Consider the following 57,671-nt stretch of genomic DNA (forward strand, 5'->3'; position numbering starts at 1 on the left):
TCCTGGGGCACAACGCCCAGCTCTCCCTCGTCTACAAGGGAAAATGATGACTACCACACACTCCGCACCAGCGACCGACATCAGCGAACTCGATGCGGCCCGAGCTGCTTTCCGCGCCGAGCTCGTCGACGCCGGACTTCTGATACCCAGCTCGATTCCCGGATTGTACGGGCGCAGCGGCGAATTCGAGGACATCATCGAGTTCGTCGATGCTCGTGTCATCGAGGCCGGGCTGGCCGAGCACGGCTACCGCGCCAAGCGGTTCCGGTTCGCTCCGGTGTTCCCTCGGGAAGCCTTCGAGCGCACCGACTACATCGCCTCGTTCCCCAACCTCACCGGTGCCATCAACACCTTCGAGGGCGACAACAAGGAACATGCCGCGCTGCTGGCCGAGAGATCCGAAGGCAAGGACTGGGATCACTTTCTGCACTCCGCCGGAACCATGTTGGTCTCGGCGGCCTGCCACCCGTCGTACTCGATGCTCACCGGCACACTGCCCGCTGAAGGCTCGCTGATGGACATCTACGGATTCTGCTTCCGGCACGAACCCGCAGTGGATCCGGCTCGGATGCAAGCATTTCGGATGCACGAGTTCGTACGAGTGGGCACACCCGAACAGGCCGTCGAACACCGTGAACGCTGGGTTCCGCGTGGCTTGCAGGTACTGGCGGATCTCGGGCTCGAAGCCGAAGCGGTCATCGCCAACGATCCCTTCTTCGGTCGCGCAGGCCGCATGCTGGCAGCGAACCAGCGCAACGAGAACCTCAAGACCGAACTGGTCGTCAAGCTCTACGGAGATCTCGATGACGGCACCGCGGTCGTCTCGTGCAACTGCCACCGCGACCACTTCGGGCACACCTTCGACATCCACACCGTCGACGGCGAGCCCGCTCACAGTGCCTGCGTCGGATTCGGCATGGAACGTATCGCGCTGGCGATGCTGCGCACCCATGGTCTCGACCGCTCGGCCTGGCCGGCCGCACTGCGCTCCTGACCGACAACTGTTTCGCCCCTGCACTCGCAAGAAAGGACGAATTGAAGTGAGCATCTCCCGCACCGCCTCCGGGCGCATCGGGTCCGTTCCCGCCGAGTCCTTTTCTCGCACGGCGGGCGGCAAGTACCCGACGTGGTTCGGACCGTCCGATGCGCCCTTGTTCGGCACGGTCCACGTACCGGCCGGCGGCCGGGCGCGCGGAGGGGTGGTCCTGTGCCCGCCGCTCGGTAAGGAACAGGTCGACTCGTATCGCGGGATGACCTTGCTGGCCCAGAAGCTCTGTGCGGACGGTCTTCTGGTGTTGCGATTCGACTACGCCGGCACCGGGGATTCGTGGGGCGATCAGGATCGACCCGGCGCCGTCGATCGGTGGCAGCGCAGCATCGTCGACGCCGTCGACTACATTCGCGGTTGCGGGGTAGCCGATGTCGGTCTCGTTGGCCTGCGCGTCGGTGCACTTCTTGCGTGTTCCGTCGCCGACGAGTGCGGGCCGCTGACGACGATGACTCTGTGGGACCCGGTGGTTCGGGGTCGGTCGTATCTGCACGAGCAGCGCGCGTTGTACTCGGTCAGCGTCACCACCGATTCCGACGCCGATCCGAGAGTGTCCATCATCGGCGCTGTGCTGCACCCGGATTCGGCCGCGGACTTCTCCGCACTCGATGCGGCGTCGGCAACGACCGATGCAGCGGTTCTGGTCGCCACTCGCCCCGAGCGTGGCGACTCGAAGCCGGTACGCAGGCTGGTCGAGGCACTGTCGGCTCACGAGCACACCTTGTCCGCTCACGAGGACTTCCTCGAGCCGAGCGATTTCGAGGTCATCATGCCGTTCGCCGATATCGCGTATCTCGCGAGGTGGACCGCGTCGAATTTCCCGACCGAGCCCGCCGCCGATGTCGAGGTGGCGCTTCGAACGCGCTTCACGGTCGACGGAATCGACGAGAGCATCGAATACCTGGGGGAGCAGCAGCTTTTCGCGATTCGCTCGTCCTCGGATCGATGCCTGCCGGGCGGTCCGACCGTGGTGTTCTACCCCACTGCCAACGAGCATCGCGTCGGCCCGGTGCGGATGTGGGTCGAGTTGGCCCGTCTTCTTCCCGAGTTCGGGGTCTCGACGGTGCGCTTCGATCGACGCGGCACCGGCGAATCGGGCGCTGTCACGGACGGAGAATTGACTCGCCTCTACAGTCCGGAAGGAAACGAGGACGCCCTCACCGCCCTCCACCGATCCGGCACCACACCGGACAACGTGCTGGTGGCCGGAATGTGCTCGGGCTCATGGTATTCCAGCTATGCTGCTCGCGAGGTGGGAGCACGTGCGGCAGTACTGCTCAACACCCTGGACTGGACGACGCGTCGTCTCGAATTCGTCAAGCGATCCTCGATGCATACCGAGGAGACAGGACTGCGGGCGCGCGCGCTCGATCGCCTGCACCACTGGGGCGTTCGTGTCAAGAGTGCGATGCAGCCCCGGATTCCGTATGCCCTCTGGATCTGGTTGGGACGCCGCGGGTTGATTCAGGTTCCAGAAATCTCGCTGCGCTTGCTCAGCGACCGTCAGGTCAGGACGCACGTGCTGCTCTCCCCCACCGACGCCACCTGGTTCGAGACCAATCGAGGACCGGAGGGCATGCGCCGGTTGCAGCGTCGAGCGTCTGCACCCACCGTCACGAAGTTCGAGTCCGGTGATCACTCGCTCTACGGCCGAGATCTGCGAGAGAACGTACGAGCCGAACTGCTCGCAGCTACCTCCGCAGCGTTCGACATCGAGATCGCCGCTCCGTCGCCGCCGGTCACCGTGGGGCGGGTTCGATTGTGAAGCATCGCGCTCCCAGGATCGCGCCACCCAGACACGAACAGCTGGAACAACTCCGGTGGTACCCGGTCGAACCTGCCCGGTTCGACCTGGGCTTGATGAACAGTCCGACGATGCCGGTTCCGACCGTGCCCTCACCCGGTTCGCTCCAGACCGTCGACATTCGTCCGGTCGATGTGGCGACCGACGCGATCCCGGAATCAGGGCCCGGCTCGAAATCCTCGGATCGCAACCTCGCACTGAATTCGCTGGCGCTGATGCTCTCGACTGCGATCACCGGCGCGCTCGGGCTGTTGTTCTGGGCGGCAGCAGGCCGTCTCTATCCCGTGGCCGAGGTCGGCAGCGCGTCTGCCGTCATCACGTCCGCAGTGATGCTCTCGACGCTGTCCAACCTGAGCCTCGGCTCCATGTACGAGCGGTTCCTTCCGATATCGGGCCGGTTGGCCAAATCGTTCATCGTGCGCGGGTACATCACCGTCACCGCGTTCGCATTCGTTCTCGGCGGCGGCTTCCTGTTGGTCGCTCCCACGGACGAGATGTTCACCAACACCGCCGAAATCGTCTCGTTTCCGTTCTTCGTCGCGGTACTGGCGGTGTTCGCACTACAGGATCAGACCTCGTCCGGCCTCGGTGTCGCCCGCTGGGCCGCGGCCAAGAACGTGTTCCACGCCGTCGTCAAATTCGTCATGCTGTTGGCGCTGTTCACAACCGAACGCAGTACGTCGATCATTTCCGCGTGGGCGGTCCCCGCGATCGTGGCGTCGGTGTTCGTCCTCCGCGCCATCTTGAAGACCGTGCGCACCGATCAGCGGTACTCCGGAGCACCGGACCTGCCGCCCAAGCGCGAGATGTGGGCCTACTTCGGCTCGGCCTACGGCATCACCGCGCTCGGTTCACTCGCTCCACTTCTCGTCCCGATGATCGTCGTCGCCACTCTCGGTGCCGAGCAGAACGCGTACTTCTCTCTCACCTGGTCGATCGTCAGCGCGCTGTACATCCTGATCAGTGTGTTGATCGGCCCGTACGTCGCCGAGGTCGCCGCGCACCCGGCACAGTTCCATCGCCTGACCAAGCGATTCATGACCCTCGTCTGCATCGTCGCGCTCGGTGGGGCGATCTTCCTCGCCTTCGTTGCGCCTTTCGGGCTCGGTTTGATCGGCCAGGGCTACCGCGACCAGGGCACCATCATCGTGCAACTGGCAGCGGTGACCATTCCGCTCTCGGTGGTCGGTTCCCTGTACGACGGTTTGGCCCGGGTCCGTCGACGCATGCGGCTGGCGGTGATCGTGCAGGTCGTGGCCACCTCGATCATCATCGGCGGTTCGATCGGTCTGTCCTCGTCGATGGGTATCGCTGCCGTCGGCTGGGCGTACCTGGTTGCCGAGGCCTTCGGCGCGGTCGTGCTGATCGTGCCGCTCACGCGCTGGATTCGTGAACTGTCGGCAGGCGGTACGGGCGGTTCCGGCGACGACTCGGGACCCACCGATCCACCCGGACCTCGTCGGCCGATCGATGATCGCGATGCCGTTTCACCGCGATCGGATCAGCTCGAACACCGGCCGGGCGGGCCGCGGCACGGCCAATCGAGACATCGAGAACCGCACTTCGGCGAGCCACAGGATGGACCACGGCAGCACGAGGAGCCTTCACCGCGGCGTATTCCGGTCCACGCTCAGCACAGGACGGCACCATGACACAGACTTATCGAGCAAGCTCGTTGGATATGTTGCGGTCGGATTCCCGGATCGTGACTGTGGTCGGACCTGCGGATTTCGGTGATCTCGCGCGAGTGCAGAGCCGTGTGCTCGCCCTCGCGTCCACTGGACCGGCCGCCCGCCTCGGCCTTCGAGCTCTGCCGTCCTCGCCGAATTGGGCCTTCGAGCCCGAGCGGGTGCTCGAGCACATCACCGAGGGAGCTGCCCTCGATCAGCAGCAGCTGGCCAAGGAGTTGACCGAGTTCTCGCATTCGTCGATGGCCGAGGTACCTGTTCGGATTCATCTGGCCGGTGGGTACCTGTTCCTCGATCTCAACCACGGCCTCGGCGACGCACTGTTACCGGTAGACCTGTTCGCGTATTTGGCCAACGCCGCTGCCGACGCCCCGCTGCCTGCATGGGCCGGATCGGCCGTCGACGGCCATCCCCTACGCAAGGCGTTGCTGCGCTGGGCTCTGCGCAATCCGGGAAAGGTCAAGGACACGATCGTGGACCGTGTTCGTCCTCGATCGAATGCGGAGACCGCATTGTCCGCTGTCGAACCCGAGGCGGCATCGGCGACGGAATCTCGACCGTGGGCGCCGTCTGCCTCCGTCGTCGTTGCGGCGACGCCGGCCGGTACCAGCGACGCGATCCGTCGGTGGCGGGATTCTCATCTTCCCGGCGCGAGTGTCAGCTCGGTGATGTGCGCCGCCGTGGCTACGGCATTCGCGCAGTGCTCGCTGCCGCTCGATCGGTCTGCGGCATTTCTCTTCGATTGCCGCCGCTACCTTCCGCCGTCGACCACGGTGGTGGGTAATTTCGCCTCCGGAATCGGTTTCCCGGACCTCGATCCGACCTCGCCCAGGGCCGTGCACGATGCGTTGTCCGGTGCCATCGACAGGGGCCGTCCCATCGCGTCCGCCACCATGAGCACCATCAAGTACAAGCGCCACCAGAAGGCGGTGTCCGGTACGTTCGCCGACCGAGCCCCGGTGCAGCCGACGATCAAGCTGATGTTCTCCGATGTCGGTAGAGTCAGGCAGTTGGAGCCGGCCTCCTGGACTGCCGAGCCGGCCGACCGTGCCTTCTACGTCATCGCCGCTCCGGTCCATCCGGAGTCGGTGATGATCACGATGGAGACCATCGGTTCGGTCGTCTATGTCTCCGCGTCTTTCCACGACAACGTGTTCGACAGCCGCACCCTCGATGCCGCACTCTCTCGCGCGGCAGCCGATCCGATTGCATTGCTGGCCCCTCAGGAGAAGACCACATGACCACCGAAGCGAAGAGCCCATCGAACTCCGATGCCGGGAGCCCGCTCTCGCGCGCTCCCGAGCGCGCGGCGCAAGCGCCGAAGTGGTCGGGATTCGTCGCCCAGGTGGCTCGGTGGTCGGGGCTGTCGGTCGTGCAGTTTCTGCTCGTCGAGTACATCGTCTCGGCCACGTGGCGCGGGCTCTACAGCTACCGGAACAACTACATCAGCGAACTGGGAATCCCCTTCTGCGGCCCCGCGGGCGACTGGCCGTGCAGCCGGCTCTACGTGCTGCTCAACGCCTCGATGGTGCTGTTCGGACTGGCGATCGCGGCGATGGCTGCGTCGTGGTACGTCGTGCGCCGGATCGACGGTAGGGCCGCGTCGTTCTTCCTCGTGGCCGGAGCAGGTGCCATCACCGCGGGCGTGATCAATCAGGGCATCGACTACCCGATTCACTCGTTCGGTGCCACAGCATTCTTCGTGTTCGGCAACTTCGGCCTCGTCGTCGCCGGTGGGCATCGGAGTCTGCGTAGTGGCATCCGTGTGGTGGTGACCGCTCTCGGGGCCGTCGGTCTGGTCGGGTACTTCGCCTACATGAGCGGTCACGAATTCGGTCTCGGTATCGGCTCCATGGAACGTATCGCCACCTACGCCCTGTTGTTGGGAGTCGTCGTTCTCTCGGTCTCGCAGTTCAATGCAACTCGGGCACCGAAGACCCTCGACGAGCGCGCGTGAGCCGTCATGCTGCACCCGACCGCGAATCCGGAACCGTCGAGGTGGCACGACTCCCCGGCTCCGGACTCATCGCCCCGCCTCGGCAGCGCCGATGGCCGTCGGTGTTGGCGTTTCTGGTCGTCCTGGCACTGGTGGTGACCGGCACCGTGTACGGAATCACCCATCGATCCGACGGGTCGGAGTCGGATGCCCGATTCACAGCCGCGGGGACCGTCGACGCCACGTCCACGACATCGGCATCCGATACCGAGGCAGCCAAGCCCGGATACACCGTCTACGACGACTTCTCGGGAACGGCGGGCGACAGGTTGGCCGACGACCGGTGGAGTCACGACGTCGGTCGAACCGGTTGGGGAAACAACGAGAAGCAGGACTACACCGATTCGACGGAGAACTCCTCACTCGACGGACAGGGCCACATGGTGATCAACGCCATGCGAAACGGTGACGGCTACACCTCGGCCCGAGTGACCACCAAGGGCAAGTTCGAGTTCACCTACGGCCGCGTCGAAGCTCGGATCAAGATGCCTGCCGGAAGCGGTCTGCATCCGGCGTTCTGGATGCTCGGTACGGATCTGGATTCGGTCGGGTGGCCCCTCTCCGGCGAGATCGATGTGATGGAGACGCTGAACCAGGCCGACCAGTATCACACCGGAATCCATGCGCCTCAACCAGATTCGCTGACGAGTCAGAAGGTGGACGCAGGCGGAGTTCCGCCGAAGCCCCTGTCGGAGGGCTTCCACACCTACTGGGTCGAGCGTTCACCCGGCCGCGTCACCACAGGTATCGACGGCACGACCCTGGCGACGATCACACCGGCCGATCTGATCGGTGGCAACGATTACTGGGTTTTCGACAAGCCGTTCTTCCTGCTGTTCAATGTCGCGGTTGCCGGCGACTGGCCGGGCCCCACCGATACTTCGACGCCGTTTCCGGCAACCATGATGGTCGATTGGGTGCGGTATCGAGCCGACTGAGACCCGCTGGACCTACCCGAACGTGTTCCCCGAAAGGACCCCCTCCCCCGTGTTACCTCCCGCACTCCCCAGACTCGAATCTCCCGATTGGGACGGTGCCGTGTGGATCGGTGACATCGACCTCGACCAGGACCTTCCGGCGTCCCTCGACCTCGACGATTCCGAGGGCTACCACCGGGCCCGTTTGTTGATCCGACGTGGACTGGATCCGCTCGGTTTCGTCGAACTGCGCATCGTCGACGGTGCAGTGGCCACGGCGGATGTCCGCGCGGCAACGATGTCGCTCGCGCAGGTGCAGATGCCCCAGGCTCCGTCCGTTTCCGAGCGGACGCTGCCACCGATCTCCGTGGTGATCTGCACCCGCGACCGGGTCGACCATCTCGCAGGCGCTCTCGCATCGGTGTCCGCGCTGGACTATCCCGATTTCGAAGTGGTCGTCGTCGACAACGCTTCGCCTACCGATGCCACGCAGCGGTACGTCCGAGACTTGGGGGACAAGCGCATTCGCGTGGTCTCGGAGCCGCTGGCCGGTCTGTCGAGGGCGAGGAACACGGGATTGCGCGCGGCGCGGCACACCATCGTCGCGTTCACCGACGACGACGTCGCAGTGGATCCGAAATGGCTGCAGAGCATCGCGCGTGGCTTCCGGCGCGCGGATGGGGTCGCGTGTGTGTCCGGCATCGTGCCGAGCGGGGAGATCAGAACTCAGGCGCAGGCGTATTTCGACCGTCGCGTCGGGTGGGCCAGTTCGGTGACACCGCGTGTGTACGACCTGAACAATCCCCCTGCCGATGTACCCCTGTTTCCGTTTCAGGTCGGGATGTACGGAACCGGAGCCAATTTCGCGGTCGATCGCGGGAGAATGTTCGATCTGGGTGGATTCGACGAGGCCTTGGGTGTCGGATCCCCGACGAACGGTGGTGAGGACCTCGACATGTTCTTCCGGGTTCTGATGGCCGGAGACAGGTTGGTGTACGAGCCCGCTGCAATCGTGTGGCATCGCCACCGTGCCGACTCCGAGGCCTTGGCGATTCAGGCGCGCGGGTACGGTCTCGGTCTCGGCGCCTGGCTCTACACTGTCGCTACCAACCGCAGATCGGCGATGCTCGCTGCCAGCGTGGCCGCCCGCCGCCTCGGGAGCGCAATTCGCTTGTCGGCCAAGATGAGCAAGGTCGCCTCACCCCCGGATGATCTCGCCGCCGATCTGCCCGACGGGATCGGCAGGATGGAATTGTTGTCCATCGCCAAAGGCCCGGGCGCGATGCGGCGCAGCAGGCGCGAAGGTCGCAAGCGGACTCCACTGGCGGGGGTGAGCCGTGAACCGGTTCTCGACTGATTCCAGCCTCCGATCCATCACGGATCTGCGGCGCGCCCTGTTCTTCCCGTCGCACTGGACCGCGCGATGGCCTGTCGGCACAACGGACTTCGCCGCCGGTACCCGACGACGCGCGGGCAGTCGGTTGCGCTACTCCGATATCAGCGTTCTGGCGGCCTTGTCCGGTCTCGCGTCGATGATCGCGCTTCCGACGCTCGTCCGCGTCGTGCTGCTCGCTGTTCTGCTCTTCTTCGGGCCGGGTGCCGCGATTCTGTCGTGGGTTCGCATACCCCGCACTGCGGTTCCGGCTGCACTGCCGATTCTGAGCATCTCGGTGGTGACACTGATGGTGTCGGTGGCGATGTGGGGATACCGCTGGTCGCCTCGGATGTGGACATTGTTGCTGTGTCTTGCGCTGATCGCGTCCTCGGTGCTGTGGTACCGCAAGCACGGCCTTCCCGACTGGGAGGGGTGGATCGCACGCACCCGCGAGGTCGTATCGCCGTCCTCTCGCAAGGCCACTCTGGCGTCGATCAGGTTCGTGCTGACCGATCGGCACACCCTGCGGCACAACGTTGCCGGGCTCGTTCTGGCACTGGCGTTCTTCCTGTGGTTGCCGATGCTGCCCGGCCTGGAGCGGGCGACGTACTCGCAGTTCGGGTTGCTGACTGCCGGAACCGGCCCCGGTCTCGTGCTGTGCATGGTCCTGATCATCGCGGCATTTCTGATCGCTCTGCGAAGGCACCAGCTGCGCACCATGGTGGTTGCGATCGGTCTGGCCATCGTGGTGCAGCGGTTCACGGTCACCCTCGTCACCTCAGCCCCGATCTACGACTGGACGTACAAGCACGTCGCGGTCACCGAGTACATCCTGGACCTGCACAAGCTGGCTCCGAGTGGCGTCGACATCTACAGCGAGTGGCCCAGCTTCTTCCTGGTCTCGGCGTGGTTCCAGCACGTCACCGGATACGACACGCTGTCCTTGGCACACGTGTTCGCGCCGATGGTCCACGTGGTGCTGGGGGCGTCGATCTACGGACTGGCACGGGTGATGAAGTTCACCAAGCGTGCAGCGATCACCGCGGCCATGCTCGCCGAGGTCATCAACTGGGTCGGCCAGGACTACTACTCGCCGCAGGCGTGGGCGATGCTGCTCGCCGTCGGATTCCTGGCGCTGCTGATGTCCTCATCCCTGACCCGGGCCGCTGCCTACGTGTCGATCGTTCCGTTCGCTGCGCTCGTACCGACCCATCAGCTGACTCCGTACTGGTTGATGGCGGTCACCGGTGTATTGCTGGTGACCCGACGAGCCAAGCCGTGGTGGCTGATGATCCCACTGGGAATCATCTTGCTGGGGTACCTGTACCCCCGTTTGCCGATCGTGGCACCGTACGGGCTCTTTCAAGGGTTCGACCCGGTGCAGAACGCCGCGAGCAACGTTCAAGAAGAGGGAGTGCTCGGCAAGCAGATCACCTCGCTGGTCTGCCGGGCGCTGTCCGGCGGTGTCTTCGCGTTGGCATTCGTCTCGGCGATCTATGCCTGGCGCACGAAGAAGACGTTCTGGGCACCGATGGTGATGGCGTTCGGGTCGATCATGCTGCTCGCCGGGCAGAGCTACGGCGGCGAGGCGATCTTCCGTGTCTACCTCTACGCGATTCCGGGCTGCGTCCTGTTGATCACGCCGCTGTTCCTGACCTTGTTCGACCGTGAGCCTTCCCGGGTTCGGCCCTCCCGGGCTGCCAGGGTCACCGCCAGGACGTCGGTCGCAGTGGCCACGGCCGGTGCGCTCGGCTCGGCTGTGCTCGGCCTACAGGCGTATTTCGGGCTGTGGCCGATCGTGCTCGAGCATCGAAGCCAGATCGACGATGCCCGGGCGGCAGCAGCGCAGTCGCCGTCGGGAACCTCGGTCACGATGCTCTACTCCTCCGGCTACCCCGCGCGCTCGACCTCCGACTACGGTCGCCTGACCGAGGCGAACCAGTACTGGGATGTTCCGCTCTACGCGCTCGGGCCCGAGTACATGGAGGGCTTTCCGACGCCCGAGAAGCTCGGTGAGATCGACTACAACGCCTCGATCAGCGGTACGCCGACCTTCATGGTGCTGACCCGTCAGTCACTGCAGGCGATGCACTACTACGGGTTCGTTCCCGACGATGCCGTCAACCGGTTTCGGCAATGGCTCGCCACCAGTCCGGCGTGGTCTCTTCGCTACCACGACCCCGACACCATCGTCTACCAGTACCGATCCCGTTGATTGTTCAACAAACTATGAGATAGATCTCCAAACAATCTCTGCGCCGGTTTGTTTGCAGCTTGACAAACCAGCAGCTTCTTTTAAGCTTGCTTTCAGTCAAAGGAAACAGGTTCTTAGGCTCCAAAACGAGCGTAGGCGCACTGTCTGTGGATGCGGCGGGGGTCGATTCACGGAGTTCGGAGACATCTGCCCATCGCACTCGACCCATGTGGAATGGATATGTTGAATCGTAAGAATCCCCGCGTCAGTGTCGTCATCCCGACGCTCAACGAGGCCGCGAACCTTCGCCACGTCCTCCCACTGCTCTCCCACGACTACGAGCTCGTTCTCGTCGACGGCGGATCGGTCGACGGCACCATCGACGCCGCTCGCGAGATTCGCGGCGACATCCGCATCATCAAGCAGACCCGCAAAGGCAAGGGCAATGCGCTCGCCTGCGGCTTCGAGGCCGCTACCGGCGACATCATCGTGATGTTCGACGCCGACGGATCGGCCGACGCCGCCGAGATCCCGCGGTTCGTCGACGCATTGACCGCCGGTGCAGACTTCGCCAAGGGCAGCCGGTTCTGCGAAGGTGGCGGCAGCCATGACATCACCCCGCTGCGTCGCGCAGGCAACGGCGGACTTCACCTCGTCGCCAACACCTTGTTCGGAACCCGCTTCTCCGATCTCTGCTACGGCTACAACGCCTTCTGGCGCGATCTGGTGCCGGTCCTCGATCTTCCTGCCGTCGATCAGCCGGGTGCCGAAGGCACGATGCTCTGGGGCGACGGTTTCGAGATCGAGACGATCATCAACTGCCGCTTCGCCGAGGCCTCCGTTCACATCGAAGAGGTGCCCAGCGTCGAGTTGGCCCGCATCTACGGTCAGAGCAACCTGCGTACCTTCTCCGACGGCTTCCGGGTGCTCCGCACTCTGATGACCGAGCGTATGCGGGCCGGCCGGATCAAGCGCAAGTCCATCGCTCGCCCGCTCCGTGAGTCGATCGACGCTCGTACCGACATGGATCTCGAATTCGAGGAACTCGAGTCGTACAACGAGGTCATCGAACTTCGCGAGAGGACGGCGTGAGTCTGCCGACGTCGTCGGTAGTCATCTGCGCTTACACATTGGCTCGGTGGCCCGAACTCGGGGCCGCCGTGCGGGCGGTGCTGGATCAGGCCGTACCAGCCGACGAACTGATCATCGTCATCGACCACAATGACCAGCTGGCAGAACGAGCACGCGAGGAGTTCCTGCCGCTGCACGAGACGGTCGCCGTGGTGGAGAACAGCCACCCTCGCGGCCTGTCCGGTGCGCGCAATACCTCGCTCGATCTTGCCTCCGGTGACATCGTCGTCTTCCTCGACGACGATGCGTCACCGCGCAGCACAGGGTGGCTGGGAGCCATCCTGTCCCATTACTCGGACGATGCCGTGTACGCCGTTGGGGGCTCTGCATACCCGGTATGGCCGGACAAACGTCCGGCCTTCTTACCGGCCGAGGTAGTGGGTGAACCCGGCGAACTCGATTGGGTCGTCGGGTGCACCTACCGCGGGCAGCCCACGGAAACCGCTCAGGTCCGCAATCTCATGGGCGCGAACATGTCGTTCCGCCGTGAACCCGTCGTCGCTCTCGGTGGGTTCGTTTCCGGCATCGGTCGAATCGGGAGGGTGCCACTCGGTTGCGAGGAGACCGAACTGTGTATCCGCCTGCGTCAGACGCATCCCGAGGCACAGATCGTCTTCGATCCCTCCATCGTCGTCGACCACACCGTCAGTGCAGACCGCACTCGTCCGCGCTACCTCATCACGCGCAGCTACGCCGAGGGTGTCTCCAAGGCAGCGATCGCGCGGTTGATCGGGGCCGAGGATGCACTGTCCTCCGAACGCGCCTACACCGCCAAGATCCTGCCCCGCGCAGTCGGTCGAGAGACCAGCGCCGCGGCGCGGGGGAATCCGGCGCGGGCGTTGGGTGCGATGGCCGTGGTGGCCAGTGTCGGCGCGGCCGGAATCGGCTATGCGCGAGGCAAACTCAGTACGAGCCGCTAGCGGCACGTGAACGGAACTTCGTAGCCCACTACGAAGTTCCGTTCACGACTTCGGTGCTACCGAGGCCCGCTCCACGGAGTTGAGCGCGCGCACATGCCCGCGCGGCGCACTCGCACCGTTACCGGCCAGAGTCACCGTACGAGGTTCGTTCGGCGCCAGGTGGAACCACGAGTCCGATGCCTCGAACCCGTCGATGTCGACACAGACGTACTGCGCTGCCCACTCCGAACATAACGTCAATTCCCAGGTAGCCGAGTCTGTCTCCACGACCTCGGCAGTCAGACCTACGGTGTTCTGACGACTCTGCGTACCGACGAGAGCGGTGGTTCGCGTCACCTCGATGCCACTGCCGTCGAGGAACAGCACGGTGATGGCGGAGTAGGTCCGTCGGCCGAATCGGTAAGCATGGTTCGCGTCGGTGAACGTGCCGACCACCGAGTCCACCGTCAACTCGAGCGATGCGTTCGCCTCGATGCTCACTGCCTGCTCGAACTCCTGACTTCCCCGAGCAGCGTGCAACACCACCCGGAGCGTGCCCGAGAGCGGCGGTCCGTCGTTGACCAGTTCCACCGCGTAGCCGTCGAGGCCGTTGTCGGACAGCAGCAGTGCCACGGAAGAGCTTGCCCTCGCCAGGGCGTAGAAGGGCGCCTTGGGCACTCCAGCGGTGTCGATGATGCCCCAGCCGGCACCGGGCACCGTGTCGCGCAGACTCAGCACGAGGGCTCCGCCGCACCCCGAGGATGCTCGACGCCAATGGCCGAATGCTTCGGTGAACGCTTCGACCGTTGCGGCCCTGCCGTAGTCGAGGTACAGCTCCACGTCGTCTCGGCGAATGGAGTGTGGGTCGACGCCGAAGATCGTGCGCACGTAGTGATCTCGCACATCTTCGAAATCCCAGGACGATCCGCGATCGCGGGGAACGGCAGCTTTCCAGTCAGGGTGGTGGCCGGCGACCGCCGCGGATCCGAAGAACCTCTCCACCGAAGCTCGCTCCGGGGGCACGGCGAAGGCAAGGCACTCGGCCGCGAAACGTACACCGGCAGTGCGGATATCGGAGAGCGGCCGGAGATAGCCACCGACGCCGAAATAGTGGGCGATGCCGTCACCCACATGGGTGTGCAGTTCGCCCTCGACACTGGAAGGGCTCGATGTCACAAATGCCACGGTCGGCAGGCGATCGGCGAGAAACTCGGGAACGAGGTTCTCCAGCAACGACATATGCTGTCCGTCGGCGGTGAGCCCGAGCATCGTCGGTTGCTGCTGCGTCTCGCTTCCGCCACTGAGGACCATCAGGGAGGGGTTGGCGGCCACGGTGTCGGCGAGCGCGTCGAGCTCACGGGTGACCGATGCCGTGAAGTCCTCGTCGGTGGGTGGGTCGATGGTGCCGAACATCAGGTCCTGCCACACCATGATGCCCAGTTCTGCGCACAGTGACCAGAATTCGGGCTGCTCGTAGACCAGGGTGCCCACCACCCGCACCATGTTCAGGCCTGCCGACCGGAGCTGCTCGAGTGCGTTCCGCAGGTCCGCCTCCGGCGACCACAACCGCACGGGGTCCAGCGGGGTCCAGGTTCCACCGCGGCAGAAGACCTCTCGACCATTGACCACCAGTTGCGCACCGCCGGCGGTACGGTCCAGCTCCACCGTGCGGAATCCGACAACCCCCATGGGATGGACCGTGCCGTCGAGCTCGAGGTCGACCCGATACGTTCGCGGCAGGCCGTGCGTGTGCGGCCACCAGAGTTCCACGTCCGGCAGTGTCAGAACCGAGTCGATGCGTTCGACGGAACCGAGATCGACCGCGTGAATTTCGGACATGTTGTCGGAGATCAGGATTCGAGCTACACCGGGGGACTCGAGCTCGGCGCGCAGTACCACGATGCCGTCGGTTCCGTTCATCACCGTCGATAGTTCCCGGCGTCGGATCTCGGGTGTCGCCGTCATCGTCACCGGCCGCCACAGTCCGACCGGCACCGGCAGCGGGCCGTACACGGGAGCTCGCCCCAGCATGGTGGTGCGCTCGTGCCGAAGCCCCTGAGAAGCGATCAACGACGACCGCCACCGACCCCTCGGGCGTCGAGATTTCAGCCGCGCGGCAATCGATTCGATATGTACGGCGATGCGCACGGTGGGCCCGCAGCCCGTCAGATCGATCGTCTCGGGAACGAACATCGACGTCACCGTTCTTCGGTGCACACCGTCGATCCATATCTGGGCACGGGTGGCGATGCCATCGAACCGAACGCATGCACCGAGATGGCCGGCCGTGGAGACCTCGGCGACGAACCACCAGTCGTGATCGTCCGGGTTCACCTCGGGGAGCGCATCGTCGAGTGCGCTCGCCACGGTGCCCGGCACGACGGCGTCGATCCAGTCGAGATCGGCCGGTAGATCACCGGGGTCGACGATGGAACCGGCGTCGGTCCGGGCCAGCTGCCACCGAACGCCGGCAAGAAGATCGATCACGCGTCCAAGGCACCCGCAACGAGATCCATCGCCGCCATCCAGTTCTTGCTCATCTCGATCAGCGGCTCGTCGAGCACCACATCCCGGCCCCGAGCCGCGCGCGCCATTCTGAATTGCACGGCCTTGGCTCCCGAGGCGGACTCGCGGAACCGCCCAGCGGCCTCGGCCGCACCCGTCACACCGCGGCCTTCGAGGTACTCGACGTAGTTGGCAGCAAGTTCCGCAGTGGCCCCGAACTGACGAAGCAGACCGAACGACCACAGGTGGAAGGCGTCGGGCCCAGCGGCCTGCACGAGAGGAATGTCGGCGACGATCCTTCGGGCCAATACGTCCACCGGATTTCCCGGTGCCCGACGGGCCAGGTGGGCGCGAGCGACATCGAGGTCTCGGTCACCGAATCCGGCGTCGAGTACCGCGGCGTCCACTCGGATCTGCTCGATGTAGGGCAGCAACACCTCGGCGTGCGGTTCGGGAGCGAGGTTGAACACCCCGTCGAAGTCGGCTCCGGTGAGCTCGAAGTAGCCGCGGTTGTGGAAGTAGCCCAGCACCCTGTCCTCGCGGTCGACGAGGTTCGGCACGATGGTGGTCTTGGTGTGCTGGTTTCGATAGCTGGTACCTGCGGTGTCGGGCAGCCAGAACCCGTCGACCTCGACCGTGACGTGAACACCGTCCTCCATGCCTTCCAGGACGTGCTCGAGCACGGGTCGCCATACGTTCATCTCGGCAACACCGATGCCGTAGAGAGTGCGGAGATCCTCGGGCATGATCTTGACGAAGTCCCATTGACGACCGTCACATCCTGCACTCAAAACGAAGGCGAGCGCTGGAGTGGGGTCTGCACCCAGGGAATGCAGCAGTTCGATCCACAGATCGACGTAGCAGTTGGTTTCGGTCCAGATGCGATCGTGATTGTGAATCGGGTGCGGCCGGTAGTCGATGGGGTCGAGTTCGAGAACCCTCGAGCTGGTTCCGAGTCTGTCCAGCACTACATCGTTCGACATGAAACCTCTCTTGCCGGATCGATTGTCGGACGGCCCCCGAGCCATGTTTGTCCGTATTGCCTGTATCTACTACCTCAATGCTAACGAATCGGTTTGTTCTTCGCACCGAATCGAGCTGTAAGATTGTTTTTACACAGGCGAACTACCTCCTGAACAACCACCTCGACAGCAGCGGTATCGGACCCCGATAACGGGGGCAGTCACACAACGAACAGTTGGTTCCACGCCGATAATGCCGGTGCGCAGCCTGTTCATGGCGGCACTTACACAAGGGCTCTGAGCTGGGCACATGCCGAGTGTAGACAACACCCGACACATCTTTGCCCAACTCGCGCACACAACAGGAGGTACGAAAACGATGCGCCGTTTTTTCCGCAGCGCAGCGCTGGTGATCGGCTGGATGCTCGTGGTCGTTGCGACCGGGATGTTCACCGTTCGGCAAGTAGGAGTGACAGAAATTACTTTTGTTGCTCTGGTCGTCGCTGCCCCCTATCTCGGGGTACTTTCGCTTGCTGCCGTGCTCCTGTTCGCGGCGGCCCGTTCACGTATCGGGGCAGCAGTAGCACTCGTGCTCACCATCGCAGTCGTCGGCGTTCAGGTTCCGATGTTTCTGGCGGACGGGCCGGACAACTCCGGACCCGACATGTCGGTACTCACCATCAACGCCGCTCACGGTGAGGCAGATGCCACCTCCATCGTTGCCGCGGTACGGGACAACGACGTGGACGTCCTCGCAGTACAGGAGTTGACCCCGGAGGAAGTGACCGACCTGCAGGCTGCGGGCATCGGCGACCTGCTCCCGTACTCCTTCACCGCGGCGCTTCCGGTGGCCGACGGCACCGGGCTGTGGAGCCGTACCCCCCTGACCGACGGCACCCGCCTCGACAACTTCGGGTTCGTGCCGGTCCAGGCGCAGACCACATTCGAAGGACATGATCTGACTCTCGTCTCGTTCCACGCGATGTCGCCCGCCACGCCGCGCCACACCGCCGAATGGGATGCCGATCTGGCCAGGATGCGGTCGATCATGGAGACCTATCAGGGCACCGTGCTCGTCGCCGGCGATTTCAACGCCACCGAGGACCACCGTCAGTTCCGCGAGTTGGCATCCTCCCCGTTCTCCGACGCGGCGGAAGCGGCCGGCGCGGGCCTGTTCCGCACGTTCCCGTCGGAGCGGCCGCTCGCGCGCCTCGATCACCTCGTGACGAGCGACGACGTTCGTGCCCGGTCGGTTCGGCCGCTGGCGATTCCGGACAGTGACCACCTCGCCGTTCTCGCCGAGATCCAGCTGCCGTGAACCGCACAGCCCTGAACCGCAGGGCCGTGCGCGCGATTCAGAAGCGCGGCAACTCGAAAACCGGCGGCGGCGGCAACTCGATCTGTGGCAGCTGAATCTGCGGAAGGCCGGGAATCAGCGGTGCCGGAGCAGGCGGAGGAGCCGGTGGCGGCACGTACTCGGGCTCGGAGTAGGTACGGGCCGGGGCCTGCGCAGCCTCGGTCGTCGGGGGCACCGTTGTTGTCGACGGCGGCGCGCTGGTGGGCGGCACGGTCGTCCTCGGCGTGGTGGGTACCGCGGTGATCGGAACGGATGTCTCCGCGGGCGCGCTGGTCGGTTCCGTCGCACTGCCGCCGTAGCCCAGTGACAGGCCGAGCGCAGCGATGGCCACCAGACCACCGGCGACGAGGACCGCACCTCGGACCTTGCGCTTGGAGTCGGCGGGCCGGTCGCCCCCGGGTTCGGGACTCAACCAATCCGGAGCCCCGGCCAACGAAGCGGGTGCTGCCTCGGACTCCCGGGCACTCGGCACCGGGGCAGCTCGACGCGGTGCGTCGACCACCGGAGTCGCCAGCAGTGCCGCACCGCGGGCAGCCACCGATTCCGGCTCGGCAGGGGTGATGACCGGGAGGTCGATCCACGCATCGAGGATCGACTCCACCAATGGGATGCGCGCCCCGCCGCCGATGAGAACAAGGGCGTCCACGTGCTTGGGTGAGCGGCTGATGACGTCGCGGACCAACCGCGCCGAATACTCGATCGGAACGGTCACCAGCGACTCGAACGCCTCACGTGAGATCAGGATGACTCCGCCGTCACCCGGCAGGCACACAGCGCCACTGGTCGAGAGCTGTTCCTTGGCCACGCGGCACCGCGCGGTGAACTCGCTCAGCTCCTGATCGCCTGCGATGTCCACACCCTGCTTGGCGAGCTGATTGTCCGAGATGAGTCGGTCGAAGTCGTCACCGCTGATGTCGATGGTGCGCTCGGCGAGCAGAACCTGCCCGGTGCCGCGGTCGATGACGCTGATCGTCAACCCGGAGCTGCCGAGATCATAGATTCCGATGGTGCCGAAATGCCCGAGCTCGCCCGAGGACTCGAGGTATTGCAACGCTGCGCGAGCCTCGGGAACCAGTCGGTAGTTGTAGAGCCGTTGACTGGCCATCGCCTGCTGGATCTCGCCGAACTGCTGCTGATCGCGATAGGCCACACCGGTCGCCTGGACGGGGCCTCCTTCGCCCGGCTGCGAGAGCACCACCCCGATCGATTCGGCGGCCAGCTCCTCTGCTCGATCCCAGTAGGCGTCGACGGTGTCGTGATGGAAACCCATGCGACCCGAATTCTGAGGGCGCACGTCGGGGCGAGCCATGCGTACCGCACTGGCCCCCACCGACACACCGAGAACTTCGGTCATTACCTGCCTTCGGTCGATTTCCCCGTGACTACACGCCGAGACTCGATGTCACGAACCAGTCTCGATTCCCTCGCAATGGCTCACTGTAGCGCGTCCTCCTGCCGAGCTGCAGTAGTGGCAACGGTGGCGCTCGCGTGGCCTGCTGATGTCCCGTCCGGAGCACTACAGTGACCGCATGCGCGTTCTGTTCGTCTGCACCGGGAACATCTGCCGCTCCCCGACGGCCGAGCGGTTGGCTGTTGCTTTTGCTGAAGAGGGCGGGTTCGAGCTGACCTCGAGCAGTGCGGGGACCCAGGGCCTGTCCGGGCACGCGATGGACCCGACGGCCGCCCTGGTGCTGACACAGCTCGGCGGCGATCCGGACGGCTTCGCTGCCCGACGCCTCACGCCGACCATCGCCGCGGACGCCGACCTGGTGTTGACGATGACCGCGGCACATCGCGACGCCGTTCTGGCGCTCGCACCGCGACAGATGCGTCGCACGTTCACGTTGCTCGAGGCAGCCGGTCTGATCACGGCATCAGGCGCGCAATCGGTGACCTCTCTCGCCGACGCCCGAGCGGTCCATCATGTCGACACTCTCGACATCGGCGATCCCTACCGCCGCGAGGCGTCGGAGTACGAGCTGGCCGGGGAGATGATCGCCGACGCGCTCCCTGCCGTCCTGCGGTTGTCGCCCGAGTGAGCGCCCACCTCTCGTCACCTCGTCCGCTGAGGTAACGTTCTCGCATCATTGCCGACCATCCGGGTTCGGCCACGGCGTTAGGGTCTGGGCATGCGCGACAAGGTGATCGCGTTGGCAGCTGTGGCAAGTGCTGGAGTGGCCGTTGCCGTCGGGTTGACCATCGGTGCCCTGGGAGGGGCGTTCGACGACTCGAGCCAGGTGGTTCGCCCGCCCGCTCTGAGATCGGACAATCTGAGTTCGGTACAGGCGACCCCCAGCTCGACGATCGTCATCGTGCCCCCATCGCCTACCTGGCAGGTGGCAGAACCGACCACCCCTCGCCCGACGACGACCACGGCGGACCCGTCCGACACGACAACGACGACGCGTAGCCCCCGCCGAACGACCAAGCCCGACCGGACGACCACCACATCGAAGGAGACCTCGGACGAGGACACCACCACCACGGAGTCCGATTCCGAGAACTAGTTACCCACGGTCGGTGTCGGCAGCGCGGTGTTGTCGCCGATTCGCAACGCGGCCACCAGTTCTCGATACAACGAGTCGGTGATCATCAGCTCGTCGTGGGTGCCACGGGCTCGAACGACTCCGTCCTCCATCACGAGGATCGTGTCGGCGTCGAGCACGGTCGACAATCGATGTGCGATGGTGACGACGGCCGACTCGGACGCGATTGCTCGAATCACCTCGTGAATGGCCGCCTCGGTCCGCCCGTCGACCTGAGCTGTCGCCTCGTCCAGCAGAAGAATCTCAGGACGCCGAACAATGGCGCGGGCCAACGCAATTCGTTGCCGCTGGCCACCGGAGACGGTGGACCCGATCAGATCGGTGTCCAAGCCTTCGTCCAGCGCGCGGATGGTCGAGTCCAGGTGCACCGACTCCAGTGCCGCCCAGATATCGGATTCACTGGCCTCGGGGTGTGTGAAGAGCAGATTCTCCCGAATCGAGCCGGGAATCACCGGTGTCTCCTGCTCCACGTAGGACAGGCGGGCTCGGACCTCGTCGATGGTCAGTTCGTCGTACGGAGTTCCCCCGAGCCGGATCTCACCGCTCTCCGGCGTCAGAAAGCGCAGGATCAACGAGAACACACTCGTCTTGCCTGCACCGGACGGTCCGACGATCGCAGTGTGACCCCGCGCCGGCACCTCGAGATCGATACCGCGCACGGCAGGCTCCTTACCTGGTGCGTATCTCGCTGTGACGCTGCGAAATTCGAGCGCAGGTGCGGGCGCTGTGGCTCTCGCCGACCGCACGGTCCCCTCCTGGCCCACCTCGGTCACCAAGTCGTCGATCTGGCGAATACGGGCTGCGGCGGCCATGCCCGCTTGGAGCGCGGTGATGTTCGTCGCCAGTTCCTGAACCGGGCCCATCACTTGAAACGCGTAGAGCAAGAACGCGATCAAGCTCGACACCGCGAGCGCGCCGGTGCTGACTCGATAGCCGCCGAGCCCGAGTATGCCGATGATCGCCAATTGCACTCCGCCGCCCGCGAAGGTCCAGGCCAGCGCCGAGATCTTCACAGCTCGCACACTGTGCTGTGCGGACGTACGCGCTTCGGAGATGACGCGTTCGGACTCGCGCGCCTCGGCCCTGCTGGATTTGACGGTGCGGATGGCACGCAGAGTCCCGTCCAGAATTCCGCCCAGCCGACCCACTGCTTCTTGAGATTGCCTCTGCGCCACGGCAATCGGCGGCATGAGGCGCGAGAACATCACAGCGATCACGATGATCGCCGACGCGATCGCACCGAGCAAAACCACATCGAGAACAGCCATCAGAATCAGCGCACCGACGAGGCCGACGACGCTGTTCACGATCGACACCAAGGCATTCGATGCCGCCTCGCGAAGCAATACGGTGTCGGAGGTGACCCTGGTGACGAGCTCACCGGTAGGTCTGGTGCCGAGACTGCCCACCGTCGCCCCGAAATACTTGCGCACGATGGACTTGCGGGCATCCAGGACGATCCGCTCGGCCAACACCCCCAGCAAGATCCACTGCAGATACAGCACCAGCGAGCCGATGACCAACAAACTCACCAGCAACAAGATCGGCTGAACCAACGATGCATCGCTGCCGAGACCGTCGAGCACCCCCTTGGCGACCATCGGCGTAGCCAGAGCTGCGCCGGTTCCGACGAGTCCGAGCGCCATCCCGAGTACGAGGGTTCTGCGATGCGGTCGAACGAACTGCCACAGCACACGAAGGTTGGGGAGAGTGATCTTCTTCTCCGCCGTAGCGATCTGCACGTCGACCATATGATCCAGTGTGCACGAGCGAGCGTGCCGGACGGATCAGGTGCTCGCGGCCCCGTCCCAGATCATGTGGACGTTCGTGCCGTTCTGATCCGAGGTGACTGCAGCACTGTCGGCCAGTGCGCGCATCAGCGGTACGCCGCGTCCGCGGTTGGGATCGGAGTTGTGCACTGCCCAGTCTCCGCGATCGGTCACCCTCACCTCGATCCGCCCCTCGGCCTCACACAGGACGCGAATGTCGAGAGTGCCACGATCGGAGTGGTCTCTGTACGCGTGCTCGACGCTGTTGGCTATGGCCTCGTACGTCGCCAACACCACGTCGTAAGCACGGTTCGGGTCCACCCCCATCCGATCCAACCACTCGCCGAGCTCACGACGAAGCTCCGACGCTCGATCCGCGTCGGCTGGCTCATCGAGGAACAGAAGTTCTTCCATTCGCGTGCCTGCCGTCGAGATCGAACTGTCGGGATGTGAATCGTCACCTCCGTACAGAGTCGCCATCATGAGTCCCGTCTACCCAAAAGTTCAAGATCTACCCACATGAAGTGCAGCAAATGCTTCCTCGACCGTTGCATAGATTCCGAACACCTCGTCCAGTCCGACGAGAGAGAGCGGGCGACCAGTCGCCGGACCGTCCGCGACCACCGCAAATCCGACGTCGCTGCCCACATTCTGATGCGTCGACGCCAACAAGGACATGCCGGCGGAGGCGAGAAATCCCACATCGCTGAGATCGATCACCACGGCCGTCGGCGACTTCTCCAGCACCAGAGCCACCGACTCCGTCAGATCGGGAGCCGTTGCCAGATCCAGTTCACCGGATACGGCCAGAACCACATCCCGGTCGCGCCATTCCACCATTACATCGAAGTGCTGGGGCCCGAGGCCCATGTCGTCCGCAGTCACACGGTGACTTTACCTCGACCCCACTCGGCGACCAGCGCCACCGAAGTCCACTCGATGTGACATCGACCCCCGAAAAGTCCACTGGATGTGACATCGACCCCCGAAAAGTCCACTCGACGTGACATCGACTCCCCCCGGGCCCGGCACCACTGGCACCCCGGCGTCACCCGGCCGACTCGCCTCACTCGTACTAGGCTCGCTGCGGTGATCGAGGGACTGCAGCGCGCGGACCGTCGTCGTTCGGTCGTCGATTGTGTGGCGGTGACCGTCGGCGGCGCAGTCGGTGCTGCATTGCGGTACGAGATCTGGACGTGGCGGTCGACGCCGAGGTGGTTGCTGATGAGCACCTTCGGTGTCAACGTGTTCGGCTGTCTCGTCATCGGCGCTGCGCTCGGGTATTTGTCGGGACATCCTGCGCCCGCGGCCCGTGCGGGGTTGTTCGGGCTGGCGTGCGGATTCACCACCTTCAGCTTGTACGCGTTTCAAGCGGTGACGCATCGAGGTGCGTGGAACTCGGTGATGTATCTGCTCGGAACTCCGATCGCAGCGTTGATCGCGATGGCACTCGGCGCGGCGATCACCCGGCCACGTAGTCGATGACGACCATCGCGCTGGTGGCAGCGGGCGGTGGTCTGGCTGCGCTCGCGCAGTTCGTGTTCTCGTTCGCCATCAGATCTCGGCGCCGGTTGTCTGCGCTCAATCTGATGGCATGTGCGGCTTTGGGGCTGGTGTTCGCGATCGATCCACCCGAGGCTGTTCGTTCGATGATCGGGGTCGGCTTCCTGGCGTCGGTTGCTCCGATGGGGGCGGTGGCATTGGTCACGCTTCGACTCGGGCGAGATCGCCGGTACCGCAGCGCTGCACTGTTTTTCACGGCAAATGTGGTGGGCGGTATCGCTGCGATGATGTTCGGCTTCCTGGCCTGGAAGTCAGGCGTGACGTTGTATCACAAGATCTTCTAGCGCCGTTCAGTCGTTCACCGAGTCGTCGCATGGTCCCTGAATGCCGGCTTTGACGAATCCGGCGATCTGGTAGAGGTAGGTGAATTCCCACTCGACCAGCGAGAAATCGTAAGCGCGCGGCGTCGGACGCATGGTGACTGTGCCGTCGAAGCACTGATCGAAGATGAACCTGGCGCGCGGTAGGTGGTAACGCCACGTCACGACGATCACGTGGTTCCAGCCGCGTTCTCGGGCGAGATCCTGGGTGAAGATCGCTTCACCTCGCGTCGTCGACGGGACCGGTGGGATGCACAGCACCTCGTACTGCGAGGTGGACGCGGCGCAGTACTTCTTCATGGTCGGGTCCCCGGATCTGTACGGATCGGAGAGCACTACCGTCTTCGCCACTCCCTGTCGTGCGAGCGAGATGCCGTACGCCTCCCGCCCGTCGTGCTCACCGCCGAGCACCACGATCGCGTCCGCGGTGGTCAACGGATCGATACGCGCTTTGGTGAATGCAATGTATCCACCGATTCCGACCACCGACACCATGACAACCGGGATCGCGAAAGCGAGAATCAGCAACAGGCGTCCGCGGAGCACCTCACCAGGTTAGGGAAGGTGCGCCGCGGCTGCGCGGTCAGAGACTCGGATCACTCACTGGCTGGGCTGAGGAATGGTGACGTTGCAGTCCTTGACCTCCGGGTTGACGCCGAAGTAGTTGAGCGGTCCTGCGACGACGGTCAGGGCGATGGTGCCCGCGCCTGCGCAGTTCTCGGGGCCGCTCTCGAAGTCTCCGCGCTGATACGACGCGAAAGCGCCGATGATCAGCCAGACGAGAACGATCAACGTTACGAACCTCATGTTGCCCCCTTCAGCAATCAGCCGCCGGTCGGCTGTCGATAAACGAGTGTGTCCGATTGCCGCACTCTTCAAACCGGAATCACTCGTTCTGCCTGGCCAGCGTCTGCGACAGATAGTCACCCAGCGCTTGTTCCTGGACCCGGTCGAGGGCTCGGGCCAGTTCTGCTTGGGCCGACTTCATCGCCAGGCTGCGCATCTTCTCGAACATCTCGGTTGTCTGAGCAACCTCCCCCGATTTCGGGAGCCAGCCCGGTCCGTGTTGCGCCACCAGATGGTCGGTCACGCTCCGCACCATCGACTCGGCGATGGCATTCATCGTCGACGCCGTCTGCTCGTGCTGATCGAGCAACTGCTCCAAGGTGAAGCCGTACTGGCTCAGATCGACGAACACCTCGAGAAGAGTGGGGTCGAGGATCGTGCATTGTTCACCCTCGATCCTGATCAGCTTCGCTTCGGTCAGCCGCGCAACGACGTCGTCGTTGTCCTCGCCGAGAAATTGCGCGACCAGTTCGAGGGGGATGATCGTGGTCTCTTCCGACGACCATTTGCGGGTCACGATTTCCTGGAGGCCCAGGATCTCGCCCAGGTCCTTGCCTTGCTCCCAGCCCGAGAGAAAGTCTGCGATGTGCGCTGAGGTGAATCCTCGTTGGAGTAGCGAGTCGATCACTTTGAGCCGAGTCAGGTGATCGTCGTCGTAGATGCCGACTCGTCCGCGAAGGGTGGGCGGCGGAAGCAGTCCGCGTTCCTGGTACGCACGCACATTGCGAGTGGTCGTGTTGGCCTCTCGAGCCAAGTCGTCGATTCGATACTCCACCGAGCTCCCTACCTCCGCCGTGCGTCGACCCACAGGATACGTCGAGCACACGCCGGGAGCGGGGGTCGGGATCTGCGCGTCTTTCGCGGATGTCAGCTGTGGGCGGCCACCCGCGCCGACCCGACGCGTCCGGGCGCGGTGACGTAATCATCTCGCTCGACGGCCCTGAGTTGACCGACGTACTGGGTGGCGAAACCGGGAAACATGGTGGCGTTGAAGCCGTCCTCGGTGAGATACCAACTGCTGCAACCCGAATTCCAGGTCGTTTTGGCCAGTCTGCGCTGCAGGTCCTCGTTGTAGGCATCCTGAACGTCCTGACGCACGTCGGCGCTGTGCAGATTCTCGTCGAGCACCATGGAGATCGCCTCGACGATGTAGTCGATCTGAGCCTCCATGTACACCAGTGCAGAGCTGTGTCCCGGCCCGGAGTTCGGCCCGAAGGTGAAGTACATGTTCGGGTAGCCGGAGACCGCAATGCTCTTGTACGCCTTGGCTCCTGTGTTCCACTCATCGGCCAGCACTCGGCCGTCGCGCCCGGTGATCGGAATGGGTGTCCCGGTATTGGAGACGTCGAATCCGGTGGCGAAGACGATGGCGTCGAACTGATGCTCGACGCCTTCCACGGTCCGAATCCCCTTGGGCGAGAGCGTCGCGATCGGCCATGTCACCAGCGTGCAGTTCGGCTTCTGGAGGGCTGGGTAATAGTCGCTGGTCATCAGTAGGCGCTTGCAGCCGGCTCGGAATCGTGGGGTCAGTTGACGCCGCAGCCACGGATCACGGACCTGACGGCGCAGATGCGCGCGACCGACCAGTTCTACGATCCGGGTCAACGGGGTCTTCCAGACGACTCCGAGGGCAACGGACTCATGGCCCCAGAACCACAGCGAGCGTGCCAAAGCTTGTGTCTGCGGATACTGCGCGTATCGACGCTTGGTGCCGGCCTGCGTCTTTCGATTCACCCTGGGAAGGGTCCACCCTGGAGTGCGTTGGAACACCTTCACCGTGTCGGCGATCTTCACCAGTTCGGGAACGATCTGCACTGCGCTCGCCCCGGTACCGACCACCGCGATCTTCTTGCCCTCGAAGTCGAAGCCGTGATCCCATCTCGCACTGTGGATCTTGTGGCCCTCGTAGGTGTCGATGCCGCGAATGTTCGGCAGGCTGGCATTGGCCAGCGGGCCCGACGCCATCACCACCGTGCGTGCTCGAACGTCGGCGTGCCCGTCGATGCTCAGGTGCCAATGCCCGGATGCCTCGTTCCAGATGATATCGACTACGTTGTGTCCGAAACGAATACGCGATTCGATGTCGAACTCGTCCACCATCGTGTGGATGTAGTCGAGAATCTCGGCGCTTCCGGAGTAGGTGTGCGACCAGTTCGGATTGGGAGCGAAACTGTACGAGTACAACCTGGACGGGATGTCGCAGGCTGCACCCGGGTACGTGTTGTCGCGCCAGGTTCCGCCGACTGCGCTTCCGCGTTCGAGGAGGACGAAGTTCTCGATTCCACTGTTGCGCAGTCGGATAGCGGTACCGATTCCGGCGAATCCTGCACCGACGATCGCAACGTCGAGTACCTTTTCACGTACATCGAACTCGCTCATGCGACGGGCTCGTAGGTCAGTTCCTTGGCCCACGTGGGTTCGGAATTGAGGGTCCTGCTCGGGTATCGGCGTGTGAGCTTCACCAGGCCGTCTGCGAGAAGATGGTAGGGGTGCTTCCGGTTGATCACGATGCTGCCGTGCCACTGCACGATTCGATACATCGGCACCCGTAGCGCCTCGGGGCTGCGCTCTCCCACGCGTCGGAATCTCTTCATCGCTGTGTAGAGCCGCTCTTCGTCGACACCCATCTCGACGATGTTGTCGCGCATCTTGTTGAGCAGCGGAATGTATCGCAGTGTGCCGACGATGAGAGCCGGGTTCATCCATGCACCGACCGTATCGACCAGTATCTTGCGCATTCGGGAATGTCCGAGCAGTTCGATCACGGCGAAATCCACGGCGAGGTGCCGGGATTCGTCGGAGTTGATCTTCTTGAACACGGCCTGACATACCGGGTCTTCGATTTCGTCCATGATGAACTTCACGAGCGCGCCGTCCAATGCGACCTCGAGCATCGGGATGACGGTTCCCAGTACGGACAACGACAGTCCGTCGGAATGTTTGTCGAGCCAGTCGATGACGAGCTTGACGTTGATGTTCGGCTCGGGCATCTCGTCACCGTCGAGCATGCCCCAACGCCGCATGAGCGCGAGCTCGGCATTGGCGTGCTTCTGCTCTTCGGCATGGAAGTAACGGTAGATCTCTGCCAGCGTCTCGTTCGGGGCCTTGAGCGCCATGGCCGCGAAGCCCCGGGCCCCCACGTTCTCGATCCACATCAGGTCGGACATGAAGGGCTTGAGCTTGGCGTGCAGTTCCGGGCTGATGGTCTCCGCACCGGGGCCGTCCCAATCGATGTCCGCCAACGCCCACTGACGGTCCTTGATCTTGGTCAACATGTCTTCGAAATCCATTGCCATGTCAGGCTCCTGCGGTTGTCGAGGTGAGTGATTCGTTCTTCGCCTGCTCGGGTTCGGCGGGCATCACACGATTGAGCAATCCGAGAGAACGCACGTACACCGCCGGCAGCAGTCTCTTGAATCTCCAGACGGCCTTGGCGTCGAACTGGGGAACGACGTAGAGCCGACCCTTGTCGAAGGCATCGAGTGTTCGGGCCGCGATCTTGTCCGGCGAGCGTCCGGTCCAGCGCATCGCGAACTCGGCCAGCCGTGACGCACTCGCGGTGATCCGGCCGTCGACGGCAACGTTGGTCTTGACGAACGTGGGGCACAGAACCGATATCCGCACACCGGTACCCGACAATTCCGCCGCCATCGTCTCCGAGAGCGACATCACCGCGGCCTTGCCGACGTTGTACGGGCCCATCAGCGGCGCGGCGGCGAAACCTGCCGCGGAGGCGACGTTGATGATTCCGCCCTTACCGGCCGCCCGAAGCGCAGGCGTGAACACCTCGCACCCGTGGATCACGCCCCACAGGTTGATTCCCAGCGCCCAGTTCCAATCCTCGAAACCGATGTCTCCGACGGACTTTCCGCCGATTCCGACTCCCGCATTGTTGATGAGCACGGTGACTGGGCCGTCGAATTCGATGCCGGCACGCAGCGCCAACTCCTCGACGCTCTCGCGTAGCGACACGTCGCACTCGACGGCGTATCCGGCGCCGCCGAGGGCGTTCACCATCGCTACCGTCTCCTGCGCTCGCGGCAACGAGATGTCGGCGCACATGACGTCTCCTCCTCGTCGAGCAAGCTCGAGAGCGAAGGCCCGGCCGATGCCGCTGCCTGCGCCGGTCACCACTGCTCTCGAATCGTAGGAGGGTCTTCTTGTCCTGCTTCTCATCGACGTACCTGTTCCTTCGAATCATGTTGCACTACTTGGTTGTCGAGGGCACGGGGGATGAACTCGGCCGCGTGCTCGAGTGCGCGGGCAGCCTCGGGGATCAACCTCGGGAGAGCTTGGAACACGTGCATCTGATCGGGCCAGATTTCGAGTTCGCTGTGCCCGCCTGCCGCGCCGATCATGTCGTGCAGGTGCCGCGCGTCGCCCCGCAGCATCTCGGCGCCTCCCACCTGGATCAGCGTGGATGGCAGATCGCGCACCCCCGCGAGATCGAGTCGCAGGCGCGGGAGGCTCGCGTCCTGGCCGTCGGTGTACAGCGCCACGAGTGCTCGCGCTGCCTTCGCCGAGATCATCGGGTCTTTGCGCGTGCGCTCGATCCTCGCCGAGAGTTCGAAGCCGAGATCGATCAGCGGCGAGAACAGCAGCATCGCTCCCGGCTGCGGCGTCCCGGTTCGGTCGTTCTCGATGATCAGGTCGGCAGCCAGGTGGCCGCCTGCCGAGTCTCCTGCGATGACGATGTTCGCTGCGTCGTACCCCTGACCCAGTAGCCAGCGGTACGCGGCCTCCAGGTCGTCGGCTGCAGCAGGAAAGGGGTGTTCCGGGGCCAGCCGATAGTCCACCGTGAATACCGGCAGGCCGGTCGAGGACGACAGTCGTGCGGTCAGGCCACGATGGGTCCGTGCAGAACAGATGACGTATGCACTGCCGTGGATGTAGAGAATCACGCGCGGCCCTTCGGTCAGGCCGGGCGCACGCACCCACTCGCCGCGAACCGACCCGTCGGCCACGAGGTCGACGTTGGTCCCCTTCGGAACCGGACCGAGCAGGTTCATCGAGGTGGCGACGAGGCGTCTGGAGAGCTCGATGCCGCACCGGGACATCGGCAGCAGGTTGGTGATCGGCCGCAGAGTCAGCCGAGTCATCAAGGCGGCCAGCCGGGTTCGCGGGGAGCCTTCGCCGCGTGCACCGTACGGCAGGTGGTCGGTGCGGGTGGTCGAGGTCACCTGATCACCTTCACCCCATATTCACCATTTGTCAATGGCCTATTCAGCAATGGCTAATTCGGTTGCTGATCGGGACGACCTCGGGACGGACCATGTACAGAAGAGTCTGCCCGCACGCCCGAATGCGGCGATGCCGCGCCGCGATCACCGACCGACGGCGCGTGTTTCCGAGCCCTCACCTGGTCGAGCGTGAGTGCGTGCGAGACCGCCGACGTTCGCTGCACTCACACCGACGGTGTGACGGTTCGCGATCCCCTCAACAGGATCGAGGCCACCAACTCCGGATCATCCGACATCGGGACGTGCCCGAGCCCGGGGTATGTCGTCACCTGGGCCTGCGGAAAGACCCTCCGCACGAGCGGGGCCTGATACACCGGCAGAACGAGGTCTCGACGGCCCCACGCGACGGTGACAGGTACGTCCTCGTCGACCGGAATGCTGAAGCGCGGCGCTGCGTTACCGGCCGCGTCGATCGCACGGTTGGTGGCGATACTGAGCGCGTCGACGGTGGCCGTCGCTGCGGGAACTCGCCATGGCTTGGCGTAGAAGACTCCATTGGCGATGGTACGACCCACGACCGAACGCATCATCGCCGGTGCGATCGGACGGATCACTCGAGACAGTGCCCGTAGCACACGGAATACCAGCAGCGCCCGCACCTGATCCCAGTGTCCGCGAAAGAAGCCGGCCGGCGAGAGTGCGGTGGCCGAGGCCACCGATCCGCGGGCGGCGAGCTCGAGCGCGAAGTATCCACCCAGCGAATTTCCAGCGACATGCGGCTTCTCTCCGTCCACGCAGACGTGCTCGAGAAATCGCTCCAACTCGGCCACGATCCACGGGCCCAGGTCGAACTCTTCGGTGGGCAGTTCGGGTGAGTCGCCGTGTCCGGGTAGGTCCACCGTCACTACTCGCCGGTGACGCGCCAGCGCCTCGACGACGCTGTCCCAGGCGTGTTGTCGATGCACAATCCCGTGGATCAGCACCAAGGTCGGACCTTCACCGCGGACGGTGTACGCGAGTGTGGAACCGTCGATCTCGAAAGTCATTGTGTTCCATTCTTTCTCGTCAACGCGGTGCGCACATCCGCCGCGCCGGGAAGCAGATCGCGACCTACATCACACAATGTGCCATTGACGAATGGCTATGTCAATGGAACTGTTCATTTCACACCGAGGACAGGACCACATCATGAACTGCACACCCGACGTCGAATGCATCGATACCGCACCGAGAACAGGTCGCCGATGACTCCCGCGGTGGTCGGGCTCGCCGGAGTCATCGCCCTCGTTCTCCTGACGTCGAGAGGCTCGGGGCTGGACTTCCACCGACGTTCACTGTCGAAGGCCTACACCTCGAGACCCACGAACCCTGGCTCCAGAGGGACGACCCTGCGATAGTCGCGCACGAACTCGGCATCAACCTCCTGGGAACTCCGCGGGCAGGGGTGCGAAGTCGGCCTTGAACCTCGGGCCGGGCGGAAGTCCACGCAGCACCGCCGAGATCCATGCCAGGGCAGGCGCATAGCTCACGCTCAACGCTGTGATGTGCTCGGGCGCGGTGGTGTAGAAGCGAAGATCGGCACCAGCGTCCCAGTATTTCTGGACGGTGGGAAGCACTCCCGACGGGGGAACCAACTCGTCCCACATACCGTGCCACCACAGCAGCGGGCTGTCCGGAATCGCCCGACCCAAGCTGTTGTCGGCAAGCACCTTCATGATTCCGGGTTGGGTCTCGAGCGATTTTCCAGGCTGGAAATACTCGCTCATCGGCCGGTACATCCCGGTCACGGCGGCGGTGTAGACGCATCTGCTCTGCAAGTCCTGCACGATCTGCTGCCCTTCCGTGGTGAGGAGTTCGGTGGTGTCGAACTCCTCGGGGTACTCACGCGAGAGCGCAGCGAGCCCGAGCCACATCAGGAACGACGAGACCCCGGTGACGCCAGGGCGCGGATACAGTGCGTAGTCGGCTATTTCGGTGAGATCGGCCGGCGTGCCACCGAAGGCAGTGCCGACCAATTCCACATCGGGCGCGTAGGACCGACGCAGCTCGGCTGCGCGGATCGATGCCGAGCCGCCACCTGAGTACCCGTACAAGGCGAATCGCGACTCGGTCAGCCCGAGCGAGGCGTCGTTCTTGACTGCCCGCAGGCTGTCGAGAACCATGTTCCCTTCGTCGAACGTGTTGAAGGTGTTGAACTTTCCGTCGAAGTCAGGCATGTTGATCGCGAATCCCTGGGCCAGCCAGCCTGCCAGTAGTGCCGATTCTTTCATCGTGCCGACCTGCAGAGTGTGCGAGGGATTGCACGAAGAGTCCGTGGCATCGATCGCCTCCTGGTACGACACCACCGGGCGTGGTCCGCCGACCCACGGAATCCCGGGGACGAGGACCGATGTGGCCGTCACGATCGGACCGCCGTGTACGTCGGTGCTGCGATACAGCAGCTGCCGGGTGTAGACCGGAAACGGAATCCCCAGTAGCCGGGTCTGAACCTCGCGCGATCGCACGATCTGGCCGGGCGCGTAGGTCTCGATATTGGCCGGGTCGTCGTACCACGGGTCCTGGTCGGGTACCGGAATCGGCAGCAGGTCGTAGATCTGCGGTTCGGTCGGCAGTTGCGGCAGTTGGTTTTGATCGAGCGGAAACGACGGCGGAAAGCCGGGATTCGCCGCTGCGATACCGGCGCTGCCGATGAAGACAGCAGCCACAGCCGCGAGAGTGGTTGCCGTGTGCATGGTTCGGCGCATCTGCGTCCTTGTCGTTCGTCTCGGTCTCTACCCGTGGGGCTCGCAACGAGTCGACTGTAAGCTGCGCCACACCGAACTGACAAGAGAAAATTTCACTTTGGTGACATCCCCCAACGCCGGCGAGTGCAGTCAGTACGCTCGACAACATGCCCGACCGGAAGTACGCAGGCAGATCCCCACAGGAACGAGCCTCCGAACGCCTCGTCCGCCTGATGGACACTGCGATGGCTCTCTTCGGCACGCACGGATACGCCGCGACGACGATCGGCATGCTGTGCTCGGAATCGAATGTCTCCACTCGACACTTCTATCGCGAGATAGGAAGCCGCCCAGAGCTGTTGAAGAAGATCGTCACCACCATGAACGAGGAGGGCGAGCGCGCCGCGCGGGTGGCCCTGACCGACGACGGCCAGGGATCGGCGTCGACGTCGATCGAGGCTGCCATACGTGCGTATCTCGGCGTCACCTGCCGCACCCGGGCAACTGCCCGGGTCTGCTACGTCGAGGTCGTCGGCGTCAGTACCGATATCGAGCTGTGGCGGATCCACCAGCGGGAGGTGATCGTCGACATGTTCAGTGCGCTCGCAGAAGCCGCAGCCGCCCGCGGAGAGCTGCCGGGCCGAGATTATCGGCTGACAGTGCTCGCGATCATCGGTGCCGCCAACATCTTTGCGCAGGAGTGGGCGCTCTCGGACTCGCCCGTTGCCACGTTCACCCCGTATGTGGACACCCTGGTCGAGCTGACCAAGGCCGCGCTCGCAGTGGTCACAGATTGATCGTCGAGCCCGCGCCCGAAAATAGTGACCCGGAACACGCCTTTCGGACGTATGTTTCGGAGCGGTGATTTCGACTCATACTTATCGGCGTTGTCCCTGACGCCTCCAGATCCAGACGTCTACACGACGTCCCACACGAAAGAGGTAACCACCATGGCCGACTTCATCGACAAGGCTCAGCACAAGGCAGAAGAAGTGGCCGGGACCGCGAAGGAGAAGGCAGGCGAGGCCACCGGCAACGACAGCCTCCGCGCCGAAGGTGCAGGCGACCAGGCCAAGGCCAACACCCACCAAGCCGCCGACAAGGTATCCGACGTCGCCGAGAACGTTGCCGATTCCGCGGCCGGCGCCGCCGAGGACGCCAAGCACGCAGCCTCCGATGCAGCAGACAAGGCCGCCGACGTGGCAGACGATGTCAAGGCCACCGTCCAGGACAAGCTTCAGAACGTCGATGCCGACGAGGTGAAGGAGAAGGCCTCCCAGGTGGCCGACAAAGCAGCAGACAAGGCCTCCGCGGTCGCCGACGACGTCAAGGCCAAGGTTCGCAACATCGACACCCAGGACGTGGCCGACGCCGCGAAGGTCGGCACCCCCGTCATCGCAGCTGTCGCGGCCGTTGCCGGTGCAGTCGCGTTCGTGCTGATTCGTCGACGCAACCGTCGTCGCAGCGCCGCCCACCTGTTCGTGCCGTCGAAGCGCACCACCCGCAAGCTCGCCAAGAAGGCACGCAAGCACAGCTTCTGAAGGTGATCACGAAGCCCCGCCTCGTTCGAGGCGGGGCTTTGTGGTCTCTACAGCGGCTTGAGCGCCCGGCTGGGCACCCAATGGGTGACGGTTTCGCTGCGGTCGCGTGACATCAACTCGTAGGTGACGCGGCCCAGCCAGTCGCCGTCGACGGTGATCGACCATTCGACCAGATCGCCCGGCACCACCCGTCGCACATCGAATCCCTCGGGATTGAATTTCGACGCATGATGCGGCGGTAGCGGGTAGAGGATGGTGAGGTCGATCCACACCTTCAGCGGCGGTCGAAGCAATTTGAACGGGCGCACGGCAGAGGCCGGTCGAGGGTGCGCGCGCCGTGCCATCGTTCGATCATACGTTCGATTGTGTGGCCGATCCACACCCCGGCACAACGACACCGGCCCCTCGTACAGTTGCTGTACGAGGGGCCGGTGTCGTGCGGTGCCAGTGTCAGAGACCGAGCGAGTTCGCCAGGAACGGCCAGGACTTGTGCAGGTCGTCCTGCCAGTAGCCCCACGAGTGGTTGCCGATCGGCCGGAAGTCCACCGTCGCCGGGATACCCAGCTGGTCGAGCCGCTTCGCGAGGTTCGAGGTGCAGAAGTTCGTCGCCACCTCGATGCCACCACCGACGATGACCTGGTTCGCGAGCGTCGCCGGGTTGTCGTTCAGGCGCGGATTGGCGAAAGTGTCGTTCGGTGCGCCGGGCAGACCGCTACCGGTACTCATGTAGATCTGCGTTCCACGGAGCTTCTCGGCGTTGAGCAGTGGATCGTTCTCACGCCACACCGGACCGTCGAGCGGTCCCCACATGTTCTCGACGTTGCCTCCGCCGTAGGTCTCGACGACGAGCTTGACGAACTGCTGCCCGATCGGGTCCGAGGTCTGAGCACAACCGCTGTACGCCGCAACGCCGGTGAACTTGCCCGGGTACTTGATCGCGATGTTGAGAACCGAGGTACCCGTCATGGACAGTGCCGCGAGCGACTGGCGACCGTTGGTGTCGAACTGGGCATCGATGAGCGGGGGCAGCTCTTCACCGAGGAAGGTGCTCCACTTGTTGTTACCGAGCTTCGGATCGACCTTCAGCCAGTCGGTGTAGTAAGACCACTTTCCCTTTTGCGGGGTCACGATGTACGCGTTCTTGTCGGCGAAGAATGCCTCGGCGTCGGTCTGCGACTGCCACGATGCCGAGTCCTCACCGCCACCTGCACCGTTGAGCAAGTACAACACCGGACGTGCGACGCTCTCGTCGGCCGGCCGCTGCACCGTGACGGGGATGGTGCGATCCATCGACGCGGAGTACACCTGGAGCTGAACCTGCTTGTCGTCGATGGTGTTCACCGACTCGATCCGAGATCCGTTGCTCGACTGTGCCGTCGTGGCCGGCAGCTCGTCTGCAGACGCGACGGGCGTCATCAGCGTGGTCGGAAGAATCGCCACTGCGAGGGCGACGGCCGTAGCCGAACCGATTCGCCGGAAGCCGTGTCGTCGAGATCGTGGCACGCTGTTTCACCTTTTCGTCGAGTTACACCGGTCGAGTTCCTACATCGACCGAAGATGAGGTGACGTTACCTCGAGCAACCGACCGGGGAGTCATGGACCGGAAGAATCCGACATCCGATCGTGACGCTCCCGATGTGCGCTCCGCGTGGCGAAGATGCAGGCCGCCACCACCGCTATCACTGCAACCACGACTCCGGCGGGCAGCGGCGACGCGAGCGAGATTATCGGTGGGCGATAGTCCTCGGGCAGTCCGTCCGTCCAGCCGAATTCCCGTGGAGGCACCGGAGCGGAGACCGAGAACAGCGTCAGCGCGAACGGAACGAGCGGGGCGAGGGTCGAGGCCACCGTGCGCGTGGGCTGCATCGACCCGACGGCCACGCCGAGGGCGATGGGAAACACGGTGCAATAGGCAACGGTCCCAACCATGTTGACCGAGTTCTCCCCCACCCGGATCAGACCGGTGGCCGTCACCAGCGCCAGCACCACCAGCGCAGCGGTGGACAGGTCTTTTCGCAGCCCCACCCCTACTGCAGTCACGAACAGTGACGCGGCGCCGATCAGCACCCACCACGACGCATCGGACCACCAGAGGTAGTTCACCCCCGATGCGGCGATCACCAACCCCAGCACGAGGTACCGGCCGTCACGACCATCGAGAACGAGCGCGCCGCCGTACGTGAGTACGACCGCGATCACCACGGCGAAGGTCCACATCCATGCCGTCGACGTCGTGTTGCCGAGGTAGGTATAGACGACCAGATAGACGAACGCGAGCAGGAGGGCAACCACTGCATCCGAGGACTCGAACCGAGCTGCGGGTGCCCGGAGCGCCGTCACCGCCACAATCGCGGCGGTCACGACGAGGAGCACGAGGGGAACCGGGGATTCGACGTACATCGGATTCAGGTTCACCATCCACCGCCCGATCCGCGGTGGTCGCAGCGCAGAGATCGCGCCGTAGAACAGCATCGAACCCAGCAGTCCCACCGCGAGCGCGGCCGATGGGATTCGGCGACCGGCGGCGATGCGCCCGCAAACGCCCACCAGCACACCGGCACCGATCGCGTTGGTGGTCACTGCTTGGGTCGACGAGATCGGTACGAACGACGGCAACGCGACGATCACCGATCCGAGCACAGCAGCCACTGCAGCCAGCACCGGCGTGCGTCCAGAATGGACGAGGGCCAACACGATCACAGCAGAGATGACCGCGATCGTCCCTGCCCACTGTGCGGTGACGAATGCCCCGAACCAGACCCCACTGGATTCCGCGACGAACGAATCGGATCCGAGCGATTCCCGAATCGAATATCCGGCGACGAATCCACCGCTCACCGCGGCGACCACCGGCCCGTACCGATCGACACCAATCACGTGATCACCCTAGAGACGGTCCCGGGCATCGGCTGATCCGGACCTGGTTGTTCATTATCGACGCCCGGTCGCGGATTCCCGCAGATCAGCGACGGTAGTGAACCGTGGGGTGCGCTCAGTTGTACGGCCTACGAGCAGATTCCGGATCGCCGTAGGTGATGGCACGTTCGCGTCGGGTTCCGGTGGCCAGGGTGGCCGCCCAGTTGATCAGCGTTCCGATGCGGTTGCGGTTGCCGGACAGGAACGCGATGTGAATGACGCCCCACGACACCCACCCGGGAAAACCCGACATCTTCAGCGGCCCGGCTTGCACCAGCGCGTGTCCGCGAGCGATGTAGGCCGCGGAACCGAGATCGCGGTATTTGAAATCCGAACGTGCAGAACCGGACAGATCGGCTGCGATCGCCGCGCCCGCTGCTTTACCGCCCTGCATCGCCACCTCCGCGACCCCGGGGAGCTTGTTCAGCGACATGATGTCTCCGACGACGAATACGTGTCGGTGCCCCGGGATCGACAGATCCGGTTGCACCGCAATGCGTCCCGAGTGATCCTGTTCGACGCCCATGGCATCGGCGAGTTGTTTCACGAATGGGACGGCCTCGACGCCTGCGGTCCACAGCACGGTGCGAGTGTCGTAGCGCGTGACGGTTTTCGGTTCGGCCTTCGCCGTCACCTCGACGTCGGTGCCGGTGACATCGGTGACGTGGACGCCGAGGTGCGTTTCGACACCCACTGAATCGAGGGTGCGCTGCGCCTTGTCGGTCAGCGAATCCGGGAACGATTCGAGCACACGGTCGCCGCCGTGGAACAGCAGCACGCGAGCTTCCGACGGGTGTATCGAATCGAATTCTCTCGCCAGCGCTCGCGTGGCGAGTTCCCTTATCTGTCCTGCCAATTCGACGCCGGTCGGACCACCACCCGCCACGGCGAAGGTGAGCCACGGGCGACGCTCCTCCGGCGTGGGGAGAGATTCGGCGATCTCGAAGGCAGCGATCAACTTTCGCCTGATCGCCAGCGCATCGTCGAGAGTCTTCATTCCCGGGGCCCACTGCACGTATTCGTCGTGGCCGTGATAGGCCTGCTGCATACCGACAGCGACGACGAGGTAGTCGTAGGGCAGCTCGAACGTCGAACCGTCGAACCGACTTGCCGTCACCACTCCACCGTTGTCGGTGACTTTCACCGACGTCGCTTCGCCCAGTGCCACATGTACGTTCTTCTGTTTCCGCAGCAGATGTCGCAACGGGCTGGCGATCGAGCCCTCGGATACCAGACCGGTGGCGCATTGGTACAGCAGTGGCTGGAAGACATGGGAGGTGCCGCGCTCGAGCACTGTGACATCGACATCCACCGAGCGCAGGCGACGCGCAGCGTGCAGCCCGCCGAATCCACCTCCAAGCACAACAACCCGTGTACGTGTCATCAGAACGCTCTCCCTCGGAACGACTCGCGCGGTTGATTTCCCCGCGATTGCCACCCTACTCGAGTTCGCCCACGGAGATCCGGTCCACGTCACGATCCCGAGAACGCGTCAGCCGAGCAGTTGCTGCATTGTCTCGATCTCCTGTTGCTGACTGGTGACGATGTTGCGCGCCATCTCCAGCGCATCAGAGTTGGGACCGTGCGACCGACGCTAGAATTGATACCCCCCAGGGGTAATGCAGGACTTCCGCCCCGAGTCGAGGGACTTCCGCCTCTACCGTGGATGGTCGGATCCGGGCGAACCTGGCGGTGCATCTGCACACGACAGTCAACAGACAGGAATTCCTTCATGGTCGCCTCATCCCGCATCGTCGTCGGAGTCGACGGATCTGCTTCTGCCCGCGACGCAGTTCGTTGGGCGACGCGAGAGGCGATCCGACGCGGCGCTCCACTGGAACTCGCGACGTCCACCCTGTTCGAGCCGGGAAACTACAGCGACGCCATCGGACTGCGGATCGGCGCGTTCACCGACCCGGACGTCGACGCCAAGAGGGTGCTGACCGAGGCTGTCGACCTGGTCCACGAGACCGCGGGGGTGCATCGAATCTCCCTCGACACGTCTCTGCACCACGGTTCGGCTGCCGACGTTCTCAGCCATCTCTCTCCGCTTCCCGCCATGATCGTCCTGGGTTCGAGGGGACTCGGCGAATTCACCGGCGGCCTGATGGGATCTGTTGGTAGCGCGGTTCTGGCGCACGCGAAATGCCCTGTTGCAGTGATCAAGAACGGTGGCGTCGCCGACGGACCGATCGTCGTCGGCGTGGACTGCACGGCCGGTAGCCAACCGGCCATCGGGTTCGCGATGCGAGAGGCATCGTTGCGAGGAGCCGACCTCGTCGCCGTGCACGCGTGGAGCGACCTGGAGTTGGGCAGTGTGTTGACGCGCGACGACGACGGCCCCTGGGCGAATTCCGACTTCGCCGAGCGCACTTCGTTGGCCGAAAGTCTGGCCGGTTGGTCGGTCGACTACCCCGATGTGGTGATCCGACGAGTAGTGGTTCAGGACAGACCGGTGCGAGAACTGCTGCACGCATCCGAGATGGCTCAGATGGTCGTGGTGGGCAGTCGGGGCCGGGGCGGTTTCGCGTCGTTGCTTCTGGGGTCGACCGCTCGTGCGGTTGTTCATTCGGTCGACGTACCCGTCGTTGTCGTTCCCACCGAACGATGAGCACTCCGTCGACAGACACCGAGTACAGCTCGGAAGAACTGGACGCCGATCTGCGGTATTGGTCTGCCGCGAACTATCTGACGGTGGCGCAGATCTACCTGCAGGACAACGTATTGCTACGTCACCCCCTCGAAGCGAGGCACATCAAGCCACGACTGCTCGGGCATTGGGGTACCAGTCCCGGGTTGTCGATGATCTACACGGTGCTCAATCGGCTGATCTGCCGAACTCATTCGGAGTGGCTGTATGTCACCGGTCCGGGCCACGGTGGTCCGGCGCTCGTCGCGAACACCTACCTCGAAGGCACGTACAGCGAGATCTATCCGGGCATCTCCCTCGACAGCGACGGTGTCCTGCGTCTGTGTCGTCAATTCTCCACTCCTGGAGGAATTCCGAGCCATGTCAGCGTTCAGACTCCTGGCAGTATCCATGAGGGCGGCGAGCTCGGATACGCACTGATCCACGCTGCGGGTGCGGCATTCGACAACCCCGATCTGGTGGTCGCCTGTGTCGTCGGTGACGGTGAGGCCGAAACCGGTCCCCTCTCGGGTTCGTGGAAGATCCCGGCCTTTCTCAATCCGATCCGTGACGGTGCAGTGTTGCCCATCCTGCATCTCAACGACGCCAAGATCTCCGGCCCGACGGTGCTCGGCCGTAGCACCGACCAGGCAATTGCCGACTATCTCGGTGGTCAGGGCTGGGCCCCGATCTTCGTCGAAGGCGACGATCCACGAGAGGTGTTCCCGGCGTTGGAATCCGCTCTCACCCGCGCCCACGACGCGATCCGGAGAATTCAACATGCGGCCCGAAGCAACGAATCACATCACGGCATCGAATGGCCCGCGATCGTTCTGCGTACTCCGAAGGGCTGGACCGGACCGCACGAGGTCGACGGTAAGCTGATCGAGGGAACGCATTGGGCACATCAGGTTCCGCTCTCCGGCGTCCGGGAGAACCCGGCCCACCTGGCCCAGCTCGAGCGATGGCTGCTCTCCTACGATCCACGGTCACTGTTCGACGAGAACGGCGCCCCGGAGCAGTCCATTCGCGAACTCACTCCATCGGGAGACGAACGGCTCGGCGCCACTCCGCATGCCAATGGTGGCGTCCTGTTGCAGCCCTTGCTCATTCGCGATCTGGAGAACTACGCGCTCACAATCGACTCACCCGGCCGCACCTCCCACGAGACGACCACCGTTCTCGGGGAGATGATGCGCGATATCTACCTCGACAATTCGAAGCCGCACGGCGGCGGGAGCTTCCGCCTGTTCTGCCCGGACGAGACGGCCAGCAACCGACTGCAGGCCGTGTTCGAGGCCACCGATCGATGCTGGCAGCTGCCGACAACCGAGTTCGACGACAACCTCGCCGCCGACGGCCGAGTCATGGAAGTGCTGAGCGAGCATCTCTGCGAGGGCTGGCTCGAGGCGTATCTGCTGTCGGGCCGCCACGGCCTGTTCGCAAGCTACGAGGCCTTTGCCATGGTGAGTGTGTCGATGTTGATCCAGCACACCAAGTGGCTGCAGCACGCGAACACACTTGCCTGGCGGGCACCGGTGGCCTCGCTGAACGTGCTGCTCACCAGCACGTGCTGGCGCAACGACCACAACGGGTTCAGTCATCAGGGTCCAGGACTCATCGACGCGGTGATCCCGTTGGCCCCCGACGTGGTGCGCGTCTGGCTCCCGCCGGACTCGAACACCCTCCTTGCCATTGCCGACCACTGCTTCCGCAGCCGCGGACACGTCAACGTACTGGTGGTCGACAAGCAGAGCCATCCTCAGTATCTGACGTTGCCGCAGGCGCGCGCGCATGCCGCTGCCGGCGCCTCCCGGTGGGAGTGGGCCGGTACCGAGAACACCGATGCCACAGACAGTCCCGAGATCGTGCTGGCCTGCGCAGGCGACGTGCCGACCGAGGAGACCCTCGCGGCCGCAGACCTGCTCCGCACATGGACACCCGGGCTACGGGTTCGCGTCGTCAATGTCATCGACCTGATGGCGCTGCTTCCCGTTGTCGATCACCCGCACGGGTTCTCCGAAGAGCAGTTCGTCGAGCTGTTCACCGATGCAATCGATGTGGTGTTCGCGTTCCACGGCTACCCGCGAGCCGTGCATCAGTTGTTGCACGGCCGTCCGAACGCCCAGCGATTCCACGTTCGCGGATTCATCGAACAGGGCACCACGACAACACCGTTCGACATGGTCGTCCTCAATAAGATCAGTCGCTACCACCTGGCCGTCGAGGCTCTGGACCGAGCGAACCTCGCACCAGAGGGTGAGCAGCAACTTCGACAGTTCTGCCACGACCAACTGATCCGGCACGACGCCTACATCCGCGAACATTTCGAGGATCTCCCCGAGATTCGCGGATGGAGGTGGTCGTAGCCGATCGGAAGCTATCCGCGCGCGATGATCAACGGACAGTCGACGCGGTGGGCCAGCGACCTGACGGTGGAGCCCAGCAGTCGGTCGCTGATCCCACTGCGTCGACCGCCGCTACCGATCACGACCGCCCGTGCTCGTTGGGAAAGTTCGACAATATTCTCGACCACGTTGCCGTGCAGTACTGTTCGCGTCACAGCCACCTGTGGATACTTCTCGCCCCATCCCGCGAGACACTCGGCCAGAACACTCCGGCCGGTCGAGGTCTCCGACGAAACATGCACGGCAACGAGACCGGTGCCCTGCAGCGAGGCCTCCTCGAACGCCAACTGGATCGACCTCTGGTTGCCGGTCGATGCATCGACTCCCACCACCACCGTGCTCCGTCCGGATTCGATCGCGACACTTCGCGGCACGATAGCCACCGGACAGTGTGCTTGCGCGGAAATCGCTGTGCTCACCGAGCCGAGTACCTCGGCAAAGTATTCCCCGTTGCCGCGGGTGCCCACCACGATCATCGATGCGTCCGAGGACTGATCGATCATGGCTTGGATCGTCGGCCCCACGAGGGCATCGACGCTGATCGACAACCCGTCGGGTGCCAGCACCGACCGTCTGGCGACAAGCGAGGCCCCCGCGAGAATCTTGTCGGCTGCAGCGCGCTCCTGCGAGCCGATGTGGGCTGGAAGCGTCACAAAGCTGGTGTAGAGAGCTTTGACCTGGTACGCCGACACCAGCTTCAACGCTGCGCCACGGAGCTCGGCTGCCCGTGCGGCCCAACCGGCCGCGTCGAGAGACGAACTGGAGCCGTCGACGCCGACGACGATTGCGGCCGCACCGTTGCTACTCATGCGTGCGACACAACGAGAACGGGGCACTCGGAGTGACGCAGTAGTGCAGTCAATGTCGGTCCGGGCACTCGATCACGCTCGTGACCGACCACCATGAGTTGCGCTGTATGGGACACCGCGACCAGTTCCGATCCCGCATCTGCCTCTGCATAGACCGATGCCACGCGGATGTCCGGGTAGTTCGCTCCGAACGGTTCGAGCCGAACGTCCATGGCCGATTCGGGGTGTAGTCCATCCGGCGGGACGCTCAGCGCTGACGCGAGAATCGACGATACGGCCTGGGCGTGTACGGCAAGAACGCTCGCCCCTCGCATCTCTGCCTCGCGGAATGCCTGTTCCACGACGACGTCTGTCGCCGATACCTCGGCATCTCCCAGTGCGGCAACCACCGTGCCTCCCCGATCGGAGTCGAAAGTACGGACGATCGCGACGGGGTGAGCCGAGGATTCGACGACCGTGTGAACAATGGATCCGAGAACCCATGCAGCCAGAGAGTTCTCGGTGGTGGTGCCCAACACGGTAAGGCAGGCCGAGGCCGCCTCGGACAGCATCACGTTCGCCGGGTGACCATGCAGAACAATGGCTTCCACAATGACGGCGGGATTGGCCGCCTCGGCCACAGTCGTCGCCTGGTCCAATACAGTGCGGGCGTAGTCACCGTCCACATCGGGCGCGCCGTAGACGGTTTCGCGCTGCAGGTGAGGTTCGATCACGTGTACCAGTCGCAGTGACGTTCCGCGCCCTCGCGCCTCGCGCACGGCGAAGCGGACTGCATCGAGTGCCGCAGTCGATCCGTCGATTCCGACCACTACGGGGCCGGTGGTGTGTGAGATGGTCATCGGATTCCTCTCGATGGTGCGACGGGGGTGCCGGCCGTCGGCGAGATTCGCCGTCGGCCCTGCACCGTCATCGAGAACGCTACGAGCACAACCTCGGTCGGCGCAGCGGTCGGAGGTCACCGAAACAGGTGACGAACGGCTGCACCCGTCAGGGCAGCGGAACCGACCAGGTCACATCCGTGCCGCTTCCGGAGGATCCAGGACCGACCACCATCACCCCACTGCATTCGGCAGCACGAGCGCTGAGATTGGACAGGCCACTCGAGGTGGTGTCCTCTGGCATACCGATTCCGTTGTCCGACACCACGATGTCGAGGTCATCGCCGACCGACACGGTCACGGTCACGGTGTCGGCCTCCGCGTGATGCACCACATTGCTCACCGTCTCGCGTACGACTGCGACGGCATGATCGGCGAGCTTGGTGTCGATGACCGACAACGGCCCGAACATTCGCACCACAGCACGGATGGGAACGTTCTCGGTCAGTTCGAGTACCGCACCGTTGATGCGTTGACGCAATCGCGTGGCCGAGTGTGACGTGCTCTGCAGGTCGAAGATGGTCGTCCGGATGTCCTGTACCGTGTCCTGCAGGTCGTCGATCGTTCGACTCAGCCGCTGCCGAAGGTCCGGGGACTCGGTGCGTTGCAGGGTGCTCTGTAGAGCCAAACCAGCAGCGAAGATTCGTTGAATGACGTGGTCGTGCAGGTCGCGAGCGATGCGGTCCCGGTCGGACAACACCTCGAGCTCCTGCATCCGACGGTTGGAATCGGCGGTCTGCATCACCAGTGCGGCGTGATCGGCGAAGCTGGAGACGAGCGCGAGCTCGGAGTCGTCGAACGGCTCGCGGCTGTCCCTGCGCAGTACCACCAAGACACCGCTGGCACCCTCGGCGACCCTGAAGGGGGAAATCAGCGCGGGCCCGAATCCCGTGCCCAATTCCTTGGCCTCGTATTCGAGTTGTTCCTTGCGCAGTGCGGTCCGAGTGCGAAACGCCTTCCCCGAACTGGACCCCACGATCGGAATGGCCGCCCCCACCATCGGACCGGACCCGAGGCCCTCACCGACGGTGACGACAAGTTGCGTCACATCCTCGAAGCGTTGATCGGCGTCCTCGGGAACTGCGATGAACGCGGCATCGGAACCGGTCAGGTGCAGCGCCTTTCGCGACACCATCTGCATCACGTCGTCGACATCGGTCCCGGAAAGGAGTTCGGTTCCGATGTCACGGGTCGCTTCCATCCACGCCTGACGTACACGGGAGTCCTCGTACAGTCGCGAGTTCTCGATGGCGATGCCTGCCGCCGACGCCAGCGCCATAGTCACGACCTCGTCGTCCTCGGTGAACTGGTTCCCGTCCTTCTTCTCGGTGAGGTACAGATTCCCGAAGACCTCGTCACGAACCCGAATCGGCACGCCGAGAAAGGTTTTCATCGGTGGATGGTTCGGCGGAAAACCTACCGACTCCGAGTGCGCCGTCAGGTCCTCGAGGCGTAAGACTCTCGGCTGATCGATCAGTAGTCCGAGTACCCCGCGGCCGGTGGGCAGCGGGCCGATCGCCACGCGAGCGTCCTCGTCCATGCCGTAGTTGATGAACGCACTCAGACCGTGCCCCTCACCCCGTACACCGAGCGCACCGTATCGAGCATCGACCAGCTTGACCGCCGATTCCACGATCGACCGCAGTGTCACCTCCAGATCCAGACCCGAGGTAATGACGAGCATCGCCTCGAGCAGTCCGTCAGCTTGGACTCGGGCGTCGGCTATCCGGCTTATTCGGTCCTGAACCTCGGCCAGCAGCTCGCCAAGTCGCAATTGCGGCAGCGACGATGCGATCTCGCGATGCCGATCATCCATCGCGAGAATCCGATCGACCGGTCGGCGGCGTGATTCCGCCGAGCTTCGACGCATAGACCGCAGCTTGTGTGCGACGTTCCATCCCCAGCTTGGCCAGCAGCCGAGAGACGTAGTTCTTCACCGTCTTCTCTGCCAGGAACATCCTGGCGGCGATCTGCCTGTTGGTCAGGCCCTCCCCCAGCAGATCCAGAAGCGTGCGTTCCTGACCGGTCAGGTGATCGATCGGTCCCGGACTCGCCGTCCCGGCCCGCAGTTTGTCCATCAGCGCAGCGGCAGCGCGATTGTCGAGCAGTGACCTACCCGACCCCACCTCTTTGATCGCGCGGGTGAGTTCCATCCCGGTGATGTCCTTGACGACATAGCCACTCGCGCCCGCGAGGATCGCGTCGAGCATGGCCTGGTCCTCGGTGAAGGAGGTCAGCATCATGGTCTTGAGGTCGGGTAGACGATCGAGAAGTTCGCGGCACAGTTCGATGCCGTTGCCGTCGGGCAGTCGCACGTCGAGCACCGCAACGTCCGGCTGCAGCGCCGGGATTCGGGCCAGCGCGTGCGCACAACTGCCTGCCTCGCCGATGACCTCGAGATCAGGATCGGAATCGATGAGGTCGATCAGGCCACGACGCACGATCTCGTGATCGTCCACCAAGAACACCGTCACCATTGCGACACCCCTCACCTGCGTCCACGCTGGGCGCCTCTACTACGAGCCTACGGGTCGCGGGCGCAGGCAACCTGACCTTTTGTCACCGAAACCGGCGACGAAAGTCCTCTGTTCCGGTGTTGTTCGCCTGCCGCGCCCGAGTACGTCGGTGGGCTCTGATGTAACTCGAACACCCGACCGGAGGAGGTCACTCGATGGGATCACTGCCGACCGTCGTCGGAGTCGACGGATCAGCTTCAGCTCTGGACGCCGTGCGCTGGGCAGCGCTCGACGCACGACTACACCGGTCCGATCTAGTTGTCGTCTCGGCAATTTCACTTCCGAAAGCCCTGACGGGGGTAGGCATTCTGCCCGAACCCGTTGTACAGCAATCGAGATCGGAGATAAGCAGAATCCTGGAAGAAGCAGGAACGCTCGCGGCCCGAGACAGCGCGAGATCGGGTGCGATCACCATCGACACCGTGTCGTCCGACAATTCGGCAGTGTCCACGCTGCTGGAGTTGTCGGCCGCCTCCCGCATGATCGTCATCGCGACCCGGGGCCTGGGCGGCACCGAGCAACGATCACTCGGGTCCATCGGCTTCGCCGTCACCAGCCATGCCCGATGCCCGGTCACGGTAGTGCGCGGCTGGACAGGCAAAGGTCTCGATCACGAGTCTCGTCCGGTGGTCGTGGGAGTGGACGGAACCAAAGCGAGCGCTGCCGCGGTTGCACTGGCTTTCGAAGAGGCCTACGTTCGGTCGGCACCATTGACTGCGGTGCACTCGTGGTCCGACGCGGATCTTTCGGTCGGGTTCCCGATTCGAGGACTGGAATGGCCGACGAACCGTCCTGCTGCCGCAGATCAGCTGGCGCGACTGCTCGAGCCGAATACTCGACGGTATCCCACGGTGTCGGTGCGACACGTGGTGGTCAAGGACCGACCCTTACATGCGCTTCTCGATCACGCGCAGGGCGCTCAACTGGCGGTCATCGGTAGTCACGGACGCGGCGGATTCGCCGGAATGATGCTCGGTTCGACCAGCCGATCGGTACTCGCGCGCGCATCGTGTCCGGTCACGGTCGTCCCGTCGCTCGGCCGCCGTCTCGTGCGGACTACCGGAACATCGAACCCGGACGTCACGTGATCCGACTCGAGTACGAGCTGCCGTTCGCCGACATGCCAGGGTACTAATGCTCTACATCGACGGCACTGGTCGCTGCACGCTGTGGCCATGAGCTACTCGTCCCGATGGTCGACGTGCTACACCGTGTCTCACTTCAAATCATCACCAGACCCATTCAATCTCAGGGGATCATCACCCGCGACAACGGGCCGCGGCTACGTCAGCACTATCCGGCCACCTACATCCATACTGCCGAAGAGATCAGCTATGTGGACGGGTGCGATCCGGACGGGAACAGGGTTCTGGTGGCGTATCCCAGCCCGCTGCAGTTGCCGCGCAGCGTCATTACGCATCGATTCCGCTGACCCCGTGCCGGATGTCCATCACGGTGCCCGCGGGGGAAACCAACCTCGAGCGTCGCGCAAAGTACGCCGGGCGACTTCGGCTGTCGGCCTTCCTGTTTGCGCCGCCAACCGGTGGAGTTCGGCGCGGCCTTCGGCCGCACTGCGCCCGCCCGCGATGAGCACTCCGATCGCCTGATTGACCTCGCTCACACCGGCGAGAGCGTGGCTGCCGTGCTCGATCTGTCCCGACTCGCCTGCAATGGGCAGGTGTTCGTCGAGAACGGATGCATCGCCGTCGAGCCCGAGCGAGTAGCTGACATCGGCCGCGAAGTCGACGAGAGCCCCTGCTGTGCCGGACAGGATGAGCAGATACTTCCCGATACCGGTGCGATGAGGATCGGCCAGGGTGAGCCTGAGCGACGACGCCGGCGAGTGCTCGGCGCTGCATCCCGTAGACGCAGAAACCTCGAAGTACTCACCATCGACGATCACGGTGAGAGAAATCGAGACCACGGCCGATACGGCCGCGTCGATATCGGAGGACAGCCTGTCGACCAGTTGTGCGAGGTCGACCGTGGAGCTGTCCAGTGCTGTGGTCAAACGTGCCAGATCGACGAGCAGACGAGGCTGCAATTTCATCGAGAATCCCGAGCGGCCCGACCGCCTGTTCGGTACTTGCGTAAATCCTGCCACGGTGGGATTCCACCGTCCGGTGCAGGTGCGAGGCCAGCGTCGGACTCCGCGGCCCAGATGCACCCGCACCGAATACGCTACGCGCTTTTGTTCGGTCTATGTGCGCCGGCGTCGCGAGCGCGCTGCCTTCATCGCCTCGGCGACCATGGACTGAGCAACCGCAGCCATCTTCTTGTGCTCGCTCTGACTGATGGATCGAAGCTTCCCGTATCCCTCGACCTCGCTGCAGCCAGTTCTACTGATCAGTATCCCGATGGCCTGGTCGATCACTGCACGGCTGCCCAATGCCTTCTCGAGCTGCGCTGTCAGTTGCACCGCGCTGTCGAGTGCACGTGCGTTCTGTACCGAGATCGCCGCGGGTACCGCAAAGAGTTCGCCCAGTTCGGCCGCCCTGTCGTCGAAGGCATCCGGTCGATGCGCGTAGACGTTCATGGCACCCAACACGATCGACTTCGTCATCAACGGCAGCGACAACACGCTGTGCACACCCAGTCGGCTCACTCGAGGACCGAACTCGGGCCATTGAGAATCGGTGCCCAGCGAACCGGACCGTACTGTGATTCCCTCCGCTGCCGCGGTGATGCACGGACCCTGACCCAGGCCGTACTGAATGTCGTCGACCACACCGACGAAATCTGCGCTGGCCACAATGGTCGCGGGCAGGTCCGGATGCAGCAGCGTCAACCCGGCACCGTCTGCACACGGAATTGCCCGCACTGCGAATTCTGCGATGTGAGAAAGGGTTTCCGGCAGGGACATTGTGCTCATGGCCAGTCGGCCGAGGCCGGCCAGGCTGGCTCGGAAGTCGTCGTCGAACTCGTCGGTGCCGGGTTGCCCCGAACCAGGGAGGACCGGGGTCGACACGTCCGGATCACCGGTGTGCTCTGCATTCATCGCCACTCGATTCACTGTGGGCGCACGCACTGGTCGAGCGCATACCTGCCCACCCCGAACCCTACGGCGTATCGAAGCGCGAGGAAGTACCTACGGTGACCCGGACCGGCCCGGCTCTCAGGCCGGAGCGTCGATGGGAACGGTGTTGATCAGCTTCTTGTTGACGAATTCCTGGATTCCGGCCGAGGACAACTCGTGGCCGTATCCGGACTTCTTGACGCCACCGAACGGCAGATCGGCTCGCGTCCAGGTGGGATGGTTGACGAACACCATTCCGGTGTCGATCTTCTGAGCGAGCGCTTCACCACGTGGGATATCGGAGGTGAAGATCGATCCGCCGAGCCCGTAGCTGGAGTCGTTGGCTATCCGAACGGCATCATCGGCATCGGTCGCGCGGAAGATCAACGCCACCGGCCCGAAGAACTCCATGTCGTAGACCGGGTTGTCGGCCGAGATCTGTGTGATCACGGTGGGTTGTACGAACGCTCCCGAGGACGGGACCGCGGGGCCCACCTCGGTGACGATCGCACCGTGTTCACGTGCTGTTTTGACCTGTGACCGCAGCCCGTCGGCAGCTGCCTGCGAGGACATCGGCGGTAACGTCGTGGTGACGAGCAGCGGATCGCCAGCGGCAAGGCCGGCCATAGCGTCGAGGAATTTGCCGGTGAATTCGTCGGCAATGCTCTCTTCGACGATGATTCGCTTCGACGCCACGCAGCATTGGCCGCCGTTGTTCATCCGGCCCCACAGAGCCCACGCGACTGTCTTGTCCATGTCGGCATCGGCCAGGACGATCAATGCATCGGTGCCGCCGAGTTCCATGGTCGACTTCTTCAGGTTCTTGCCCGCCCGCGCCGCGACGATGGCGCCGGCCTGTTCGCTTCCGGTGAGCGCCACCCCACGGATGCGCGGATCGTCGATCATCGAGGAGAGCTGTTCCTTGGTTGCATAGATGTTGGAGTACAACCCCTTCGGTGCACCGGCGTCGAGAAAGAGCTTCTCGAACGCGGCTGCCGACTGAGGAACGATGGAGGCGTGTTTGACGATGACGACATTGCCGGCCATCAGGTTCGGGCCGGCAACGCGGGCCAGCTGGTAGTACGGAAAGTTCCACGGCTGAATGCCGAGAAGTATCCCCAGCGGCTCACTGTGCACTACGGCGCGGCCGGTCTCCCCCGGCTTCGACGGCAGGACCTGCGGGGCGAGGAAGGCCTCGGCGTTGTCTGCGTAGTACTCGAGGATGGAGGCGGACAGCTCTACCTCGCCCAGGCTTTCGGCGTACAGCTTGCCCATCTCGAGGGTGAGGAGGCGGGCGTACTCGGCTGCGTTGTCGCGGAGCAGAACCGCGGCACGGTGCATGATCCGTGCTCGTTCGTCGAAGGACGTGTCCTTCCACGAGAGAAACGTCGATTGTGCGGTCACCACCACGTTGTCCAACTCGTGGTCGGTGATGTCGCTGAAGGTGGCCACCGTCTGATTGGTGAACGGATTGGTCGATGCATAGGACATGGAATGCTCCTGTCATATTTCCCGCGTCAGGCGACGAGGGTTTTGATTGCCGAGAGAAGCTGCTGCAGAGAGGTTTTGGCATCTCCGAACAGCATGGTGGTATTGGGTTCGGTGAACAGCTCGTTGTCGATTCCTGCGTACCCGTGGCCCATCGACCGCTTCAGTACCACGACGCTTTTGGCCTTGTCCACGTCGAGAATCGGCATCCCGGACACTGCATTGCCGGGTCTGCGGGCAGCGGGGTTGGTGACGTCGTTCGCTCCGACCACCAATGCGACATCCGCAAGCGGGAACTCGGGATTGCTGCCATCGAGGTCGTGTAGTTGTTCGTAGGGCACGTTCGCCTCGGCGAGAAGAACGTTCATCTGCCCGGGCATCCGGCCGGCGACCGGGTGAATGGCGTAGCTGACGTCGATACCTCGCTCGGCCAACAGGTTGCCGAGATCGGCGCACTCTCGCTGAGCGCGAGCCGCTGCAAGTCCGTACCCGGGAACGATCATCACCTTGTGGGCGTACGCGAGTTGAATCGCGACGTCGTCGGCGGTGGTTTCGCGCGCCGGCGTCCCAGCGGCGTCACCCTTTTCGGCACTCGCCTCCCCGCCGACCCCGAATCCACCGATGACGATGGAGGCGATCGAGCGGTTCATCGCCTTACCCATCAGCACGCTCAGTATCGTTCCGGCAGAACCGACCAGGGCTCCAGCGACGATCATGATGGTGCTTCCCAGTGCGAATCCTGCCATTGCTACCGCAATTCCGGTGCAGGCGTTGAGTAGCGAGATCACCACGGGCATGTCCGCGCCGCCGATGGGCAGAACTACGAGCAATCCGACCGACAGCGCCGACACGACGAGGACTGCAAGCGGTGCCATGCCGTCAGGAGTGAGTACCGACCAGATCACCGCGAGGAGTGCGACCGCCACCGCAGTTGCCTCCAGCATCCGGTGCGCCGGGAGTCGAATCGGGTTGCCGGACACGAAGCCTTGTAGCTTTCCGGCGGCGATGAGCGAGCCGGTCACCGTCACCGATCCGATCAGGATTCCCAGCGCCGTGGGTACAGCCGCGCTGATTGCGGCGTTCGCGCTCGCCCGGAGCGTCTCGTCGACGGCGATCAGGGCCGCTGCCCCGCCCCCGACCATGTTGAACGCGCTGACCAGCTGCGGCATCGCGGTCATCTTCACCCGCCTACCGGTGAGCGCCCCGATGAGCGCGCCGGTTGCGACCGCGATGATCAGTACCACCAGGGCCGCGGTCCACTCGAACCCGGCTTCGGCTGCGTGTACTCCGGCGATCACCACGGCCGCACCCATGCCGAATGCGGAGATCGCGTTGCCGCGTCTGGCCGTGCGAGGTGAGTTCATCAGGTGCAGCCCCACCACGAAGGCCACGGCGCAGGCCAGATACAGCAGCGACCGCACACCCGTGTCGGTTGTCGTCATTTCGAGCTCCGTTCATGATGAACCGCGGCGTCGTGGTGGAACATGGCGAGCATCCGGTCGGTCACGATGTATCCGCCCACTACGTTGATCGACGCGAGCATTGCGGCGAATGCCATGAGCACGAGTCCGATCGGACTGTCCACCCGGCCCGCGATGAGGATGACGCCGATGAGCACTACGCCGTGGATTGCGTTGGCACCGGACATGAGTGGTGTGTGCAGGGTGGCGGGCACCTTGCTGATCACTTCGGCACCGACCAGGACTGCCAGCACGAATACGGTGATGGCGGTGACGAGATCGCTGTTCACGATGCAATTCCGTTCGCCATCGCAGGCGTCTGCTGCGCTGAATTCTTCTGGGGCCGGTCGGCGTGTCCCCGGCCGACGACGATCGCCGCGTCGATCGGATCATCGGGATCGATGTCCAGCTGGTCATCGCGAACGAAGTGTGCAATCACGTCGGCGATATTGCGTGCGTATGCATCCGAGGCGGCGGAGGACACCGTGGCCGCAAGATTGCCGGCCCCGATGATGCTGACGCCGTGGGCGGTGTGAGTGGTGGTGTCCGGCACCGAGCCCTCGACGTTCCCGCCGAGGCTGCTGGCCGCCATGTCCAGCACGACCGATCCCGGCCGCATACCGTCGATCGCAGCGGTCGTGACGAGAGTCGGAGGACGATGCCCCGGGACTCTGGCCGTGGTGATCACGATGTCGAATGCGTCAAGCGCGGTGTCCATGGCCTTCTGTTGTGCGTCCTGTTCTTCTGTGGTCAGCGAGCGCGCGTAGCCGTCGGAGGTGGTGCTCGAGATGTCGCCTGCGAGTTCGAGGAACCTGGCACCGAGGGACTCGATTTCCGAGCGACATTCGGGCCGGATGTCGTATCCGGTGACGTCTGCGCCCAGCCGACGGGCAGTGGCAATCGCCTGCAGGCCCGCCACACCGGCTCCGAGGACGACGAGAGTGGTCGGCCGGGACGTTCCGGCCGCGGTGATCATCATCGGCAGATACCGCCCGAACAGTCCGGCTGCCACGATGACTGCCTTGTAGCCCGCGACGCTGTCCTGCGAAGTCATCGCGTCCATCGATTGCGCGTTGCTCATCGTCCTGGGCAGCAGGGCGAGATCGATTCCGACGATCGACCGTGTGTTCAAGGTCTTCGCCAGGGACTTGTCGGATGTGGTGTGCAGCATGCCGACCAGAAACTGCCCGGAATGCATGGCAGCAAGTACCTCCGGTGATGGTGGCCGGATGCAGGTGATCACTGCCGCGTCGGCGATGATTCGCTGGCGCGAGCACACCTCGGCTCCCGATGCCGCGAACTCGTCGTCGGAGATGAACGCACCGGCACCGGCACCGGCTTCGACCAGAACCTTCACACCGTGAGTGGCCAGCCTGGTGATCGACTTCGGGGTAACGCTGACTCGTTGTTCACCGGGGAAGCACTCCGTCAATGCACCTACTGTGAAGGATAATTCGGCCATCAGAACTCGAAGACCTGTCGGGCCGTGACCCGTCCGGCCATCAGGTCTGCGAAACACTCGTTGACCTCGTCGAGCTTGCGAGAGACGGCCGAGACGGTTGTTCGCCCGGCCGCATGCAGCGCAAAGACTTCACGAAGATCTTCTCGGGTGCCGACAATGGAGCCCAGGACCGAAATACCGCCGACGACGGTATCGAAGATCGGTACCGGAAACACGCCGTGTGCGGGCATCGAGACGCAGACCAGCCGGCCTCCGCGGCGCAATGATTTGAATGCCTGATCGAAAACCGTGGGGTTGACGGCCAAGACGATCGCCACATCGGCACCACCGAGCGCGTGGATGGCTTCCACCGGGTCGGTGGTCGACGAATTGACGATGTGGTCGGCACCGAGTTCACGGGCAAGCTCGAGTTTTTCGTCCTCGATATCGACTGCGGTGACGAATCCGCCCGCGATCTTGGCGTACTGCACGGCCATGTGGCCGAGTCCGCCGATACCGAAGATGGCAACGCGTTGCGTCGGCGTAACCCCGCCGATTTTGACGGCCTTGTAGGTCGTCAATCCTGCGCAGGTCAGTGGCGCCGCATCGAAGGAGGTGATGCCCTCGGGCACGCGAACTACGTAACCTGCATCTGCCACAGCGTATTCGGCGTACGCGCCGTCGATCGAATAGCCGCTGTTCTGCTGCTTCAAGCACAGCGTTTCCCAACCGGAAATGCAGTAATCGCATTCACCACAGGCCGAACCGAGCCATGCGATGGCCACGCGCTCTCCGATTCGTTCCTTCGATACTTGCGACCCGACTGCCTCGATGGTGCCGATACCTTCATGGCCCGGCACGAAGGGCACTGTCGGCTTGGCCGGCCAGTCACCTTGTGCCGCATGGATATCGGTATGGCAGACCCCGCACGTCTCCATCTTCACGAGCACCTGATGGGGCGCAGGTGTCGGAACCGGGATGTCCTTGACGACCAGTGGCTTTCCGAACTCGGTGACAACAGCAGCTTTCATCGCGGGTTTCCTCCAACTTTCGAACCAATGCCGTTCTCGACCGTCGAGCGATGCACACTGTCGATGGTGGACGCTTCCTCGATCGACATGTAGGGCCGGAAGTCACCACCCGGTCGGGACGGATCTCAGACGATGCAGAGCCGGGAGGCACCGGCTCTGCAGATCGAGGTCTTTCGTCCCTGGCGCACCACAGCGACGTGAAACACACTCGCTTCCATGGACTCTGCTGCACAATGCCTGTCGACGTCCGGCCCGCGATGAACCTGTGGAGAAGACATCCGGGTGTCCGAACCGGTGACGCGCTGACCACCGGTGAGCGAACGGCCGATTACGTTCGGAACGGGATGGGTTCGACCCGTACCCGTTCATCCTGCTCAATCTGTTCCTGTCACTGATCGCCGAGCTTCAGGGAGCGATACTGCTGATATCGGCGAAGCGCGTAGATTCGGTGAGTAGCGAGGTTGCTGTACATACACTTTCGAATACTGCGCTGCTGCAGGACATGATCGAGACGAATACTGTCTTGATCGAATCGGTGGAGCAGTTGGCGGCGGAAATACACATGCACGTCTGCCCATCGGCGCATCGTCCCGGTGCCGGATCGGCGTTGTCGGTACCGAAATCGGTTACCAGCCAGGTCTCTCGACTGTGAGGCGAGCGAGTATCTCTCGCGCCCAGTTGCACACGAGGACCCAGTCTCTGAAGTCTCCGGCGATTGCGCCGGAGGCGGCGAATATCTGACGTTCCCCTACCGAAAGCCGTTCTGCATCCAGCTTTCCTGGAAACGTTCGGTGTGAGGTGGCATTCAATGCCGACACCGCGTGCGCGGCGTCGGAGGTGTCGTTGACCGGTCTGTCGCTCGAGTGCAGGGGGCCACAAGAGAACAACCACACGGGTGGGTGAGCCCACGTGGAGACCCTGGCGACCAAATCGTTGACGGCTGGAAGCCAGCGATCGGAGTAGACGGCGCTGCCGATGACCAGTGCGTCGTATCGGCTGACATCGATGACGGAGTCCGGAGAACGCATGTCGACCTCGGCACCCCCGTGCTGAAAAACCCTCGTCATCTCCTGCGCGAGCGACTCCGTCGCGCCGTGGCGTCCGGCCGTGGACACCAGAATGTTCATGGGTTCGCCCAATCCACGTCGCACATCATGCGTTGCAAGGCTCGAGGCGATTCGCGAGCACGGTCATGCGCCACCCGCGGAGAGCGACGAAGACACCGATTACACCGAAAAATGCTTGCAACCAACTTGTTTCGCCTATCACGGCGGGCTGAATTGCCACCCACGCGACGAGCAGCACCCCAGCCATGTGGGCGAGGGGGCCGGACTTCCCTCCCCCTGCGAAAGCCAACGCCGCCGCCATCCCCATCGGCACACCGACCACCAGAACCAAAGCGAGTCCAGCGAGTCCTGCACTCGACATCGGTAGTCGTGCCTGCGCATCGGCACCGAGATCGATCGCACCCGAAGCCAAACCGATCGCGCCGCCGAATGCGTTGATCGACACGCCAGCGCACACCGAACCGAGCCATGGCCATCGCCGATTCGGCACGGTGAGCACTTGCGTTGTAGGGATCATCGGTCCAGCTTGGCCGAGGTGCCACGAGCGAACTAGAGCACAAGGTCCCCGCTGTGCAGGGTGGTTCAGCGGCGCAAGAACGACTGCACAGCTCGGTGCTCCTGGCGAAGCGGTGCCGCTTCTGCGCGGCACGAACAACGGTCGGTTACGGCCACCGACGACATGACCGCGTCGATATGTTCACCGCAGCCGCCCCACCCGGTCTTGTGGCACTTCTGGCAGGTAACGGGGTAACACATGATTTTCTCCTCTACGGGTCGAATGAACTATCAGGCCGAGACGTGTGCGTCGGCCCAGGCGTTGTATCCGCCCACCAAGTCCGACACGTTCTCGAACCCCTGCGCACGCAGCAGCGAGGCAGCCACGCTCGAACGCCACCCGCCGGCGCAATGCACCACCACCGGTCTCCCGGTCGGAACGTCGTCGAGCCGAGTCCGCAACTGCGCCAGCGGGATCGCGATCGCACCAGGTATGGTGCCGAATTCGCGTTCACCGGGGTTGCGAATGTCGACCAGCGTCACCTCGTCTGCGGCGAGCAGTGCATCGAGTTGCTCGACGGTGGTGCGGGTTGCTGCCTCGACCAGCGCGGTCAGCCCCTCGGGGAACTGTCCGTCCCGGTCCACTGTGAGATAGCCGATCACATTGTCCGATCCAACCCTGGCCAAACGAAGTGCGGCCTCCTGTTCCTCGCCCGGGTATGCAATGAGGACGATGCGTCCGCCGATCTCCGCGACCATGCCGCCGGTCTCGGCGAAGCGACCGTCGAATCCCACATTGACCGACCCACGAAGGTGGCCGGCCGCGAAGTCGTCCACACTGCGCGCGTCGAGGACCCTGGTTCCGGCGGCCAGCTCCCCACCGACATCGTCCGGCGTCAAAGCCGGGATCGTGCGGGTCGGCGAGAGCAGTGGATGAACCTGCTTGTTCATCGCCGCGTCGGCGGAAAAGTACGACGGTGCCGCCGGTTGGCCCTCGGTGACCAGTGCAACGAAGGCGTCCTCACTCATCGGCTGTACCGAGGGGTTGGTCGCTCGCTGCTCGCCGATGGTGGACGTCAGCTCGGTGGACAGGTTCTTTCCGCATGACGAGCCGGCCCCGTGAGCAGGCATGACGACGACCTGATCCGGCAGT

General features: G+C 63.9%; 56 protein-coding genes (2 of these 56 cut by a window edge). 23 read left to right on the forward strand and 33 right to left on the reverse strand.

Annotation, left to right across the window (positions count from 1 at the left end; translation table 11 throughout):
- The 11 genes from ACOQFP_RS11385 to ACOQFP_RS11435 form a co-directional block, all read left to right on the forward strand.
- On the forward strand, positions 1-47 hold the 3' portion of the coding sequence (locus tag ACOQFP_RS11385) for an acyl-CoA dehydrogenase family protein (protein WP_421584390.1). The gene continues 1,108 nt to the left of window position 1, outside the view; 47 of the gene's 1,155 nt are visible here — the last part of the coding sequence; the start codon falls outside the window, past its left edge; the stop codon is at positions 45-47.
- Complete coding sequence (locus ACOQFP_RS11390; RefSeq protein WP_341243456.1) at positions 47-994, forward strand: amino acid--[acyl-carrier-protein] ligase; 948 nt, start codon at positions 47-49, stop codon at positions 992-994. The genes ACOQFP_RS11385 and ACOQFP_RS11390 overlap by 1 nt, the downstream gene beginning before the upstream one ends.
- Before the next feature lie 46 nt (positions 995-1,040).
- Positions 1,041-2,813, forward strand: coding sequence for an alpha/beta hydrolase (locus ACOQFP_RS11395; RefSeq protein ID WP_241257550.1), 1,773 nt, complete (start codon positions 1,041-1,043; stop codon positions 2,811-2,813).
- On the forward strand, positions 2,810-4,504 hold the full coding sequence (locus tag ACOQFP_RS11400) for a lipopolysaccharide biosynthesis protein (RefSeq protein WP_374222433.1): 1,695 nt from the start codon (positions 2,810-2,812) through the stop codon (positions 4,502-4,504). Before ACOQFP_RS11395 ends, ACOQFP_RS11400 begins: the two co-directional genes overlap by 4 nt.
- Positions 4,501-5,781, forward strand: coding sequence for a hypothetical protein (locus ACOQFP_RS11405; protein WP_206492927.1), 1,281 nt, complete (start codon positions 4,501-4,503; stop codon positions 5,779-5,781). Before ACOQFP_RS11400 ends, ACOQFP_RS11405 begins: the two co-directional genes overlap by 4 nt.
- Complete coding sequence (locus tag ACOQFP_RS11410; RefSeq protein WP_206492928.1) at positions 5,778-6,497, forward strand: DUF998 domain-containing protein; 720 nt, start codon at positions 5,778-5,780, stop codon at positions 6,495-6,497. The genes ACOQFP_RS11405 and ACOQFP_RS11410 overlap by 4 nt, the downstream gene beginning before the upstream one ends.
- Positions 6,494-7,474 (forward strand): glycoside hydrolase family 16 protein, encoded by a 981-nt coding sequence (locus ACOQFP_RS11415; RefSeq protein ID WP_341243458.1) that lies wholly within the window; start codon positions 6,494-6,496, stop codon positions 7,472-7,474. Before ACOQFP_RS11410 ends, ACOQFP_RS11415 begins: the two co-directional genes overlap by 4 nt.
- A 49-nt stretch (positions 7,475-7,523) precedes the next feature.
- Positions 7,524-8,810, forward strand: a complete 1,287-nt coding sequence (locus tag ACOQFP_RS11420; RefSeq protein ID WP_421584391.1) for a glycosyltransferase family 2 protein — start codon at positions 7,524-7,526, stop codon at positions 8,808-8,810.
- On the forward strand, positions 8,791-11,043 hold the full coding sequence (locus ACOQFP_RS11425) for a hypothetical protein (protein ID WP_421584392.1): 2,253 nt from the start codon (positions 8,791-8,793) through the stop codon (positions 11,041-11,043). Before ACOQFP_RS11420 ends, ACOQFP_RS11425 begins: the two co-directional genes overlap by 20 nt.
- 213 nt (positions 11,044-11,256) lie before the next feature.
- Complete coding sequence (locus tag ACOQFP_RS11430) at positions 11,257-12,114, forward strand: glycosyltransferase family 2 protein (RefSeq protein WP_206492089.1); 858 nt, start codon at positions 11,257-11,259, stop codon at positions 12,112-12,114.
- The gene (locus ACOQFP_RS11435; protein WP_421584393.1) at positions 12,111-13,073 is read left to right on the forward strand and encodes a glycosyltransferase family 2 protein; all 963 of its coding nucleotides are present in this window, start codon (positions 12,111-12,113) and stop codon (positions 13,071-13,073) included. Before ACOQFP_RS11430 ends, ACOQFP_RS11435 begins: the two co-directional genes overlap by 4 nt.
- A gap of 42 nt (positions 13,074-13,115) precedes the next feature.
- Here the strand turns inward: ACOQFP_RS11435 and ACOQFP_RS11440 are convergent, their stop codons facing one another.
- Both ACOQFP_RS11440 and ACOQFP_RS11445 read right to left on the reverse strand, forming a co-directional pair.
- Entirely contained in the window at positions 13,116-15,539 is a 2,424-nt protein-coding gene (locus tag ACOQFP_RS11440) for a glycoside hydrolase family 2 protein (RefSeq protein ID WP_421584394.1), read from the reverse strand.
- Entirely contained in the window at positions 15,536-16,540 is a 1,005-nt protein-coding gene (locus ACOQFP_RS11445) for a DUF1839 family protein (protein ID WP_206492086.1), read from the reverse strand. Before ACOQFP_RS11445 ends, ACOQFP_RS11440 begins: the two co-directional genes overlap by 4 nt.
- A 358-nt stretch (positions 16,541-16,898) precedes the next feature.
- On the opposite strand from ACOQFP_RS11445, the gene ACOQFP_RS11450 reads away from it, so the two are divergent.
- A complete protein-coding gene (locus ACOQFP_RS11450) occupies positions 16,899-17,837 on the forward strand; it encodes an endonuclease/exonuclease/phosphatase family protein (RefSeq protein WP_421584395.1) in 939 nt (312 codons plus the stop codon).
- Between the two features lie 37 nt (positions 17,838-17,874).
- Here ACOQFP_RS11450 and ACOQFP_RS11455 read toward each other — a convergent pair whose 3' ends face one another.
- A complete protein-coding gene (locus ACOQFP_RS11455) occupies positions 17,875-19,230 on the reverse strand; it encodes an Hsp70 family protein (protein ID WP_206492084.1) in 1,356 nt (451 codons plus the stop codon).
- A gap of 175 nt (positions 19,231-19,405) precedes the next feature.
- Between ACOQFP_RS11455 and ACOQFP_RS11460 the strand changes: the two genes are divergently transcribed.
- Together ACOQFP_RS11460 and ACOQFP_RS11465 are read left to right on the forward strand one after the other, a co-directional pair.
- A complete protein-coding gene (locus ACOQFP_RS11460; protein WP_206492083.1) occupies positions 19,406-19,915 on the forward strand; it encodes a low molecular weight phosphatase family protein in 510 nt (169 codons plus the stop codon).
- 90 nt (positions 19,916-20,005) lie between these two features.
- Positions 20,006-20,383: a hypothetical protein gene (locus ACOQFP_RS11465; protein WP_206492082.1), complete on the forward strand. Its 378-nt coding sequence runs from the start codon at positions 20,006-20,008 to the stop codon at positions 20,381-20,383.
- Here ACOQFP_RS11465 and ACOQFP_RS11470 read toward each other — a convergent pair.
- From ACOQFP_RS11470 to ACOQFP_RS11480, 3 genes are read right to left on the reverse strand one after another with little or no spacing between them, the layout of a single operon-like run.
- A complete protein-coding gene (locus ACOQFP_RS11470) occupies positions 20,380-22,173 on the reverse strand; it encodes an ABC transporter ATP-binding protein (RefSeq protein ID WP_421584396.1) in 1,794 nt (597 codons plus the stop codon). The genes ACOQFP_RS11465 and ACOQFP_RS11470 overlap by 4 nt on opposite strands.
- A 36-nt stretch (positions 22,174-22,209) precedes the next feature.
- Positions 22,210-22,674, reverse strand: coding sequence for an ATP-binding protein (locus tag ACOQFP_RS11475; protein ID WP_206492080.1), 465 nt, complete (start codon positions 22,672-22,674; stop codon positions 22,210-22,212).
- Between the two features lie 21 nt (positions 22,675-22,695).
- The gene (locus tag ACOQFP_RS11480) at positions 22,696-23,076 is read right to left on the reverse strand and encodes an STAS domain-containing protein (RefSeq protein ID WP_307830910.1); all 381 of its coding nucleotides are present in this window, start codon (positions 23,074-23,076) and stop codon (positions 22,696-22,698) included.
- 204 nt (positions 23,077-23,280) lie between these two features.
- Here ACOQFP_RS11480 and ACOQFP_RS11485 point away from each other — a divergent pair, with 204 nt between their 5' ends.
- Positions 23,281-23,676 (forward strand): fluoride efflux transporter FluC, encoded by a 396-nt coding sequence (locus tag ACOQFP_RS11485; RefSeq protein WP_421584397.1) that lies wholly within the window; start codon positions 23,281-23,283, stop codon positions 23,674-23,676.
- Positions 23,673-24,038 carry a CrcB family protein gene (locus ACOQFP_RS11490; protein WP_421584398.1) on the forward strand — a complete coding sequence of 122 codons (366 nt, stop codon included), beginning with the start codon at positions 23,673-23,675 and terminating at the stop codon, positions 24,036-24,038. Before ACOQFP_RS11485 ends, ACOQFP_RS11490 begins: the two co-directional genes overlap by 4 nt.
- Before the next feature lie 6 nt (positions 24,039-24,044).
- Here the strand turns inward: ACOQFP_RS11490 and ACOQFP_RS11495 are convergent, their stop codons facing one another.
- The 9 genes from ACOQFP_RS11495 to ACOQFP_RS11535 all read right to left on the reverse strand — a co-directional run bounded on the left by ACOQFP_RS11495 (position 24,045) and on the right by ACOQFP_RS11535 (position 32,832).
- Positions 24,045-24,620, reverse strand: a complete 576-nt coding sequence (locus tag ACOQFP_RS11495) for a YdcF family protein (protein ID WP_421584399.1) — start codon at positions 24,618-24,620, stop codon at positions 24,045-24,047.
- Between the two features lie 54 nt (positions 24,621-24,674).
- A complete protein-coding gene (locus ACOQFP_RS11500) occupies positions 24,675-24,881 on the reverse strand; it encodes a hypothetical protein (protein ID WP_206492077.1) in 207 nt (68 codons plus the stop codon).
- Between the two features lie 79 nt (positions 24,882-24,960).
- Positions 24,961-25,695, reverse strand: coding sequence for a MerR family transcriptional regulator (locus ACOQFP_RS11505; protein ID WP_421584400.1), 735 nt, complete (start codon positions 25,693-25,695; stop codon positions 24,961-24,963).
- A 92-nt stretch (positions 25,696-25,787) separates the two neighbouring features.
- Entirely contained in the window at positions 25,788-27,299 is a 1,512-nt protein-coding gene (locus ACOQFP_RS11510; protein WP_421584401.1) for a flavin-containing monooxygenase, read from the reverse strand.
- Entirely contained in the window at positions 27,296-28,216 is a 921-nt protein-coding gene (locus ACOQFP_RS11515) for a ferritin-like domain-containing protein (RefSeq protein ID WP_206492074.1), read from the reverse strand. The genes ACOQFP_RS11510 and ACOQFP_RS11515 overlap by 4 nt, the downstream gene beginning before the upstream one ends.
- A 1-nt stretch (position 28,217) precedes the next feature.
- The gene (locus tag ACOQFP_RS11520; protein ID WP_421584402.1) at positions 28,218-29,096 is read right to left on the reverse strand and encodes an SDR family NAD(P)-dependent oxidoreductase; all 879 of its coding nucleotides are present in this window, start codon (positions 29,094-29,096) and stop codon (positions 28,218-28,220) included.
- On the reverse strand, positions 29,093-30,100 hold the full coding sequence (locus tag ACOQFP_RS11525) for an alpha/beta hydrolase (RefSeq protein ID WP_341243464.1): 1,008 nt from the start codon (positions 30,098-30,100) through the stop codon (positions 29,093-29,095). Before ACOQFP_RS11525 ends, ACOQFP_RS11520 begins: the two co-directional genes overlap by 4 nt.
- A gap of 224 nt (positions 30,101-30,324) precedes the next feature.
- On the reverse strand, positions 30,325-31,146 hold the full coding sequence (locus ACOQFP_RS11530; protein WP_421584403.1) for an alpha/beta fold hydrolase: 822 nt from the start codon (positions 31,144-31,146) through the stop codon (positions 30,325-30,327).
- Between the two features lie 369 nt (positions 31,147-31,515).
- Complete coding sequence (locus ACOQFP_RS11535) at positions 31,516-32,832, reverse strand: lipase family protein (protein WP_341243479.1); 1,317 nt, start codon at positions 32,830-32,832, stop codon at positions 31,516-31,518.
- A gap of 158 nt (positions 32,833-32,990) precedes the next feature.
- On the opposite strand from ACOQFP_RS11535, the gene ACOQFP_RS11540 reads away from it, so the two are divergent.
- Together ACOQFP_RS11540 and ACOQFP_RS11545 are read left to right on the forward strand one after the other, a co-directional pair.
- Complete coding sequence (locus ACOQFP_RS11540) at positions 32,991-33,620, forward strand: TetR/AcrR family transcriptional regulator (RefSeq protein ID WP_206492071.1); 630 nt, start codon at positions 32,991-32,993, stop codon at positions 33,618-33,620.
- Positions 33,621-33,773: 153 nt separating this feature from the next.
- Positions 33,774-34,364 (forward strand): CsbD family protein, encoded by a 591-nt coding sequence (locus tag ACOQFP_RS11545; RefSeq protein WP_206492070.1) that lies wholly within the window; start codon positions 33,774-33,776, stop codon positions 34,362-34,364.
- 47 nt (positions 34,365-34,411) lie between these two features.
- Here ACOQFP_RS11545 and ACOQFP_RS11550 read toward each other — a convergent pair whose 3' ends face one another.
- The 4 genes from ACOQFP_RS11550 to ACOQFP_RS11565 form a co-directional block, all read right to left on the reverse strand.
- The gene (locus tag ACOQFP_RS11550) at positions 34,412-34,708 is read right to left on the reverse strand and encodes a hypothetical protein (protein WP_341243465.1); all 297 of its coding nucleotides are present in this window, start codon (positions 34,706-34,708) and stop codon (positions 34,412-34,414) included.
- Between the two features lie 106 nt (positions 34,709-34,814).
- The gene (locus ACOQFP_RS11555) at positions 34,815-35,780 is read right to left on the reverse strand and encodes an alpha/beta hydrolase (protein WP_241257391.1); all 966 of its coding nucleotides are present in this window, start codon (positions 35,778-35,780) and stop codon (positions 34,815-34,817) included.
- A gap of 177 nt (positions 35,781-35,957) precedes the next feature.
- On the reverse strand, positions 35,958-37,241 hold the full coding sequence (locus tag ACOQFP_RS11560) for a hypothetical protein (protein ID WP_421584404.1): 1,284 nt from the start codon (positions 37,239-37,241) through the stop codon (positions 35,958-35,960).
- A gap of 115 nt (positions 37,242-37,356) precedes the next feature.
- Positions 37,357-38,664, reverse strand: a complete 1,308-nt coding sequence (locus tag ACOQFP_RS11565) for an NAD(P)/FAD-dependent oxidoreductase (RefSeq protein WP_206492067.1) — start codon at positions 38,662-38,664, stop codon at positions 37,357-37,359.
- 348 nt (positions 38,665-39,012) lie between these two features.
- Here ACOQFP_RS11565 and ACOQFP_RS11570 point away from each other — a divergent pair, with 348 nt between their 5' ends.
- Positions 39,013-39,891 (forward strand): universal stress protein, encoded by an 879-nt coding sequence (locus ACOQFP_RS11570; protein WP_421584405.1) that lies wholly within the window; start codon positions 39,013-39,015, stop codon positions 39,889-39,891.
- Positions 39,888-42,278: a phosphoketolase family protein gene (locus ACOQFP_RS11575; RefSeq protein WP_421584406.1), complete on the forward strand. Its 2,391-nt coding sequence runs from the start codon at positions 39,888-39,890 to the stop codon at positions 42,276-42,278. The genes ACOQFP_RS11570 and ACOQFP_RS11575 overlap by 4 nt, the downstream gene beginning before the upstream one ends.
- Before the next feature lie 11 nt (positions 42,279-42,289).
- Here the strand turns inward: ACOQFP_RS11575 and ACOQFP_RS11580 are convergent, their stop codons facing one another.
- The 4 genes from ACOQFP_RS11580 to ACOQFP_RS11595 form a co-directional block, all read right to left on the reverse strand.
- Positions 42,290-43,126, reverse strand: a complete 837-nt coding sequence (locus ACOQFP_RS11580) for a universal stress protein (RefSeq protein ID WP_341243468.1) — start codon at positions 43,124-43,126, stop codon at positions 42,290-42,292.
- Complete coding sequence (locus tag ACOQFP_RS11585) at positions 43,123-43,965, reverse strand: universal stress protein (RefSeq protein ID WP_421584407.1); 843 nt, start codon at positions 43,963-43,965, stop codon at positions 43,123-43,125. Before ACOQFP_RS11585 ends, ACOQFP_RS11580 begins: the two co-directional genes overlap by 4 nt.
- 148 nt (positions 43,966-44,113) lie before the next feature.
- Positions 44,114-45,820 (reverse strand): GAF domain-containing protein, encoded by a 1,707-nt coding sequence (locus tag ACOQFP_RS11590; RefSeq protein ID WP_341243470.1) that lies wholly within the window; start codon positions 45,818-45,820, stop codon positions 44,114-44,116.
- Complete coding sequence (locus ACOQFP_RS11595; protein ID WP_206492239.1) at positions 45,813-46,481, reverse strand: response regulator; 669 nt, start codon at positions 46,479-46,481, stop codon at positions 45,813-45,815. The genes ACOQFP_RS11590 and ACOQFP_RS11595 overlap by 8 nt, the downstream gene beginning before the upstream one ends.
- Positions 46,482-46,675: 194 nt before the next feature.
- Between ACOQFP_RS11595 and ACOQFP_RS11600 the strand changes: the two genes are divergently transcribed.
- Both ACOQFP_RS11600 and ACOQFP_RS11605 read left to right on the forward strand, forming a co-directional pair.
- Positions 46,676-47,608, forward strand: a complete 933-nt coding sequence (locus ACOQFP_RS11600; RefSeq protein WP_206492061.1) for a universal stress protein — start codon at positions 46,676-46,678, stop codon at positions 47,606-47,608.
- A 104-nt stretch (positions 47,609-47,712) separates the two neighbouring features.
- Entirely contained in the window at positions 47,713-47,952 is a 240-nt protein-coding gene (locus tag ACOQFP_RS11605; RefSeq protein ID WP_421584408.1) for a hypothetical protein, read from the forward strand.
- Between the two features lie 18 nt (positions 47,953-47,970).
- On the opposite strand, the gene ACOQFP_RS11610 is transcribed toward ACOQFP_RS11605, so the two are convergent.
- The 7 genes from ACOQFP_RS11610 to adhP all read right to left on the reverse strand — a co-directional run bounded on the left by ACOQFP_RS11610 (position 47,971) and on the right by adhP (position 54,956).
- A complete protein-coding gene (locus tag ACOQFP_RS11610; protein WP_421584409.1) occupies positions 47,971-48,570 on the reverse strand; it encodes a hypothetical protein in 600 nt (199 codons plus the stop codon).
- 150 nt (positions 48,571-48,720) lie between these two features.
- Positions 48,721-49,518, reverse strand: a complete 798-nt coding sequence (locus ACOQFP_RS11615; RefSeq protein ID WP_341243480.1) for a GAF and ANTAR domain-containing protein — start codon at positions 49,516-49,518, stop codon at positions 48,721-48,723.
- 117 nt (positions 49,519-49,635) lie between these two features.
- Positions 49,636-51,027 carry an NAD-dependent succinate-semialdehyde dehydrogenase gene (locus ACOQFP_RS11620; RefSeq protein ID WP_206492059.1) on the reverse strand — a complete coding sequence of 464 codons (1,392 nt, stop codon included), beginning with the start codon at positions 51,025-51,027 and terminating at the stop codon, positions 49,636-49,638.
- 26 nt (positions 51,028-51,053) lie between these two features.
- Positions 51,054-52,466, reverse strand: a complete 1,413-nt coding sequence (locus ACOQFP_RS11625; protein WP_341243471.1) for an NAD(P)(+) transhydrogenase (Re/Si-specific) subunit beta — start codon at positions 52,464-52,466, stop codon at positions 51,054-51,056.
- Entirely contained in the window at positions 52,463-52,774 is a 312-nt protein-coding gene (locus ACOQFP_RS11630) for an NAD(P) transhydrogenase subunit alpha (protein WP_206492057.1), read from the reverse strand. Before ACOQFP_RS11630 ends, ACOQFP_RS11625 begins: the two co-directional genes overlap by 4 nt.
- A complete protein-coding gene (locus tag ACOQFP_RS11635; RefSeq protein WP_341243472.1) occupies positions 52,771-53,916 on the reverse strand; it encodes an NAD(P) transhydrogenase subunit alpha in 1,146 nt (381 codons plus the stop codon). Before ACOQFP_RS11635 ends, ACOQFP_RS11630 begins: the two co-directional genes overlap by 4 nt.
- Positions 53,917-53,945: 29 nt before the next feature.
- The gene (gene adhP / locus ACOQFP_RS11640) at positions 53,946-54,956 is read right to left on the reverse strand and encodes an alcohol dehydrogenase AdhP (protein WP_421584410.1); all 1,011 of its coding nucleotides are present in this window, start codon (positions 54,954-54,956) and stop codon (positions 53,946-53,948) included.
- A gap of 394 nt (positions 54,957-55,350) precedes the next feature.
- On the opposite strand from adhP, the gene ACOQFP_RS11645 reads away from it, so the two are divergent.
- On the forward strand, positions 55,351-55,608 hold the full coding sequence (locus tag ACOQFP_RS11645; RefSeq protein WP_421584415.1) for a hypothetical protein: 258 nt from the start codon (positions 55,351-55,353) through the stop codon (positions 55,606-55,608).
- Here ACOQFP_RS11645 and ACOQFP_RS11650 read toward each other — a convergent pair.
- The 3 genes from ACOQFP_RS11650 to ACOQFP_RS11660 all read right to left on the reverse strand — a co-directional run.
- Entirely contained in the window at positions 55,583-56,083 is a 501-nt protein-coding gene (locus ACOQFP_RS11650) for a flavodoxin domain-containing protein (RefSeq protein ID WP_341243473.1), read from the reverse strand. The two genes, ACOQFP_RS11645 and ACOQFP_RS11650, sit on opposite strands and share 26 nt — an antisense overlap.
- A gap of 25 nt (positions 56,084-56,108) precedes the next feature.
- A complete protein-coding gene (locus ACOQFP_RS11655) occupies positions 56,109-56,540 on the reverse strand; it encodes a hypothetical protein (protein ID WP_421584411.1) in 432 nt (143 codons plus the stop codon).
- A 269-nt stretch (positions 56,541-56,809) separates the two neighbouring features.
- Positions 56,810-57,671 carry the 3' portion of an MBL fold metallo-hydrolase gene (locus ACOQFP_RS11660; protein WP_341243475.1) on the reverse strand. It continues 518 nt past the right edge of the window, so 862 of the gene's 1,380 nt are visible here — the last part of the coding sequence; its start codon lies beyond the right edge, outside the window; it ends in the stop codon at positions 56,810-56,812.

Source organism: Rhodococcus sp. MALMAid1271, assembly GCF_049195265.1.
Lineage (GTDB): Bacteria > Actinomycetota > Actinomycetes > Mycobacteriales > Mycobacteriaceae > Rhodococcoides.

Coding starts and splice junctions, on each gene's coding strand:
- ACOQFP_RS11405 (WP_206492927.1), top strand. CDS start 4,501: ATGACACAGACTTATCGAGCAAGCTCGTTGGATATGTTGCGGTCGGAT.
- ACOQFP_RS11390 (WP_341243456.1), top strand. CDS start 47: ATGACTACCACACACTCCGCACCAGCGACCGACATCAGCGAACTCGAT.
- ACOQFP_RS11410 (WP_206492928.1), top strand. CDS start 5,778: ATGACCACCGAAGCGAAGAGCCCATCGAACTCCGATGCCGGGAGCCCG.
- ACOQFP_RS11490 (WP_421584398.1), top strand. CDS start 23,673: ATGACGACCATCGCGCTGGTGGCAGCGGGCGGTGGTCTGGCTGCGCTC.
- ACOQFP_RS11465 (WP_206492082.1), top strand. CDS start 20,006: ATGCGCGACAAGGTGATCGCGTTGGCAGCTGTGGCAAGTGCTGGAGTG.
- ACOQFP_RS11450 (WP_421584395.1), top strand. CDS start 16,899: ATGCGCCGTTTTTTCCGCAGCGCAGCGCTGGTGATCGGCTGGATGCTC.
- ACOQFP_RS11605 (WP_421584408.1), top strand. CDS start 47,713: ATGGTCGACGTGCTACACCGTGTCTCACTTCAAATCATCACCAGACCC.
- ACOQFP_RS11550 (WP_341243465.1), bottom strand. CDS start 34,708: ATGGCACGGCGCGCGCACCCTCGACCGGCCTCTGCCGTGCGCCCGTTC.
- ACOQFP_RS11445 (WP_206492086.1), bottom strand. CDS start 16,540: ATGTCGAACGATGTAGTGCTGGACAGACTCGGAACCAGCTCGAGGGTT.
- ACOQFP_RS11520 (WP_421584402.1), bottom strand. CDS start 29,096: ATGAGAAGCAGGACAAGAAGACCCTCCTACGATTCGAGAGCAGTGGTG.
- ACOQFP_RS11535 (WP_341243479.1), bottom strand. CDS start 32,832: ATGCACACGGCAACCACTCTCGCGGCTGTGGCTGCTGTCTTCATCGGC.
- ACOQFP_RS11620 (WP_206492059.1), bottom strand. CDS start 51,027: ATGTCCTATGCATCGACCAATCCGTTCACCAATCAGACGGTGGCCACC.
- ACOQFP_RS11455 (WP_206492084.1), bottom strand. CDS start 19,230: ATGACCGAAGTTCTCGGTGTGTCGGTGGGGGCCAGTGCGGTACGCATG.
- ACOQFP_RS11430 (WP_206492089.1), top strand. CDS start 11,257: ATGGATATGTTGAATCGTAAGAATCCCCGCGTCAGTGTCGTCATCCCG.
- adhP (WP_421584410.1), bottom strand. CDS start 54,956: ATGAAAGCTGCTGTTGTCACCGAGTTCGGAAAGCCACTGGTCGTCAAG.
- ACOQFP_RS11540 (WP_206492071.1), top strand. CDS start 32,991: ATGCCCGACCGGAAGTACGCAGGCAGATCCCCACAGGAACGAGCCTCC.
- ACOQFP_RS11565 (WP_206492067.1), bottom strand. CDS start 38,664: ATGACACGTACACGGGTTGTTGTGCTTGGAGGTGGATTCGGCGGGCTG.
- ACOQFP_RS11515 (WP_206492074.1), bottom strand. CDS start 28,216: ATGGCAATGGATTTCGAAGACATGTTGACCAAGATCAAGGACCGTCAG.
- ACOQFP_RS11595 (WP_206492239.1), bottom strand. CDS start 46,481: ATGGTGACGGTGTTCTTGGTGGACGATCACGAGATCGTGCGTCGTGGC.
- ACOQFP_RS11570 (WP_421584405.1), top strand. CDS start 39,013: ATGGTCGCCTCATCCCGCATCGTCGTCGGAGTCGACGGATCTGCTTCT.
- ACOQFP_RS11575 (WP_421584406.1), top strand. CDS start 39,888: ATGAGCACTCCGTCGACAGACACCGAGTACAGCTCGGAAGAACTGGAC.
- ACOQFP_RS11655 (WP_421584411.1), bottom strand. CDS start 56,540: ATGATCCCTACAACGCAAGTGCTCACCGTGCCGAATCGGCGATGGCCA.
- ACOQFP_RS11470 (WP_421584396.1), bottom strand. CDS start 22,173: ATGGTCGACGTGCAGATCGCTACGGCGGAGAAGAAGATCACTCTCCCC.
- ACOQFP_RS11460 (WP_206492083.1), top strand. CDS start 19,406: ATGCGCGTTCTGTTCGTCTGCACCGGGAACATCTGCCGCTCCCCGACG.
- ACOQFP_RS11580 (WP_341243468.1), bottom strand. CDS start 43,126: ATGAGTAGCAACGGTGCGGCCGCAATCGTCGTCGGCGTCGACGGCTCC.
- ACOQFP_RS11585 (WP_421584407.1), bottom strand. CDS start 43,965: ATGACCATCTCACACACCACCGGCCCCGTAGTGGTCGGAATCGACGGA.
- ACOQFP_RS11615 (WP_341243480.1), bottom strand. CDS start 49,518: ATGAATGCAGAGCACACCGGTGATCCGGACGTGTCGACCCCGGTCCTC.
- ACOQFP_RS11650 (WP_341243473.1), bottom strand. CDS start 56,083: ATGAACATTCTGGTGTCCACGGCCGGACGCCACGGCGCGACGGAGTCG.
- ACOQFP_RS11600 (WP_206492061.1), top strand. CDS start 46,676: ATGGGATCACTGCCGACCGTCGTCGGAGTCGACGGATCAGCTTCAGCT.
- ACOQFP_RS11500 (WP_206492077.1), bottom strand. CDS start 24,881: ATGAGGTTCGTAACGTTGATCGTTCTCGTCTGGCTGATCATCGGCGCT.
- ACOQFP_RS11510 (WP_421584401.1), bottom strand. CDS start 27,299: ATGAGCGAGTTCGATGTACGTGAAAAGGTACTCGACGTTGCGATCGTC.
- ACOQFP_RS11530 (WP_421584403.1), bottom strand. CDS start 31,146: ATGACTTTCGAGATCGACGGTTCCACACTCGCGTACACCGTCCGCGGT.
- ACOQFP_RS11625 (WP_341243471.1), bottom strand. CDS start 52,466: ATGACGACAACCGACACGGGTGTGCGGTCGCTGCTGTATCTGGCCTGC.
- ACOQFP_RS11555 (WP_241257391.1), bottom strand. CDS start 35,780: ATGACGCCCGTCGCGTCTGCAGACGAGCTGCCGGCCACGACGGCACAG.
- ACOQFP_RS11610 (WP_421584409.1), bottom strand. CDS start 48,570: ATGAAATTGCAGCCTCGTCTGCTCGTCGATCTGGCACGTTTGACCACA.
- ACOQFP_RS11545 (WP_206492070.1), top strand. CDS start 33,774: ATGGCCGACTTCATCGACAAGGCTCAGCACAAGGCAGAAGAAGTGGCC.
- ACOQFP_RS11590 (WP_341243470.1), bottom strand. CDS start 45,820: ATGGATGATCGGCATCGCGAGATCGCATCGTCGCTGCCGCAATTGCGA.
- ACOQFP_RS11475 (WP_206492080.1), bottom strand. CDS start 22,674: ATGATGGCGACTCTGTACGGAGGTGACGATTCACATCCCGACAGTTCG.